The organism is Variovorax sp. GW821-FHT09A10, assembly GCF_059418385.1.
In genome coordinates, this window is the sequence record NZ_JBWKPT010000016.1 from 1 (window position 1) to 56,656 (window position 56,656).

A 56,656-nucleotide genomic window follows, 5' to 3' on the forward strand; every position below is an offset into this window, starting at 1 on the left:
GCCTTCAGGCTCACAAAGCGGGTGGGTCAGTATTCGACGGAAATCTAGGGTCAGAGATTGGCGGAATCCAACACCTTACTCATTTGATGATGCTACTTTGAGTTCGGTCGTCAATCTCGCACCCGCCGACCTGCCGAAGGATTCGGGCCGCTTCGATCTGCCCATCGCCCTGGGCATCCTCGCGGCCAGCGGGCAGATCGAGAACGCCCGGCTGGCCGGCCACGAGTTCGCGGGCGAGCTGTCGCTGTCGGGCGAGCTGCGCCCCGTGCGCGGCACGCTGGCGATGGCCCTGGCCCTGCACACGCGCGGCGTGGCGACGCGGCTGGTGCTGCCCATGGACAGCGCCCGCGAGGCCGCGCTGGTGCCCGGCGGGGAGGTCTACGGCGCCCGGCACCTGCTGGACGTGGTGCGCCAGTTCCTGAGCGACCGCGACGCCGCCGCATCCGCGCCCGAGGGCCCCGACGACGGCTGGACCCGCGTGCTCCCCGCGACCGGCGACGCCGCGCCGCACTACGCCGACCTGGCCGACGTCAAGGGCCACGCCAGCGCCAAGCGCGCGCTGGAGGTGGCCGCGGCCGGCGGCCACAGCCTGTTGATGGTGGGCGAACCGGGTTCGGGCAAGTCCATGCTCGCGCAGCGCTTTGCCGGCCTGCTGCCGCCGATGGGCATCGACGAGGCGCTCGAAAGCGCCGCCATCGCGAGCCTGGGCGGTCGCTTCGCCACCGGGCGCTGGATGTGCAGGCCGACAGCGGCGCCGCACCACACGGCCAGCGCGGTGGCGCTGGTCGGCGGCGGCTCGCCGCCCCGGCCCGGCGAGATCTCGCAGGCGCACCACGGCGTGCTCTTTCTCGACGAATTCCCCGAGTTCGCGCGCGCCGCGCTGGAGGCACTGCGCGAACCGCTCGAGACCGGCACGATCACCATCGCGCGGGCTGCGCGGCGCGCGGAATTTCCGGCGCGCTTCCAATTGGTCGCGGCGATGAACCCCTGCCCCTGCGGCTACCTCGGAACGACCACGGCCAAGGCCTGCCGTTGCACGCCGGACCAGATCCTGCGCTACCAGGGCAAGCTCAGCGGCCCGCTGCTGGACCGCATCGACCTGCACATCGAGGTGCCCGCCGTGCCGGCGCAGCTGCTGCTCGACGCGCCGCCCGGCGAATCGACCGCCAGCATCCGCACCCGCGTGATCGCCGCGCGCGAACGCGCGATGCGGCGCCAGGGCACGCCCAACCAGTCGCTGCAAGGCAGCGCCATCGACACGCATGCCGCGCTCGACACGCCGGCGCGGCAGTTCATGTTCAGCGCCGCGAACAAGCTCGGCTGGTCGGCGCGCAGCACGCACCGTGTGCTGAAAGTGGCGCGCACGGTCGCCGACCTGGCGGGCGCGGACACGGTGGAGGTCGCGCACGTGGCCGAAGCCGTGCAGTACCGGCGGGCGCTGCGCAGCGGCGCGTAGACAGCGCCACGCGCCCTGGCGGGTTACAGCAGGCCGCGTCCGGCCAGGTTGCGCATCAGCGCCCCGATGCCGTAGCGCCAGCGCGGCGCCTGGTCGGCATGGACCACGCGGTTGTTCAGGGCACCCAGCTCGGGGGCCGCGATGCGCACGTAGTCGCCCACGACGTGCGTGAACCCTTGCCCCGGTCCGTGACGGTCTTGTGTCGGCGCGAACATCGTGCCCAGAAACAACATGAAACCGTCTGGGTAGGCGTGGTGGCGGTTGAGTGTCTGCGCCACGAGGTCGAGCGGATCGCGGCTGATCTTCGACAGCGAGCTCGAACCTTCGAGCGTGAAGCCCTCGGGGCCCGTCACATTCAACGCGACCGTGATGCGCCGCACATCGGCGATGCCGAAGTGCGCATCGAACAAGCGGATGAACGGCCCGATGGCGCACGAGGCGTTGTTGTCCTTGGCCTTGCCCAGCAGCAGCGCGCTGCGGCCTTCGAAGTCGCGCAGGTTGACGTCGTTGCCGAGCGCGGCGCCCAGCGTCTCGCCGCGGCTGTTCACCGCGAGCACGACCTCGGGCTCGGGGTTGTTCCAGGCCGAGTCCGCGTGGATGCCCACGTCGGCGCCCGTGCCCACGGCCGCGAGCACCGGCGCCTTGGTGAAGACCTCGGCGTCGGGGCCGATGCCCACTTCGAGGTACTGCGACCACATGCCTTGCGCGATGAGCACGTCCTTCACCTTCATCGCTTCGGGCGAGCCCGGCACGATGTCGGCGAGGTTGTCGCCGAGCACATCGCCGATGGCCGCGCGCGTGGCCTCGGCGCGCGAGGCATCGCCACGTGCCTGCTCTTCGATCACGCGTTCGAGCAGGCTCGCGACGAAGGTCACGCCGCTGGCCTTCACGACCTGCAGGTCGCAGGGTGCGAGCAGCCAGGGCTGGCCACTGTCGCGCGTGCTTTCGTCGCTGTTGGCCAGCACGGCATCGAGTGCGGCGATGCGCGGCGCGGTGCCCGCTTGCAATGCCGCGCGCACGGCTTCGGCTGGCGAGCCCTTGCCTTCGAGCAGGTCGCTCATGGTGGGCGCGAGCTTCGACAGGTCGTGCAGGCCATCGCCCTGCACGGCCACCAGCACCGGGCCCACGCCGGGTTGCCAGAGGCGGCCGACAAGGGTGGCGCGCTCGGCGTCGCGGGGCAGGCTGGAAGCGGTCGAAAGGTCCAAAGGCATGGCGTTGTGTCTCCGTGAATAGGGTCTGCGCGCCATCGTAGCCGCGCCTCGGGAACCGCCGTGTGTCAGTGGCCCGGCGTGGCCCGCACGCGCGCCACCTCGGCGGGCAGGTTCGTCCACGGCGCTTCCTGCGGCGCGAAGCGTGCGCGCATGTAGCCGGCGAGGTCGGCGATCTGGCGGTCGTCGAGCGCGTCGCGGAATGCGGGCATGAAGCCGATGTCGCGGTGCGCGGGCGCACGCACGCCATCGAGGATGGTGCGCAGCAGGTTGTCGGGCCGTGTGCTCGTGAGGCTGCTGTTGAGTGCGAGCGGCGTGTTCACGCCCAGCAGCGTGGGGCCGTCGCCGTCGTGGTGGCACGAGGCGCAGGCGCTGTCGAACATGCGCTGCGCGGGGCCGAGCAGCTGGCCTTGCGTGCGCGCCGCGTTGTCGATGGCCTGCTGCGCAAGCGCCTGCGGCTGCGCGACCGGCTCGGGATTGAACGAGCCGAGGTAGACGGCCATTGCGCGCACGTCGGCGTCGGGCACCTGCGCGAGTTCGCGCACCACCTCGGCCATCGGGCCGCCCGCGATGCCGTGGCGCGGCGAGTGGCCATTGCGCAGGTAGCGGTACAGCGCGTCGGTGTCCCACGGCACGGCGGCTTTCGACAGCTGCGTGAGCGCGGGCGCCTCCCAGCCATCGACCATCGCGCCCGAGAGGAACGCGCTGCCGCCCTGCTCCGCGCCGAGCGCGTTGCGCGGTGTGTGGCAGGCGCCGCAATGGCCCAGGCCGTTGACGAGGTAGGCACCGCGGTTCCATTCGGCGCTCTGCGTGGGCACGGGCGGAAGCGGCGCGGGGTCGTGGAACAGCGCGTTCCAGCCGGCCATCAGCGGGCGCAGGTTGAACGGGAACGTGAGTTCGGACTTGGGCGTTGGTGCACGCACCGCCGGCATCGACATGAAGTACGCATAGAGCGCCTGCAGGTCGTCGTCGCTGGTCTTCGCGAAGGCGGTGTAGGGGAACGCGGGGTACAGGTGGTGACCGTCGCGCGAGACGCCTTCGCGCATCGCGCGCTGGAAGGCGCTGAACGACCAGCGGCCCAGGCCCGTCTCGGCATCGGGCGTGAGGTTGGTGGTGTAGAGCGTGCCGAAGGGCGTGTCCATCGCGCGGCCACCGGCGTTGGGTGCGCCGCCCGGCGCGGTGTGGCACACGGCGCAGTCGCCGAGCGCGGCGAGCACGCGGCCGCGTTCGATGGTGGACTCGCTGTAGACCGGTGCGCTGAGCGACACCGGCGCGATGGCCGAGCGCCAGCCGAGCAGGCCGGCGATGACGCCGAGGCCGCCGATGAAGAGCGCGGCGCCGGTGGCCCATAGGCCCTTGCGCTGAGGCCACGGTGCATTGCTCCTTCCCCCTCTGGGGGAAGGTTGGGATGGGGGCACGGCAGCGTCACCACTCCAGCGCCGCTCGCCCCCACCCCCGCCCTCCCCCAGAGGGGGAGGGAGCAAAACCTTGTTCAACTCGGCCAGCACTGTCTCGGGTGTGAACGGCGGCGAGCGGAACCGCACGCCGGTCGCATCGAAGATCGCATTCGCGATCGCTGCCGTGCCCGGCACCGACGATGACTCGCCCGCGCCCAGCGAGGGCTCGCCGGGGCGCGGCATGTGCATCACCTCGATCACCGGCACGTCGCGGAAATTGAGGATCGGGTAGCTGCCCCACTCGCGGCTCGCGACCACGCCGGTCGGCAATACGCCCGGCAACTGCGCACCGCCAGCAGCAGCACCTTGCTGCGGCGCGAACTTCACCTCTTCCATCAGCGCGCGGCTCGTGGTCTGGATCACGTTGCCATGCACCTGGTGCTCGACGCCCGCCGGATTGACCAGCAAGCCCGCGTCGTGCCCCACCACGACGCGGCGCACATGCACCTCGCCGGTCTTTCGATTGACTTCCACATCGGCCACCCACGCGGCCCACGCCGCGCCGAAGCCCGGCCACTTGCTGTGGATGTAGCGCGCGTACGCGAAGCCCTGGCCGAAGAGGATGTCGCCGCCTTCGCCCAGCCCGCCGTCGGCGTTCTCCTGCGGCCCGGTGCGCATGCGCCAGCCGGCCTTCTGCGCGGTGGCCTGCACGAGCTCGACCGCGCGCGGATCGTCCAGGTGCCGCAGGCGGAACTGCACGGGGTCGACACCCGCCGCCGTGGCCAGCTCGTCGATGTACGACTCGTGCGCGAACGAACTCGGCAGCGCCGACACGCCGCGCAGCCACGAGGCGCGCACGATCGGCGCCATGTCGTTGACCTTCACGCGCAGGTTGTCGTAGCGGTACGGTGGGCGCGCGGTGCGGTCGCCCATCTCGTAGGCCTGCGCCACGGGCTCGACCGTGCGCGTGAGCAGCAACGCCAGCGTGGGCGCGCCGTTCGACGGATAAGAGGTTTCGAAGTCGTAGGCGGCGACGCGACCGTCGGCCATGAGCCCGCCGTCGATCTCCATGAGCTGCGCGGCGCCCTTGGGCTCCCACGCATGCTCCTGCTCGCGCGAGAGCTGCACGCGCACCGGCGCGCCCACGGCGCGCGCGAGCAGCGCGGCATCGGCCGCCACGTCGTCGGCGCCGTTGCGGCCGTAGCAGCCCGCGGCCTCCATGCGCACGACGTCGACATGCACGTCGTCCACGCCCATCAACTTCGCAAGATCGGCGCGCAGGACGTGCGGGTTCTGCGACCCGGCCCAGCAGCGCAGCTGCATGCCGCTGCCGTCGGCGGGCTGCCACTCGGCCAGCGCGCACGAGGGGCCGATGGACGCATGCATCTGGTAGGGCCACACGTAGGTGCGCTGCATCGGCTGCGCGGCGGCGGCCATGGCGCCGTCGACATCGCCTTCGTCGACCAGCAGGCGCTGCGTCGACGGGTTGTCGCGCAGGGCCTGCGCCACGTCGCGCAGGTCGGGCATGCCGGGCCAGGGCTTCCAGGTCACGCGCAGCTCGCGCATCGCCTGCTCGGCGTGCTCCTCGCGCTCGGCGACGATGCCGACGAAGTCGCGCACCACGACCACGGCGCGGATGCCGGGGATGTGGGCGATCGACGCTTCGTCGACCGACTCCAGCGTGTTGCCGATGAACTCGCCGTGGTCCGCGCCCGCGTACGGCGGGCGCACCACGCGGCCGTGCAGCATGCCGGGCACGCGCATGTCGTGCACGAACACGAGGTCGCCCGCGAGCTTGGCCGGGATGTCGACGCGCGCCTGGCGCGTGCCGACGAGGCGGTAGTCGGCGGGGTTCTTGGGTGTCGCGTCGAGGTCCAGGCGCAGCACGGTGCGCTGGTGCGCCACGAGGTCCGCGTAGTTGATGTGCCGGTCCGGCGTCTCCGCGACGCGCACCACGCCGTTGCGCACCTGCAGCGCATCGACGGCCACGCCCAGCCGCTCGGCCGCGCGCGCGAGCAGCCACGCGCGTGCCTGCGCCGCGGCCAGCCGCAGCGGCTGCGCGTGGATCTGGATCGACGCGCTCGCGATGGTCGCGCCCTGGTTGGGCACGCGCGCGGTGTCGCCGAGCATCATGCGCACGCAGGGCATGCCGAGGTCGAGCTCCTCGGCCACGATCTGCGCCAGCGCGGTCTGGATGCCGGTGCCCAGGTCGACGTGGCCGTTGAGCGCGGAGACGCTGCCGTCGTCCCACAGCGCGAGCAGCACCTCGTCGCCTTCGCTGGGGTGGCTGGCGATGAAGGCGGGCTGGCCCTTGGCCGGTGGCGGCGGGGGCGGCGCTTCGCGCACCACCAGCAGCACGCCGTCGGCGGCCAGGAATTCCGCGCGCGTCTGCGGCAGGTCGGCGCGGCGCGTCATGCGGCGGGGGCGTCCGGCGGGGCCGCACGCAGGCGCACGGCGGCACGCTGCACGGCGTCGAGGATCTCGATGTGCGTGCCGCAGCGGCACAGGTTGCCCGAGAGCTCGCTGCGGATGCGCGCCTCACTCGCGTTGGGGTCACGCGCGAGCAGCGCCGCCGCCTGCATGACCATGCCGTTGAGGCAGTAGCCACACTGCGCAGCCTGCGCGTCTTCAAACGCGGCCTGCACCGGATGCCAGCGCCCGCGCATGCCCAGGCCTTCCAACGTCGTGATGTGGCGCCCCGCCACGCCATGCGCCGGAATCACGCAGGACCGCGCGGCCACGCCGTCGACGTGCACCGTGCACGCGCCGCACTGCCCGAGCCCGCAGCCGTACTTGGGCCCGTTGAGCCCCAGGTCGTTGCGCAGCAGGTGCAGCAGCGTGGCTTCGCGCGGCACGCCGGCGAGCGTGTGCGCCCGGCCGTTGACCTGCAGGTGCAGCGGCTCAGCGCCGCAACTGGCCGTCACGGGTGTACATCTCCAGGTCCACGAAGGTCGAGCCGTTGTGGTTCTTCGCGCTGTAGTCGACGGGGAAGTCGCCGAAGCGCGTGCTGCCGATGCTCTCGAGCCCGGCGATGAAGCTGTCGCGCGTGAGTGCCTTGCCCGCGCGGCGCAGGCCCTCGGCCATCACACGCGCGACGATGTAGCCCTCCAGCGCGGTGTAGCTGTCGATCTTCTGGCCGAACTCGGCGCGGTCGCGCTGGTAGTCGGCCACGATGGGCACGCGCTGCGCACCGGGCGGCGGCACGATGCTGGCCGTGACCAGCCCGGCGAGCTTGCCGTCCAGCCGCTTGGCGGAGCCGGCCGCATCGGTGATGCCGACCGACAGCGTGTACAGCGGCGCGGCCGCGCCGCTCGCGCGGTAGTCGCGGATGAAGACCTCGGTCATGCGACCGGCCATGATCATCACGACGGCGCCGGGGCGGCCCTCGGCCAGCCCGCCGATCACCTGCTTGGCGTCCTCGGCCGCGATGGCCATGGGCAGCGTCTGCACCACCTTCACCTTGTACTCGGCGGCCAGCTGCTCGCAGGTGGCGAGGTTCGACTTGCCGAAGGCGCTGTCCTGGTAGACCACGGCGATCGACTGGATGCCCAGGGTCGAGAGGTGGCTGATGATCTTGCGCAGTTCCAGGTCGTAGCCCGCGCGCACGTGGAACAGGTAGCGGTTGGTCTTGGTGCGGAAGGACGTGGTGCCCACCAGCGGCGCGAACATCGGCACGCCTGCCTTCTCGGCCAGCGGCATCGCGGCCGCGAGGTTGCCCGTGGCGACGTAGCCGGTGAGCGCGAAGACCTTGTCCTCGTCGATCAGCTTGGCGGTGTTGACGGCCGTCTTCGCGGGCTCGTAGGCGTCGTCGTAGGTGACGAGTTCGATCTTGCGGCCGTGGATGCCGCCCGACTTGTTGACGCGGTCGAAGTACAGCTGGATGCCCGCGCGGTAGTCGACGCCGAAGTCTTTCGCCGGGCCGCTGAACACGGCCGACTGGCCGATGCGGATGGTCGTGTCGGTCACGCCGTTGTCCGCGCGTGCCGGCCGCAGCAGGCCGGGGCCGAGGGCCAGGGCCGCGCCGCCCGCCACCAGGGTGCGCCTTGAAATCGAAAGCTTCATGCGTCGTCTGTCTCTTTGTTGTTGTCGTCGGAGGGTGTTGCCGCGGCGGCGCCGCGGACTTCGTCGTCGTCAGCCGGCCTGGATGTCGCCGGACTGGATGCGCTTGACGCCCTTGGCCGTCATCTGCTTCCAGGCGGCGGCCAGCGAGCCGTTGAGGTCGATGCCGCGCGTGGCGTCTTCGATCACGTAGGCCTCGAAGCCGGCCTTGCGCGCATCCATCGCGGTCCAGGCCACGCAGAAGTCGGTGGCCAGGCCCGTGACGAACACGGTCTTGATGCCGCGCGCCTTGAGATAGCCGGCCAGGCCGGTGGCCGTCTTGTGGTCGGCCTCCTCGAAGGCGGAGTAGCTGTCCATGTCCTTGTGGAAGCCCTTGCGGATGATGAGCTGCGCGGTCGGCACCTTGAGCTCCTTGCCGAGCGCGGCGTCTTCAGTGCCCTGCACGCAGTGGTCGGGCCACAGCACCTGCGTGCCGTAATTGAGCTTGGTGGTCTCGAAGGGCTTCTTGCCGCTGTAGGTGCTGGCGAAGGAGGCATGGCCCGCCGTGTGCCAGTCCTGCGTGACGACGATGTTCTGGAACGCGGGCGCCAGCGCGTTGATGACCGGGATCACCTCGTTGCCGCCCTTCACCGCGAGCGTGCCGCCGTCGAGAAAACAGTTCTGCACATCGACCACGATCAGCGCGGCTTTTCCACCGGGCTTGATCTTGCCGGCCGCGAAAGCGGACGAGAGACCGAAACTGCCGAGGCTGCCGGCGAGCCCCAGGGCAGCGGCGGACTTCAAGACGGTTCTGCGATGCATGGTGTGGACTCCGGTGGTTGAGGAAAGGAAACGGTCAGACGCTGAGGTAAGCCCTGCGCACTTCTTCGTTGGCCGCCAACTCGGCCATCGTGGCGTGATAGCGGATCTGCCCCTTCTCGAGCACATAGGCCCGGTCGGAGACCAGCTCGGCGAAGTGCATGTTCTGCTCCGACAGCAGGATGCTCACGCCCTGCGCCTTGAGCTCGAGGATCATGTTGGCCATCTGCTCGACGATGACGGGGGCCACGCCCTCGGAGGGTTCGTCGAGCAGCACGAGATACGGGTTGCCCATCAGCGTGCGCGCCACGGTGAGCATCTGCTGCTCGCCGCCGCTCATGCGGCCACCGGGGCGGTTGGGCATCTCGCCGAGGTTGGGGAACAACTGGAACAGGCGCTCGGGCGTCCACAGCGGCGCGGCGGTGCCGTCGGCCCACTGGCGCGCGGGCTGCTTGCCGACCTCGAGGTTCTCCATCACCGTGAGGTCGGTGAACACGCGCCGGTCTTCGGGCACGAAGCCCAGGCCCAGGCGCGCCGCGTGGTGCGGCTCGCTTTTCGAAATGTCGTGGCCCAGGAAGCGCACGGCGCCGCGGCGCTTGGTGAGCATGCCGATCAGCGTCTTGAGCGTGGTCGACTTGCCCGCGCCGTTGCGGCCCATGAGCGCGACGACTTCGCCGCGCCGCACTTCGAGGTCGACGTCGTAGAGGATCTGCGCGGCGCCGTACCAGGCGCACAGGGCCTTGGCCTGGAGAAGAGGTTCATGCGTGCTCATGCGGCAACTCCCAATGCGGCGGCCTTTTCGGCGATCTTCTCGAAGGTCTTGCCGCTGCCGAAGTACACCTCCTGCACCTTCGGGTGGTCGCGGATCTCCAGCGGCTTGCCCTGCGCGATGAGGCGACCGCGCGCCAGCACGATCATGCGGTCGGCGTACGCGAACACCACGTCCATGCTGTGCTCGGTGAAGAGCACGGCCATGCCGCGCTGGATGACGAGGTCCTTGGTCAGCGCCATGAGCGAGTTGCGCTCCTGGGGCGCCATGCCGGCCGTGGGCTCGTCCATGAGCAGCAGCTTGGGCGAGTTGGCCATGGCGATGGCGAGTTCGACGCGCTTCACGTCGCCGTAGGCCAGCACGCTGCAGGGCCGGTCGGCCTGCGCCTTCATGCCGACCTGGTCGAGCAGCGCCAGCGCCTCGTCGCGCTTGTGGTCGGCCGCGCGGCGCCACATCGAGAACAGCTTGTGGTCGTGCGAGAGCAGCGCCATCTGCACGTTCTCGACCACGGTGAGCGAGGCAAAAGTTTCGGCGATCTGGAAGGTGCGGCCCACGCCCTTGCGCCAGATCTCGCGCGGCTTGCGGCCCACGAGCTCGTGGCCGTCGAGCGTGATCGAGCCCTGGTCGGCCTTGAGCTGGCCGTTCACCATGTTGAAGGTGGTGGACTTGCCGGCGCCGTTGGGGCCGATGAGCGCGAGCAGTTCGCCGGGCGGCAGCTCGAAGCTGATGCCGTCCACGGCCTTCACGCCGCCGAACGATTTGCCGAGGTTGGTGACTTTGAGGAGGCTCATGCCTTCACCTCCTTGAGCTTGGCGTCTGCTTCATCATGCTTCGGTGCGCGCCAGCGATCGACGAGCTGTTTGATCGACCCGGCAATGCCCTGCGGGAACAAGAGCACCAGGATCAGGATGATGGCGCCGAGCATCGCGCGCCAGTAGTCGGTGTTGCGCGCCACGGTGTCGTGCAGCCAGGTGAAGGTGACGGCGCCGACCACGGGGCCCGCGAGCGTCTGGATGCCGCCCAGCAGCACCATCACGAGGCCGTCGACCGACTTGCCGACCGACAGGCTCTCGGGCGAGATGCTGCCCTTGGAGAACGCATAGAGCGCACCGGCCAGGCCCGCCACGGTGCCGGCGATGACGAAGGCCGCCCACTGCATGCGCTTGACGTCGATGCCGATGGCGTCGGCGCGCAGCACCGAGTCGCGGCCCGCGCGCAGCGCATAGCCGAAGGGCGAGAACAGCACGCGGCGCAGCCACCACACGCCCGCGCCCACGAGCACCAGCGTGAGCCAGTAGTACACCTGCTTGTTCGACAGCCACTCCGAGGGCCACACGCCGGTCAGGCCGTTGCTGCCGCCCGTGAAGCTGTCCCACTGGTAGGTGACGGCCCAGGTGATCTGCGCGAAGGCCAGCGTGAGCATCGCCAGGTAGACGCCCGACAGCCGCACGGCGAACCAGCCGTAGACGAAGGCGCCGAGCGCGGCCACCAGCGGCGCGACCACCAGCGCCAGCTCCATCGGCAGGTGCAGCGCGCGCACCAGCAGCGCCGCGCCGTAGGCCCCGAGGCCGAAGTAGGCCGCGTGGCCGAAGGAGTGCATGCCGGCCGGCCCCATGATGAAGTGCAGGCTGGTGGCGAACAGCGCGGCGATCAGCAGGTCGATCATCAGCACCGTGGTGTAGGGCGAGCCGGCCGTCAGCAGCGGCAGCGCGGCCAGCACCAGCGCCAGCCCGGCGGCGGCCACGATGTAGGCGGTGCTCGGGCGGCGCAGCGGCTCTTCCTGCATGCCGACATAGCGGCTCGGCGCCTGCGGCCGACCGAACAGACCCCAGGGGCGCCACACCAGCACGATGGCCATCACGAGGAAGTCGACCATCAGCGTGAGCTTGGAGAACGACACGTCGATGCCGAAGATCTGCACCACGCCCAGCCAGATGCACACGGCCTTGATCTCGGCGATGAGCAGCGCGGCCACGTAAGCGCCGGGCAGCGAGCCCATGCCGCCGACCACCACGACGACGAAGGCGGCGCCGATGGTGTTCAGGTCCATCTCGAGCGTGGCGGGTTCGCGCGGCAGTTGCAGCGCGCCGCCCAGGCCTGCGAGCAGCGCACCGAGCGCGAACACGGCGGTGAAGAGCCAGGCCTGGTTCACGCCCAGCGCGCTGACCATCTCGCGGTCTTGCGTGGCGGCGCGCACCAGCGTGCCGAAGCGCGTGCGCGTGAGCAGCAGCCACACGAGGCCGAGCACCAGCGGGCCGACGACGATCAGGAACAGGTCGTACGAAGGAAACTGGCGCCCGAGGATTTCGACCGAGCCCTTCAGGCCCGGCGCGCGCGGGCCGAGCAGTTCGTCAGGGCCCCAGAGCCACAGCACCGCGTCCTTGATGACCAGCACCAGCGCGAAGGTGGCCAGCAGCTGGAAGAGCTCGGGCGCCTTGTAGATGCGACGCAAGAGCAGCACCTCGATGAGCGCACCCAGCACGCCCACCGCGAGCGCGGCGATCAACAGCGCAGGCCAGAAGCCCACGCTCGGGCCGAGCTTCTCGACCAGCGTGTACGCGGTGTAGATGCCCACCATGAAAAAAGATCCATGGGCGAAGTTGACGATGCGCGTCACGCCGAAGATCAACGAGAGGCCGGCCGCCACCAGAAACAGCGAAGACGCGCCAGCCAACCCGTTGAGCAACTGAACAACGAAGCCTGAAAAGCTCATGAGGGACCCTGAGGAAACTGGAGACACCGCGCCCCGCCGCGCTCAAGAAGCGGCGGCGGACGCGTTGCAGGAGCCGTGCGGTCAGTCCGCAGGGCGCATCTTTTTCACTTCGTCATCCGAAGGCTGGAACTTGGCGCCATCGAGGTAGACGTAGTCGACCATCACGCCCTTGCCACCGTCGTTCTTGGTCTTGCCGACGTACGCGCCCATGGTGGACTGGTTGTCCTGTGCGCGGTAGCTGATCTTGCCGAAGGGCGTGTCGACCTGCAGGCCCTTGAAGGCTGCGACCAGCTTCTCGGTGTCGGTGCTGCCGGCCTTCTTCACGCCGGCGGCGATCGAGTAGATGGCGCTGTAGCCCACCACCGAGCCCAGGCGCGGGTAGTCCTTGAACTTGGCCTGGTAGGCGTCGTTGAAGGCCTTGTGCTCGGCGGTCTTCACGCCGTACCAGGGGTAGCCGGTGACGACCCAGCCGTTGGGCGCTTCGTCCTTCAGCGGGTCGAGGTATTCGGGCTCGCCAGTCAGCACGCTCACGACCTCGCGGTCCTTGAAGAGGCCGCGCGTGTTGCCTTCGCGCACGAACTTGGACAGGTCGGCGCCGAACAGCACGTTGAAGATGGCGTCGGGCTTGGCATCGGCCAGGGCCTGCACCACGCTGCCCGCATCGACCTTGCCCAGCGGCGGCGCCTGCTCAGCGACGAACTCGACGTCGGGCTGGATCGCCTTGAGCAGCGTCTTGAAGGTGGCGACCGACGACTGGCCGTACTCGTAGTTGGGGTACACGATGGCCCAGCGCTTCTTCTTGAGCTTGGCGGCCTCGGGCACCAGCATCGCGACCTGCATGTAGGTCGAGGGGCGCAGGCGGTAGGTGTACTTGTTGCCATTGCTCCAGACGATCTTGTCGGTGAGCGGCTCGGCGGCGAGGTAGAAGAATTTCTTCTGCTTGGCGAAATCGGTCAGCGCCAGGCCGGTGTTCGACAGGAAGGCGCCGGCCAGCACGTCGACCTTCTCGCGCGAGATGAGCTCTTCGGCCACGCGCACGGCGTCGCCGGGGTTGGCGTTGTCGTCGCGGCTGATGAGCTCCAGCTTCTTGCCGTTGACGCCGCCCTTGGCGTTGATCTCGTCGACCGCCAGTTCCATGCCCTTCTTGTAGGGCTCGAGGAAGGCGGGCTGCGCCTTGTAGCTGTTGATTTCGCCGATCTTGATCACGCCCTGCGCATGCGCGGGGACGAGGGCGGTGGCCAGCGTGACGACGGAAGCGGCGCAGAAGGCAAGGCGCAATGGATTCATCGGGAAGCTCCTAGAAGTTCGAACAGAAAACACGATGCGGGTGACGATGCAATGACAGGTCAGCGAAGACCGTCTTCGCCCTTGATTTCACTGACCTGCAGGCCGCCGACGCGCGGCAGCGGGCGGCCGCTGTCGGTGACGGCCACGGCCACGACGATCTCGTTGGCACGCGGCGCGTCGCTCACGCGGGCCTCGACGGCGTCGAAATGGCTGCGCACGAAGGCGGCGTCCTTGTGGCCCAGCGGCACGTCGATGGCGGTGCCCAGCGTGCCCTGCTTCTTGGCCGAAGGCACGAGCGCGGCGCCCTTCTCGACCGCCACGCGCAGCGGCGCGCCCAGCTTGGGATGCAGGATGGCGGCGGCATGCTCCAGCTCGCCGCGCTCGCCGACGATGGCGGCCTTGCCGTAGCTCTGCGCCTGGCCGGGCTCGATGCCCAGCGCCTTCACGGCCTTCTGGCCCAGCAGCGCGCCGAGCTCTTCGCCGATGGCGATGAGTTCGTCGAGGTTCTCGCTGTAGCGGCCGGCGTACGGGTTCTCGATGACGGCGATGGCGACGGCGCGGCGCGTGGGCGGCGTCACGTCCTGCCCCATTTCCTTGCGGGTTTCGTCCACTTGAATGACGAGCTTGCGGATGTTGGCGGTCATGTCTGTGTGTTCCTTGTTGTCTTGTCTCTTGTCTTGTGCGGTCAGCGCAGGCCGTCCCACTTGCTGATGTCCTTGGCGAGCAGGCCGCCGACGCGCGCATGCACGCGGTAGCCGGTGCTCATCGCGAGGATGAAGACGATCTCGTCGGCCATCGGCGCGCCGGGCACGCGCACCTCGATGGCATCGAACTGGCCGCGCACGTAGCTGGCGTTGATGTTGGTGAGCGGCACGTCGAGCGCGGCGCCGGGCGGGCCGACCTTCTTGGTCGAGGGCACGATCGACAGCGCGTTGCCGGGCTGGCCGGTTTTCTCTTCGGCCTTGCCCGCGGTGTAGGCGGCGCGGCTGCCCTTCCAGCCGAGCAGCTCGCGCATGGCGTAGCCGCCGGGCACGTGCCACAGCGCGCCGTGCTCCAGCTCGCCGTCGGCGCCGACGATGGCGCCCTTGCCGTAGGTGGCGATCTGCTCGAGCGGCACGTCCATGGCGGCGTGCAGCTGGTGCGCCATGTCGACGCCCACGGGGTCGAGCAGCGCCATCATCGGCAGGATGTCGGGCTCGTAGCGGCCCGCGAAAGGATTGGTCAGCACCGCGCCGATGGCACCGCGCACCAGCGGGGTTTCGGCACGCGGGCCGAACTCGTGGTGGATGTACTCGACATGGGTGAAGACGCGACGGATTTCGATCATGAAAAAGAACCTTGCTTTTCGTTAAGCAAATACTGAACCAACTGCTTCTGGCAGCGCGATGTCCAGCGACTTCGAGCATAAGGGTTCCACCCGCCGCCACTGCCCCTGGCAAACGAGCAGAACGGCCCACACGAGCCCCCTTTTCTGCAGCACGCGGGCGCACGCCGCGCCCGCATCGAGTGCATGGTGCACCTGCGCGGGCGCCAGCGGCGGCACGTCGACGGTGACGAGGGTGTCGCCGAGGTCGCTGTCGTCCTTGCAGGCGCTGGCGGGCAGGCGTTGGATGGCGGCATCAGGCACGTCGACGGCGTTGGCGATCACGGTGGCGGCGGCGTCGGCCTGCGCCGCGGTGGCGGCCAACACCGTCACGCTGTCGGCGATGCCCAGCGAGAAACTGCGCCCGCGCCAGCCGCTGGTGGCGACGCCGCGCACCGGCTGGTCGGCGTGCAGCTCGAACTGGCCGTCGGTGGTCAGCATGCCGCTGTCGCGCCAGTCGAAGCGCGCGAGGTCGGAGAACAGGCCCACGCGCGCCGTGTGGCCGGGCGCGAGGTGCAGCGCGATGTCGCCGCCGTTGTTGATCCAGGCGCGCTCGATGCCGGGCCGGTCGTAGAAGGCGATGAGTTCCTGCGCCACGCTGCCGGCCACGGCCGCCATGGGCGTGAGGAACAGCGGCGAGAACGCATCGCAGGCGTCCCACATGCGCCGCGCGACGACGCCACGCGGGCGCTGGCGTGCGGTCACGGGCAGGCGCAGCTGCGGCAGCTCGCGCACGAGTTCGTCGAGCACATGGCCGAAGCGCGCCCAGGCCGCGTCGTGCGCGGCGGCGACGGCGTACGGGTCGCCGTGCGCTTCGGCCACGATGTCGATCGGGCCGTGGTTGAAATGCCAGCGGCCCGCGTCGAGCGCCGTGCGTTGAGCGGACATGGTTTCAGCCCAGCATGGGGGCATGACCCAGGGGCCACGGATTGGCATCGTCGATGACGAGCCATTGGCGCGCCAGCGGTGCGCCGTCTTCCTGCCACGCACCGCGCGCGAGCGCCTGTTCGAGCGGGAAGATGTGTTCCATGTGCCCGCCGAGCGCCTCGTAGTCGTCGCGCCGCATGCTGAACTCGATGGGCGCGACGATGGCCGGCGTGGGCACGGTGCCGAAGCTGTTGTCGGGCATGCGCATGACGTCGGCCATCACGGTGATGCCGCCGCCGGGCCACACATAGGCCGGCGCGCCGCCGCACGTCACATTGACCAGCGCGCGCTTGATGGCGCGCGTGAGCAGCACCGGGTTCTCGGTGACGCCCGCGCGCAGGCTGCCGCCGGCGCCGCCGAGGAACAGCACGGTGCACAGCGAGGGCTCGCAGTTCTCGCCGATGCGGTCGACGATGCGGCGCACCTCGGGCGGCATGGGCTGCTCGATGGGCTTGAGGGCCTCGTCGAGCACGTACCACTGCGCGTGCTCGCCGGTGGTCGAGGTCATGAGCAGGCGCAGGCCGGGGCGGGCCACGCCCTCTTCCCAGCCTTCGATGATCGCCAGCGGGTCGGCGATGTCGGTGCCGCCCCAGCCGTTGCCGGGGTTCGCGACCTGGAAGTAGCGCCCCGGCGTCGACTTGCGCCCCAGCATCTGGATGCCCGAGGGCGTCATGTCGAGGCAGCGGCCGGCCTGGTGCTCGGTGAGCACGCCGGTGATGTGGTCGTCGACCACCACCACCTCGTCGGCCACGCCGGCGAACTGGCGCGCGAAGATGCCCACGGCCGCCGAGCCGCAGCCCACGCGCATGCGCTGCTCTTCCACGCCGTTGACGATGGGCGCCTTGCCGGCCTGGATGACGAGGCTGGCGCCGCCGTCGATGGTGCATTCGACCGCTTGCTTGTTGCCCAGCAGCTGCATGAGCTCGGCCGTCATGCGGCCTTCCTTCTTGCTGCCGCCCGTGAGGTGGTGCACGCCGCCCAGCGACAGCATCTGCGAGCCGTACTCGGCCGTGGTGACATGGCCCACGACCTCGCCCTTGTAGCGCACGTTGGCCTGCTCGGCGCCCAGGAAGCGGTCGGTGTCGATCTTCACCTTGAAGCTGCAGTAGCTGAAGATGCCTTCGGTGACGACGGTGACCATGTCGACGCCCTGGGCTTTGGAGGCCACGATGAAGGGCGCGGGCTTGTAGTCGGGGTAGGTGGTGGACGAGCCCACGCCGGTGACGAAGACCTCGTCGGCGTGCAGCAGGTCGCCGTTCCAGTCGGGCGTCGCGTCTGCCTCGGCCACTTCCGCGCCGGGCCGGTCGAAGGGCACGAGCGCCGGCTGTTCGCTGGCGAGCGTGCGGCGCAGCAGCACCACCGGATCGACGCGCACCAGCACGCCCTGGCGGTTGGCGTAGCGGTCGCAGGCGCCGGTGCGGCCGTCGGAGATCTGGCACAGCACCGGGCAGGCGTTGCACTCGACCTTGGCGGTGCTCATCTTCTCGTTGCGCGGCGGCGCCTTGCCGAAGGCGGCGCCGCCGGCCTGCGCGACCAGGGGCATGTCGATGCCGGGCAGTCCGTCTGTCTTGGTGTGTTCAGTCATCGGGGCGATCTCGTGGTGTGGTGCTGTCGGAGCGGGTCTTCAGGCCCCGGAGGTTTGCAACAAACGTGCCGTGCAGGTGCTTGTGCGGCGGCTTTCGTTTGTGTAGCATCCCCTACACTTTCATGTTGCGTTCACTACATCAAAGGTCAATGTAGCAAACAGGCCCGATGCTTGCAATGGTGTTTTCTCGCGGTGTTCATCGGGGTTTTTCCGACCAACGACAATGCAGGGTTGCTAGCCGGCCGATGGCGGACGCCCCAAAGGCGTGCATTTCGGCTCAGCCACCCTTTTCTGTCTTCAACCAACACTTGAGTTCCGTATGAGTGCATTCAGCGAAGAACGCGTCCTGAGCGTCCACCATTGGACCGACCGCCTGTTCACCTTCACCACCACGCGCGACCCGGCGCTGCGCTTCTCGAACGGTCATTTCACGATGATCGGTCTGAAGGTCAACAACAAGCCCCTGCTGCGCGCCTACAGCATCGTGAGCCCGAACTACGAGGAGCACCTGGAGTTCCTGAGCATCAAGGTGGAAGACGGCCCGCTCACCTCGAAGCTGCAGCACATCCAGGTGGGCGACACCGTGATCGTGGGCCGCAAGCCCACCGGCACGCTGCTCATCGACTACACGCTGCCGGCCAAGCGCCTGTACCTGTTCGGCACGGGCACCGGCCTGGCGCCGTTCATGAGCATCATCCGCGACCCCGACACGTACGAGAAGTTCGAGCAGGTCATCCTGGTGCACGGCGTGCGCCAGGTCGACGAGCTGGCCTACCACGACCTCGTGACCGACCACCTGCCCAAGCACGAGATCCTGGGCGAGATGATCGCCAAGCAGCTGCTGTACTACCCCACGGTCACGCGCGAGGAGTTCCGCAACCAGGGCCGCGTCACCGACCTGATCGAGAGCAACAAGCTCACCGACGACCTGGGCCTGCCCCCGCTGAACGTCGAGGAAGACCGCGTGATGCTGTGCGGCAGCCCCGGCCTGCTGGTCGACCTGAAGCACATCCTGGAAAAGCGCGGCTTCAAGGAAGGCAACACGAGCACGCCAGGCGACTTCGTGGTCGAACGCGCCTTCGCCGAGAAGTAAGACCCGACAAAGAGGCGCTGCGCGCACGATGGCCGACTCCCGCTCCGTCAGCAAGCCCAAGCCCCAGCGCCGCACCGGCGTGCGCGAGGCCGCGGCCCAGGCCACGCGCGACAGCATCCTCAAGGCGGCGACCAAGGTGTTCGCCAAGTACGGCTACGACGGCGGCAGCGTGGAGAAGATCTCCAAGGCCGCCAAGTCGTACGACCGGATGATCTACTACTACTTCGGCAGCAAAGAGGGCCTGTTCATCGCGGTGCTCGAAGGCATCTACCAGCGCATGGACGACGCCGAGGCCGCCATTGCGCTCGACGCCTCGCGGCCCGTGGAAGCGCTCACCGAAGTCATCCGCTTCGTGCTCGGCTACTACCGCAAGAACCCCGAGTTCGTCACCCTGCTGAACACCGAGAACCTGCACAAGGGCCGGCACATCTCGAAGTCGCTGCGGGCGCGCGAGTACTCGTCGCGGGCGGTGGCCATCATTTCGGAAATCCTTGCCAGCGGCGCGGCCCAGGGCCTGTTCCGCACCGACCTCGTGGCGCGCGACATCTACCTGCTGATCGCGTCCACCGGCTATTTCTACACCTCGAACCGGCACACGCTCACGGCCTTCCTCGGCGAGCCGATGGAGTCGCCGGAAGCCGTCGCGCACTGGGAAGATTTCGTGATCGAGACCCTGCTGCGCACCGTGCGCGCGGACGAGGCATCGGACAACAGAACCCCTTCCCCACCCCACGACGAGGACACAACGAAATGGCAGAAATCGCAGCCGGCGCAAAGTCGGGCAAGGTCGTCATCAAGAACATAGGGCTGCTGCTCTCGGGCGACATCGACAAGCCCATCCTCGACGCCGACACCCTGGTGGTGAACGACGGCCTGATCGTGGCGGTCGGCAAGGAGAAAGACTGCGACCTCGAAGGCGCCGTCACCGTCATCGACGCGAAGAAGACCTGCGTCGCACCCGGCCTCATCGACAGCCACGTGCACCCGGTGTTCGGCGACTGGACGCCGCGCCAGGGCCAGATCGGCTGGATCGACTCCACCATGCACGGTGGCGTGACCACCATGATTTCGGCCGGCGAGGTGCACCTGCCCGGCCGCCCCAAGGACATCGTCGGCCTGAAGGCGCTGGCCATCACCGCGCAGCGCGCCTTCGACAACTTCCGCCCCGGCGGCGTGAAGGTGCTGGCCGGAGCACCTGTGATCGAAAAGGGCATGGTCGAGAGCGACTTCAAGGAGCTCGCCGAAGCCGGCGTGGGCCTGCTGGGCGAAGTGGGCCTGGGCTCGGTGAAGGCCGGCTACGAGGCCAAGGAAATGGTCGCCTGGGCGCGCAAGTACGGCATCCAGAGCACGATCCACACGGGCGGTCCGTCGATCCCCGGCTCGGGCCTGATCGACAAGGACGTGGTGCTCGAGGCCGACGCCGACATCATCGGCCACATCAACGGCGGCCACACCTCGCTGCCCGAGGCGCATGTGTGCGAGCTGTGCGAGAAATCGTCGCGCGCCATCGAGATCGTGCACAACGGCAACGAGAAGGTCGCCATCGCGGCGGCGAAGGCCGCGCTCGAACTGAAGTGCCCGCACCGCGTGATCCTGGGCACCGACGGGCCCGCCGGCTCGGGCGTGCAGCCGCTGGGTATCCTGCGCATGGTGGCGATGCTGTCGTCGATCGCGAACATCCCGGCCGAGCTGGTGTTCTGCTTCGCCACCGGCAACACGGCAAAGATCCGCAAGCTCAACTGCGGCCTGATCGAAGTGGGCCGCGCGGCCGACTTCGTGTTCATGGACCGCGCCCAGCATTCACCCGCGCCGGGCCTGCTCGAAAGCGTGCAGCTGGGCGACATCCCGGGCGTGGGCATGGTGATGATCGACGGCCTCGTGCGCTGCGGCCGCAGCCGCAACACGCCGCCGGCGACCGAGATCCCGGTGGTGGTGTCTGGCGGGCACTGAACGCGCCCGGCGGCGGCCTCAGTCGCCGCTGCGGTGCGAGCGGAAGACCAGGTAGCGCGCCGAGAGAAAGTTGGCGCCCATGCCCGCGAGGCTGCCCAGCGCCACGCCGAGCGCGGCGGCCCAGCGGCCCTCCACCCAGTGCAGCGTGAGCACGTAGGTGCCGTAGTTCAGCACGGCGCCGGCCAGCATGGTCGTGAGGTAGCCCAGGTATTCGCGCCAGACCGAACGCCCCGTGGCGGCGCCGGCCGCGCTCGCCGCGAAGGTGTAGCGGCGGTTGTAGAGCCAGGTGGTGGTGGCGGCGGCCAGGAACGACACGACGCGCGCGCCGTACCACCCGAGCAGTGGCGCCAGCAGGTAGAGCACCGTCACGTCCACCCCGAGTCCGATCACGCCGGCCACGGCGAACGAGAGGAACTCGCGCCCGATCTTCATGACGGCATCAGCGTGCGCGCAGGCTCTCGCGCACGCAGGGCTGCGCCAGGTAGCGCAGCCGCTTGGCCTCCTGCCGGCCGAGCGTGACGGTGTGCATCACCACGCCGCAGACGAAGGACAGCAGCGCCGCCAGCATCGCGCCGGTGGCGAGCACGGCCGTGGGCAGCCGCGGCACCAGGCCGGTGTGGGCGTAGGTCATGAACAGCGGCACGGCCAGCGCCAGCGAGCCGAGCGCGAGCACGGCCGCGACGATCGAGAAGAACTGCAGCGGCCGTTCGCTCACGAAGAGCTTGCCGATGGTCTTCAGGATGCGCCAGCCGTCGCGGTAGGTCGAGAGCTTGCTGTGCGAGCCTTCGGGGCGCGTGCTGTAGGCGGTGGCTTCCTCGGCGTAGGGCATGCGCAGCTCGAGCGCGTGCACGGTCAGCTCGGTCTCGATCTCGAAGCCCTGCGACAGGGCCGGGAACGACTTGGCATAGCGACGCGAGAACACGCGGTAGCCCGAGAGCATGTCGGTGAGGCCGCCGCCGAAGAGCTGCGCCACGGTGCCCGTGAGCAGCCAGTTGCCGAAGCGGTGGCCGGCGCGGTAGGTGAGCGCGTCCTGGCCGTCGTCCACGCGGCTGCCGACCACCATGTCGAGATTGCCCTCGACCAGCCGCGCGATGAGGCGCGGCGCGGCGGTGGTGTCGTAGGTGGCGTCGCCGTCGACCATCACGTAGATGTCGGCCTCGACGTCGGCGAACATGCGCCGCACCACGTTGCCCTTGCCGCGCGCGGCCACGTGCGTGACGATCGCGCCGGCCGCGCGGGCCACGGCGGCCGTGTCGTCGGTGGAGTTGTTGTCGAAGACGTGGATCTCGGCGCCCGGCAGTGCCGCGCGGAAGCCTTCGATCACCTGCGTGATGGCCAGGGCCTCGTTGAAGCAGGGAATGACGGCGGCAATGCGTGGCATGGCGGACACGGGAGCAGGTCGGTGGTCGGTCATGGAGCGGTCGTCGGAAGGAGTCGGTAGGCCCGGCTGCCGTCTTGTTCGTGCAGCAGGCCATAGTACGTGTCGAAGTCGGGCCGCACGCTGAGCACTTTCACCATCTCGGGCGACATGACGACGGTGGTGAAGCCCTCGGCCGCCAGCTTGCGCGCCGTGTCGCCGGCCGACATCAGCAGGTAGTCGCGGTAGCGCCAGCGCCCGAGCGTGTCGCCCCAGATCGGATTGGGGCCGTAGTAGATCGCCTCGTTCAGCGCGATCTGGTAGACGCGCCCCGTCACGTTGCGGCGCACATAGTCCATCACGCCGTAGCCCGGCACGTGCTTGCGCAGGAAGGCCTCGCGCGCCTCGGGCGTGAGCGAGATCATCGACACCTTGGTGGCCGTCTGGCCCACCGACACGGCGGCCAGCACGGCCAGCAGCAGCACCACGACCCAGTCGCCGACGCCGGCGCCGCTGCGCGGACCGTCGGCAGCGACAGCCGCGGGCGCTGCGCGCAGCCGGCGCACGCCGGTCGCGATCCAGCCGAACAGCACCTGCCAGCCCACGGCGGCCGTCATGGCGAGCAGCGGGAACGAGGCCATGAGGTAGCGCGGGTAGCGCGAGGTCACGACCCACACGGCCACCGAGTACAGGCAGAACCAGCCCGCCGCGCGCACGGCGGCGGAGCGCTTCCACCACACGCTGAAGGGCGCGAGGAACACCGACCAGATCAGCGCGTTGGGCATCTCGGCGTGGTCGCGCACGTCGGCCACCTGCTGCACGTAGTCGGCCGGCACCCATTCGGTGAAGCCGAACACGCGTGCGCCGATCGGGTTGAAGGGGTCGCCCGTCATGATGGCGTTGCGCGCGTACCAGTAGATGCACGGGATCAGGAAGCACAGCAGCGCGGGCGCCCAGGCCCGCCACACGCGGCGCTCGTGGCGCACCACGAACAGCGCCACCAGCGGCAGGAAGATCAGCGCCTGGTACTTGGAGCCCGCCGCCACGCCGAGGCAGAACGCCGCCAGCGACAGCCAGCGCGAGCCGTCGCGCAGCGGTTCGGATTCGCGCCACCACCACAGCGCCACGCAGGCCGACAGCACGAACAGCGCCACGCCCATGTCGATCAGCGCGTTGGCGTAGTCGCCCATGCCCAGCCAGATGGCCGCGCCGATGCAGGCGGTGAGCCGGTTGGCGTGCAGGATGCCCAGGCGGAAGATCATCAGCACCGACAGCGCGCCCGCCAGCGCGTTGAGAAAGTGCGGCAGCACGTCGTCGCCCACCTGCAGCGCGGCGGCGTACAGCAGGTTGTAGTTGTACGGGAACCAGGGGTAGCGCAGCCAGTCGTGGATGCCCAGCGTGCCCTGCTGCGCCACGAGGCGCGCGTAGGGCAGGTGGTACATCAGCTCGTCGAAGGCGGCCGGCGGCGCGAGCGGCGCCACCAGCGCGGGCAACGCAACCAGCGCCAGCGCAATGGCGGCGATGCGCTCGAAGCGGGTCCACGGCGCGGTGGCGGGTGCGGCCGCGCGCAGCGCGCGCACCTCGGCACGCCAGCCGCGCCACTGCCACGCGGCGGCCACGACGCCCGCGCCGATCAGGCCCAGCGTGGCCTCGCGGCGAAAGAGCCCGAAGATGGCCAGCGCCTGGAAGGCACAGATGTAAAGGCCGACGCCGAGCGCGGCCGACATGGCCGCCTCGAGCCAGGCGTCGCGGCGCGACGGTGGGCGCAGGCGCGCGAGCACCGCGCGGCCGGCACCCCAGCAGGCAATCACGAAGATCGCGAACTGGGCGTAGTGCGCGGCGGCAAAGATCAGCTTCTGAATATCAACTCCCGTGGCCGGTCACTCCGGTCGCGCCGACCGGCCGGCAGGTTCAAAGGTTCGGCGCCAGCAGGCGCTCGAGCTCCGATTCGCTCGTGCGGCGCCGCGCGGCCTGGTCCTGCAACTGGTCGTGCCCGATCTTGCCGACGTTGAAGTACGTCGCGTCGGGATGCCCGAGGTAGAAGCCGCTCACGCTGGCGGCGGGCATCATAGCGAGGCTCTCCGTCAGGGTCATGCCAATGTCCGCGCAGTTCAGAAGGTCGAACATCGGGCCCTTCACGCTGTGGTCGGGGCAGGCCGGGTAGCCGGGCGCGGGGCGGATGCCGCGGTACTTCTCGGCAATCATGTCGTCGTTGCTCAGGCCCTCGTGGGGCGCGTAGCCCCACAGGTCGGTGCGCACGCGGTGGTGCATGGCTTCGGCAAAGGCCTCGGCCAGCCGGTCGGCCAGGGCCTTGAGCATGATGGCCGAGTAGTCGTCGAGGTCGTCGATGAAGAATTTCTCTTTCTTCTCGACGCCCAGGCCGGCCGTGACGGCGAACACGCCGACGTAGTCCTTCACGCCGCTGTCCTTGGGCGCGACGAAGTCGGCCAGGCAACGGCTGGGGCGCATCACGCCGTCGATCACCTGCTTCTCGGTCTGCTGGCGCATGCCGTACCAGGTGAGCGCGACTTCGCTGCGCGTCTCGTCGGTATAGAGCTCGATGTCGTCGTCGTTCACGGTGTTGGCAGGCCAGAAGCCCACCACGCCGCTGGCGCTGAGCCAGCGCCCTTCGATGAGGCGCTTGAGCATGCGCTGGCCGTCGGCGTACACGCGCACGGCCTCGGTGCCGACGATCTCGTCCTTCAGGATGGCGGGGAACGGGCCGGCCAGGTCCCAGGTCTGGAAGAACGGGCCCCAGTCGATGTACTTGGCCAGCTCGGTGAGGTCGAAGTTCTTGAACACGCGCCGGCCGATGAACTTGGGCACCGTGGGCACGAAGTTCGCGAAGTCGACGGGCGTCTTGTTGGCGCGCGCCTTGGCCAGGGGCCACATCGGCACCTGCTTCTTGTTGGCGTGCTGCGTGCGCACCTTCTCGTAGTCGGCGTTGATCTCGTCGATGTACGCGGTGGCCTGGTCCGAGAGCAGGCTCTGCGCCACGCTCACGCTGCGCGAGGCATCGGGCACGTAGACCACGGGGCCTTCATAGTGCGGCGCGATCTTCACGGCCGTGTGCACGCGGCTGGTGGTGGCGCCGCCGATGAGCAGCGGGATCTTCTTGATGCGGAAGTGGTCGTCGCGCTGCATTTCGCCGGCCACGTACTGCATTTCTTCGAGGCTGGGCGTGATGAGGCCCGACAGGCCCACGATGTCCGCGCCCTCGACCTTGGCCTTGGCCAGGATTTCGTGGCACGGGACCATCACGCCCATGTTCACCACTTCGAAGTTGTTGCACTGGAGCACGACGGTGACGATGTTCTTGCCGATGTCGTGCACGTCGCCCTTCACGGTGGCGATGATGATCTTGCCCTTGGTGCGCACGTCGCGGCCGGCAGCCTCGTCGCGCAGCTTTTCGGCTTCGATGTAGGGCAGCAGGTGGGCCACGGCCGACTTCATGACGCGTGCCGACTTGACCACCTGCGGCAGGAACATCTTGCCGGCGCCGAACAGGTCGCCCACGATGTTCATGCCGTCCATGAGCGGGCCTTCGATCACGTGCAGCGGGCGGCCGCCCTTGGCCAGGATCTGCTGGTAGGCCTCTTCGGTGTCCTCGACGATGAAGTCGGTGATGCCGTGCACCATGGCATGCGACAGGCGCTGGTTGACGTGCACCGGGTGCTCGGGCGTGCCGCGCCATTCGAGGCGCTTGCTTTCGTCCTTGGCGCCGCTCTTGGCGGTCTCGGCCACTTCGACCAGGCGCTCGCCGGCGTCGGGGCGGCGGTTCAGCACCACGTCTTCCACACGCTCGCGCAGCGTGGGCTCCAGGTCGTCGTACACGCCGACCATGCCGGCGTTGACGATGCCCATGTCCATGCCCGCCTGGATCGCGTGGTACAGGAACACGGTGTGGATGGCTTCGCGCATCGGGTCGTTGCCGCGGAAGCTGAAGCTCACGTTGCTCACGCCGCCCGACACCTTGGCGCCCGGCAGGTTCTCTTTGATCCAGCGCACGGCGTTGATGAAGTCGACCGCGTAGTTGTCGTGCTCCTCGATGCCGGTGGCGATGGCGAAGATGTTCGGGTCGAAGATGATGTCTTCGGGCGGAAAGCCCACCTCGTCGACCAGCACGCGGTAGGCGCGCTCGCAGATCTCGATCTTGCGTGCGTAGGTGTCGGCCTGGCCCTTCTCGTCGAAGGCCATGACCACGGCGGCGGCGCCGTAGCGCTTGACCAGCTTGGCCTCGTGCTTGAACTTGTCGACGCCCTCCTTCATGGAGATGGAGTTGACGATGCCCTTGCCCTGGATGCAGCGCAGGCCGGCCTCGATGACGTCCCACTTCGAGCTGTCGACCATCACCGGCACGCGCGCGATGTCGGGCTCGCTGGCAATGAGGTTCAGGAAGCGGACCATGGCGACCTTGCTGTCGAGCATGGCCTCGTCCATGTTGATGTCGATCACCTGCGCGCCGTTCTCGACCTGCTGGCGCGCGACGGCCAGGGCGTCCTCGAACTGGCCGTTGAGGATCATGCGCGCGAAGGCCTTGGAGCCGGTGACGTTGGTGCGCTCGCCGATGTTGACGAACAGCGTGCCCTGGCCGATGGCGACCGGCTCGAGGCCGGACAGCTTCATGGGAGGGGGAGCAACGGGAGCGGAAACGGATGCGGGAATCTGGGACATGGCCTCACCTGCGGAAGAGTCGGACAGGCGAGCGTCGTTGTCGCCCCAAGCCTGACGATTCGCCTCTGTGGCGAACCGCTGCAACGCTCCTTGGGAAGTCGCGCATTTTAGGTCGATTCGATTGCGCCCTGGGAAAACCCCAGTTTTCATTCCTGCATGTGTCAACAGAATGCGCCCACCGTTTCTGAACGAACGTTCGTGTTTTTAACCAAACGTAAGGGAGTTCGCCGATGGCCAGGAAGTGGAATGTCCGGTTGCAGCATGCAGCCACCCCGATGCGCGCCGTGGCCTTGAGCTGCGGCCTCCTGGCCGCCGCGGCCCTCGCGGTTCATGCGCCACCGGCGCGTGCCGCCGCCGGCGACAGCGCCACGCGCGTCGAGGCCCGCGTCACCTCCGACACGGCGAAGACGAAGTACCCGATCGTGCTGGTCCACGGCCTGCTGGGCTTCGACAACCTGCTGGGCGTCGACTACTTCTACGACATCCCCGGCCGGCTGGCCGCCGCGGGCGCCAAGGTGTACGTGGCGCAGGTGTCGGGCACCAACACCTCCGAGATCCGCGGCGAGCAGCTGCTGCAGGAGCTCAAGACCATCCGCGCGCTGGAGCAGAACCCCACGCTCAAGTTCAACCTCATCGGCCATTCGCAGGGCTCGCCCACGGTGCGCTATGTGGCGGCGGTGGCGCCGGACATGGTGGCCTCGGTCACGTCGGTGGGCGGCGCCAACGGCGGCTCGAAGGTGGCCGACCTGCTGGCCAAGCTGCCCGAAGGCGGCATCGGCCAGACCCTGGTGGTGAAGGCCGTCGGCCTGCTGACGGGGCTGATCGGCTTTCTCTCGGGCAAGGACCCGAGCCAGCTGCCCGAGGTGCCGCTGAACGCGCTGGCCTCGCTGACCACGGCGGGCGGCGCGGCCTTCGACGCCAAGTTCCCGCAGGGGCGCCCCGCGCCGGGCTCGTCGTGCGACGTGAAGAGCGGCGCGGCCGTGGCCAACGGCGTGCGCTACTACTCGTGGTCGGGCGTGTCGACCAGCTTCAACCTGTTCGACCCGAGCGACACGGCGCTGTCGACGCTGGGCAGCCTGTTCTTCTTCGGCGAGGCCAACGACGGCCTGCTCGCGGTCTGCACCACGCGCCTGGGCACCCACCTGGGCGACTACCGCCAGAACCACCTGGACGAGGTGAACCAGGCCTTCGGCAACACCTACGGCAGCCAGTTCCCGTACTACGAGAAGAAGCCGCCGGAGCTGTTCAGGGAACAGGCCGCGCGACTCAAGAGCGCGGGGCTCTGAGGACGCTGCGCATGCGCGGTGTGGCCTTGACCATCGGCGCCGTCGCGCTGGTGGCCGCGGGGACCGGCTGGCTGGCGCTCGGCCCCGGGGCGGTCGATGCGCCTCAGGCCGCCGCGCCCCGCCCCACGGCGGCGGTCGCGGTGCCCGGCGCGCCCCCGCCGGTGCCGCAAGCTGCGGCGGCCCCCGACACCCTGCTCACCAGCGACCTCATCACCCTCTTCGACCAGGTGCTCGCCGAAGCGCAGGCCGACAGCAAGGCCACGCTGATGGCCCGCGCGCCCGCCCTGCTCGCCCAGCGCCTGCGCGAGGACTGGCGCGTGCGCGCGCTGGGCCTGCTGGAGCGCTACGTCGACATGCAGGAGGCCCTGCGCACCCTGCAGCCGCCCGCGCCCGGCGACCCGGCCTTTTTGCGGCGCAGCCTGGAGGCGCGCGAGGCGGTGCGCCGGCAGTTCTTCGCGCCCGAGGAAATCGAAGGCCTGTTCGGCGACCAGATCCGGCAGGACCGGTTCATGGCCGAGAAGATGGAGCTGCTGTCCAACCCCGACCTCACGCCCGAGCAGCGTGCGGCGGCGCTGGCGCACAGCGAGCAGGCCTGGCTGTCGCCCGCGCAGCGCGAGGTGCGCAAGGAGGCGGTGGCCCACCTCGACGTGATGCGCCAGACCGAGGCGCTGCAGGCGCGCGGCGCCAGCCCCCAGGAGCGCTTTGCCGCGCGCAGCGAGACCTACGGCTACGAGGTGGCGCGCGGCCTGGCCACGCTCGACCAGGAAACCCAGGAATGGAACGCCCGGCTCGACCGCTACGCCAGCGCGCCCGAGGCCGAGCGGGCCCAGCTGCGCGAGACGCTCTTCAACGAGAACGAGCGCCTGCGCCTGAGCGGTGCCCTGGCGATGCGCTCGGCCGCCGCGTCCAAGCCGGCGAAGTGAATCGACTAAGTAAGCGCAGGCTTACGCAGGCTGCGCTTCGCCCATGGCCGAGGCCGGCAGGCCGAACACGCGGTCGAAGGCCCAGTTGAAGACGAAGGTGTAGACCAGGAAGAACACCACCAGGCCCAGGTCCATCACCAGCGCCTGCCAGAGCGACACGCCCAGGCCCCAGGCCAGCATCGGCACCAGGAAGGCGATCAGGCCGCCCTCGAAGCCGATGGCGTGGGCGATGCGGCGCTTCAGGCTGCGCCCGCGCACCGCCTGGCGCGACTCCCAGCGCTCGAACAGGGCGTTGAAGGTCAGGTTCCAGATCACCGCGATGACCGAGGCGCCCACGGCCAGCAGGCCCGAGTGGCCGAGCCCCGCGTCCGACATCAGGGCCAGGCCGGCGCTGGCCGCCACGATGGCGATGCCCTCGTAGAGGGAGATGTAAACGATCCGACGCTGAAGGCCCTGCATGACTGTTTCTCTGTGTGTTTGACTGTGATGGAGGGACTTTATTTGCTTTTAGTTGATATAAAAAGTTAACTTGTTTCAGTTTTATTGATAGATCGGGACGCCATGGCTTTCTCCAGCGACAACGTCGAGGTCTTCCTGGCCGTGATCGACCACGGCTCCTTCTCGGCCGCCGCGCGGGCGCTGCGCAAGGTGCCGTCGGCCGTGAGCATGGCCATCGCCAACCTCGAGGCCGAGCTGGCGCTGCCGCTGTTCGACCGCAGCGGTCGCGAGCCCCAGCCCACGTCGGCCGCGCGCTCGCTCGAACCGCAGGCACGGCTGCTCGCGGCCCAGCTGCGGCAGTTGCAGGTGCAGGCGCTGGCGCTCACGCAGGGGCTGGAAGACCGGCTCACGCTGGCCATCGCGCCCGAGCTGCTGGCCGCGCCCTGGAGCGGGCCGCTGGCCGCGCTGGCCGACGACTACCCGCTGCTGCAGGTCGAGGTGCTGGCCGCGCCGCAGGCCGACGCGCTGGCGCTGCTGCACAGCGGCCGGGCGCAGCTGGCGCTGGTGTTCGAGCGCCCCAGCCTCGACGGCCGCGAGGGCTTTCAGGAGGTGGGCAGCGACACCATGGTGGCCGTGATGGCGCCCGAGCACCCCGTGCTGCGTGCCGCGGCCGGCGGGCGCCTGCGCGAGGAGCACCTGACGAACACGCGCCAGATCGTGGTCGCGGGGCGCGACCTGGCCACCAGCGACCCGCGCTTCGTGTTCGCGCGGCATGTCTGGCGCACCGACAACGCACTGGCCGCGCTGAGCCTGATCACCGCCGGGCTGGGCTGGGGCTGGCTGCCGCGCAACTTCGCCCGGCCGCACGTGGCCGCGGGCGCGCTGGTCGAGATTCCGTTCGAGAACCTCAGCAACGGGCTGGACCTGTGGGTGGACGTGGTGTGGTCGCGCGAACGGCCGCTGGGCCTGGGCGCGCAGCGCTTCGTGGCGCTGATCGCACGCGACCGGCAGGCGGCGGCCGGCATCGGGACGCCGGCCGTGTGAGCCGGATCAATTCTTTCCGTGGCCGTGGCCGTGCCCGCCTCCACCGCCGTGCCCACCGCCCCCGCCGTGCGGACGCCCTCCTCCACCCCCGCCGCCCCCACCGGGCCGGCCCCCGCCCGGATGCGGATGCGACACGCCCGGCGGCGGCCCGGGCCGGAAGCCCGGCTGCGGGCGCGGCGGACGGAACCCCGGATCGACGGGCGGCCGGATGCCCGGCCCGTGCGGGGGACGAACCCCGGGTCCGTGAGGTGGACGGAACCCAGGCCCCGGCGGCCAGGGCCGCGGCTGCCAGCCCGGGTGCACGGGCGGCGGCGGGCGCCAGCCCGCGATCGGCGGCGGCGGGGGCCGCTGGCCCCACCAGCGCCGGTCGCCGTACCAGGGGCGGTCGCGGTAGTAGTCGGCCCAGTAGCTGCCGATCACGAAGCTCACGATGGGCACGCCGATGACCGCGCCGTAGGTGGCCAGCGGCACGCGCTGCTGCTGGTAGGCGTAGTCGAGGTTCCTGGCCCAGACCCAGCCGCGCCCGCCGTCGGGCAGCACCACGTCGCACCAGCCGTAGCCGCTGGTGCAGCCGACCACGTCGACCGGCTGCCCCGGCCCGAGCCGTGCCACCAGCGGGTAGTCGCCCGAGGGCCCGGCGCGCATATTGACCGCGCCGCGCGTGAAAGCCTGCTGCGCCGCCGCCGCGAACGGCAGCAGCAGGACGAACGCGCCCAAGGCAGCGCGGCGCAAGAAGGATGTGGCGTTCATGGGGGGCTCCTGTGCGCCCCAGCGTAGGCGCGGGGCGGGGAGCCGTCAATCAGCCGAAGGCGCGCGTGGCGCCTGGCGTCAGGCGGCCTCTTTGTAGAAGCCGTTGCTGTTGAGTGCACGCCCCTTTGCAGGCGCCACCGCCGCACCGATCGCCGCGATGTGGTCCGGCGTGGTGCCGCAGCAGCCGCCCACGATGTTCACCAGCCCCTCGGCCGCGAACTCGTGCAGCAGGCGCGAGGTGACGTCGGGCGTCTCGTCGAAGCCGGTGTCGCTCATCGGGTTGGGCAGGCCGGCGTTCGGGTAGCAGCTGATGTAGGTGTCGCCCGCCACGCGCGCCAGTTCCTGGATGTAGGGGCGCATCAGCGTCGCGCCCAGCGCGCAGTTCAGGCCGATGGCCAGCGGCTGCGCATGGCGCACGCTGTGCCAGAAGGCGGTGACGGTCTGGCCGCTGAGGATGCGGCCCGAGGCGTCGGTCACCGTGCCGCTGATGATCAGCGGCAGGCGCTGGCCGCTGTTGTCGAAATATTCGTCCACCGCGAACAGCGCGGCCTTGGCGTTGAGCGTGTCGAAGATGGTCTCGACCAGGATCACGTCGGCGCCGCCTTCGACCAGCGCTTCGGTCTGCTCGTAGTACGCCGCGCGCAGCGATTCGAAATCGACATTGCGCGCGCCGGGGTCGTTCACGTCGGGGCTGATGCTCGCCGTCTTGGGCGTCGGGCCGAGGGCGCCGGCCACGAAGCGCGGCTTGTCGGGCGTGCTGTACTTGTCGCAGGCCGCGCGTGCCAGCTTGGCCGATTCGAGGTTCATCTCGCGCGCCAGGTGGGCCATCTTGTAATCCTCCTGCGCGATGGTGGTGGCGCCGAAGGTGTTGGTCTCGATGAGGTCGGCGCCGGCCGCGAGGTAGGCCTCGTGGATGTCGGTGATGACGTCGGGGCGCGTGAGCGACAGCAGCTCGTTGTTGCCCTTCACGTCGCGCTCGAAGTCCTTGAAGCGCTCGCCGCGGTACTGCGCTTCGGTGAGCTTGAAGCGCTGGATCATCGTGCCCATCGCGCCGTCGAGGATGGCAATGCGGTTGGCCAGGATGCCCGGCAGCGCCTGGCCGCGGGTATAGATGAGGGGCTTGGTCATGTCCGCGATTGTAAAAACCCCGGTCTGGCCCGGCGCGCAGGCGGGTCTTGGCGACCCGGCCCCAGTGTCAGCCTTGCCCGCCCGCGATCTCCGCCAGCGCCTGCACGAAGCGCGCGTTGTCCGCGTCGGTGCCCACCGACACGCGGATGAAGGTCTCGAAGCCCGGCTCTTTCCAGGGTTTGACGATGATCCCGCACGCCAGCAAGGCCTCGTTGACCGGCGCGTTGGGCCGCCCGAGGTCGACGAACAGGAAGTTGGCCGCCGACGGCGCGATGCGCAGGCCCGGCCAGACCGACCCGGCCAGGGCGCGAAGCTGCGCCGCCAGCGTCTCGCGCTGTTGCACGGTGCGCGCCACCGCCTGCGCCATGAAGGCCTCGTCGCCCCAGGCCGCCAGCGCCGCGGCCTGCGCCGCCAGGTTCACGTTGAAGGGCGTGCGCACACGGTCGAGCAGCTGCACCAGCGCCGCGTCGGACGCAACGCCGTAGCCCACGCGCAGGCCGGCCAGGCCCCAGGCCTTGGAGAAGGTGCGCAGCACGATCCAGGGCGAGCGGCCTTCGCCGGCCGCCTGCCATGCGCGCAGCAGGGCTAGCACGTCGGGGTAGCCGGGCGCCAGCCGCGCATATTCGTAGTAGGCCTCGTCCACCACCAGCAGCGTGCCCGCGGGCACCGCCGCGAGCAGGCGCGCGAAGTCGGCCGCATCGAACATGCAGCCGACCGGGTTCGAGGGGTTGGCCAACATCACCACCTTGGGACCGCGCGCGAGCGCCGCGCACCAGGCGTCGACGTCGAAGCCGAGTTCCGGCGTGAGCGTCAGCAGCTCGACCTGCGCGCCCATCATGCGCGGGTAGATCTCGTGCAGGCCGAAGGCCGGGCGCTGCGTGAGCACGCGGTCGCCCGGCGACAGCAGCGCCTGGCACAGCATCTGCAGGATGTCCTCGGAGCCGTTGCCGATCACCACCTCGCCGGGCTGCGCACCGGTGCGCTGCGCGATGGCGGCACGCAGCGCCGTGGAGTTGGCGTCGGGGTAGGTGCCCGCGCGCGCCGCCAGGTCGACCAGCGCCCGCGCCACCGCGGGGCTGGGGCCGTACGGGTTCTCGTTGCTCGCCAGCCGCGCGATCTCGCTGACGCCGTAGCGCGCGCGCACGGTGTCCGAGGACAGCCCCGCGTTGTAGGGCGGCAGCGGCGGCACTTCGGGGCGCGCGAACGCGTGGATGGCGGCGCTCACCGGGCACCGCCTTCGACGAAGGCCAGCACCGCTTCCAGCATGCGGCGCACGTGCGGCTTCACGCCCGCGGCCACGTCGGGCAGGTAGTCGAAGGGCAGCGCTTCCTGCATGTAGCTCGACTGCGTCATCTCCAGCTGCACCGCGTGCACGCCGCCGGCCGGGTTGCCGTACTGGCGCGTGATGTGGCCGCCCTTGAAGCGGCCGTTGAGCACGCCGGTGTAGCCCGGCGCCGATTCGGCGATGCCGCGCAGCGTGGCAGCCAGCGCGGGGTCGCAGCTCTTGCCGTCGGCGGTGCCCAGGTTCAGGTCGGGCAGCTTGCCTTCGAAGAAGCGCGGCAGCACGGAACGAATCGAGTGCGCGTCCCACAGCGCGACGGTGCCGTGCGCGGCCGTGAGGCGATCGAGCTCGGCCTGCAGCTGCTGGTGGTACGGGCGCCAGACGGCCTCGCGGCGTTCGGCAACTTCTTCGTCGGACGGGTGGTCTTCGGGCTTCGCGTAGACCGGCGTGTCGTCGAAGGTGTCGACCGGGCACAGGCCGGTGACGCTCTGGCCCGGGTACAGGCTGGCGCCGTCCGGCGGACGGTTCAGGTCGACCACGTAGCGCGAGTGCGTGGCCACGAGCACCGAGGCGCCGAGTGCGTCGGCGAAGTCGTAGAGCTGTTCGAGGTGCCAGTCGGTGTCGGGCACGTGGCGCGCCTCGTCGGTGAAGCGCGCGGCCAGCGCGGGCGGCACGTGCGTGCCGACGTGCGGCATCGAGATCAGCAGCGGGCGCGTGCCCTGGCGGAAGCGGAACGCCGGTTCGGTGGTGGTGAAGGCCATGGGAATTCAGTCCTTGAGGAGTTGGGTGCGCGCGGCAACGAAGGCGGCTGCGGCATCGCCATGCAGCGCGTGGCGCCCGGCCGTGACGCGCGGGCGGCCCGCCACCCAGACCGCATCGACGGCCGAGGTGCGGTGGCTCGCGAACACATGGGCCGAGAGCATGTCAGGCGCCGACAGGCCCTGCAGCGCGAGGTGATGGGCATCGAGCACGACGAAGTCGGCCTGCTGCCCCGCGGCCAGCCCGCCGACCGCGCGGCCCGAAGCTTGCGCCCCGCCCTGCACCGCTTCGAGCGTGAGCGCGGTGGCCACGTGCGGCTGCGCCGCGCTGGCACCGACGTTGCGCTGGCGCCGGCCCAGGCGCTGGCTGTACTCGAGCATCAGCAGTTCCTCGGCCGCGTTGACGCTGGCATGGCTGTCGGAGCCCACGCCCCAGGCGCCGCCGTGGCTGCGCCAGCGCGCGAAGTCGAAGATGCCATCGCCGAGGTTGGCCTCGGTGGTCGGGCACAGGCCCGCGACCGCGCCGCTCTGGGCCGCGTATTCGTATTCGGCGTCGTTCATGTGCGTGGCGTGCACGAGGCACCAGCGCGCATCGACGGCCGCGTGGTCGAGCAGCCACTCGACCGGGCGCAGGCCGCTCCACTCGACGCAGTCGTCCACTTCCTTCGTCTGCTCGGCGATGTGGATGTGGACCGGCGCGGTGCGGTCGATGGCGTCCAGGCCGGCGAGCGCCTCGCGCAGCGCCTCGGGCGGCACGGCGCGCAGCGAGTGCGGCGCCAGGCCCAGGCGCGCGCCCTGCGCGTCGCAGTCGGGCTTGAGCGTGTCGAGCAGGCGCAGCATCGATTCGGTCGAGCGGATGAAGCGGCGCTGCCCGTCGGTGGGCGGCTGGTCGCCGAAGCCGCTGGTCTGGTAGAGCACGGGCAGCAGCGTGAAGCCGATGCCGGTGTTCTGCGCGGCGCGCAGCAGCGCACGGCTCAGCGCCGCGTCGTCGGCGTAGGGGCGCCCGTCGGTGTCGTGGTGCACGTACTGGAACTCGCACACGCTGGTGTAGCCCGCCTCGAGCATCTCGGCATAGAGCCAGGTCGCGATGGCCTCCATGTGCTGCGGGCCGAGGCGCGCGGCAAAGCGGTACATCAGCGTGCGCCAGCTCCAGAAGCTGTCCTGCTGTTCGGCGCGGTGCTCGGTGAGGCCCGCGAAGGCGCGCTGGAAGGCGTGCGAATGCAGGTTGGGCATGCCGGGGATCACCGGGCCGGTCGCCACCTGCGCGCCCGCGGGCGGTTGCGCACCGGCCTGCACCTGCGTGAGCTGGCCGGCGTCGTTCCACGACAGCAGGACGTTCTTCGTCCAGCCTGCGGGCAGCAGCGCATCGGCTGCGAAAAGCGTGTGTGTCATTCGGTGGCTCCGATGGCGATGCGTCCCTGGCGCACCACGGCGCGCACCGGCTGCTGGCCGAACCAGTAGGCCAGCTCGGCGGCGTCGTGCAGGTTCCAGAGCACGAAGTTGGCGGGCATGCCGGGCGCGATGGCGCCGTGCGTGTCCTGCAGGCCCAGCGCGCGCGCGGCGTGCACGGTGACGCCGGCCAGCGCCTCGGGCACGGTGAGGCGGAACAGTGTGCAGGCCATGTTGACCATCAGCAGCAGGCTCAGCGTCGGCGAGGTGCCGGGGTTGTGGTCGGTCGAGACGGCCATCGGCACGCCCGCGGCGCGCAGCGCGTCGATGGGCGGCAGGTGCGTGTCGCGCAGCGTGTAGTAGGCGCCGGGCAGCAGCACGGCCACGGTGCCCGACTGGCGCATGGCCGCGATGCCGTCGGCCGACAGGTGCTCGATGTGGTCGCACGACAGCGCGCCGTAGCGCGCGGCCAGCGCCGCGCCGCCCATGTCCGACAGCTGCTCGGCATGCAGCTTCACCGGCAGGCCCAATGCCTTCGCGGCCTGGAAGACCTGCTCGGTTTCCGCGAGCGAAAAGGCGATGCGTTCGCAGAACACGTCGACCGCATCGACCAGCCCTTCGGCCGCGAGTGCAGGCAGCATCTCCTTGCAGACGAGGTCGATGTAGTCGCCACTGCGGCCCGCGTACTCGGGCGGCAGCGCGTGCGCGCCGAGGAAGGTGGTGCACACGGTGACGCCGTAGGCCTGGCCCAGGCGCCGCGCCACGCGCAGCTGCTTGCGCTCGTGCGCGAGCGCGAGGCCGTAGCCCGACTTGATCTCGATGGCGCACACGCCGTCGGCCAGCAGCTGCTCGAGGCGCGCGGCGGCCTGGGCGAAGAGCGTGTCCTCGTCGGCCTCGCGCGTGGCGCGCACCGACGAGACGATGCCGCCGCCGGCCTTGGCCACCTCTTCGTAGGTGGCACCCGCGAGCCGCATCGCGAATTCGTTGGCGCGCTGGCCGCCGTAGACCAGGTGCGTGTGGCAATCGACGAGGCCGGGCGTGACGAGCGCGCCGCCGCCGTCGTGCGGCGCGAGCCCCGCGAACTCGGCGGGCAGGTCGGCGCGCGCACCGACCCAGCGGACCGTGCCCTGCGCGACCACGAGGGCGGCTTCGGCGTCGGGCGCCAAGGTGACGCCGGGCGCCGCACCGGGCGCCAGGCGCAGGCCGGTCCACAGGCCGTCGGCCGAGGGGAATTCGCTGGGGGGTGTCATCGTCATCTCCTTTTTCTTTGGCTACTCAGGCCGGCACGAAGCGCACGGCCACCAGCCGCGCGCCCTCGCTCGCCGGTGCGGCCTGCCATGCCTGCGCGGCGTCGGTCCAGCACAGGCCCTCGCCTTCGCCCAGGGCTTCGCCGTCATTCAAGCGCCACTCGCCGCGCAACGCCAGCAGCACGCCGTGCGGCGCGGGCGCGATGTCGGCGGCGCGTTCCAGCACCTGCACGTCGGCGCGCCACTGGCCGCCGCGCGCCATCACGTTGAAGTCGTTCGAGGCGCCGCCGAGCAGCGTGCAGTCGATCGGGTCGTCGCCCGAAAAGGCGAAGGGCTGGTGCGGCACGTCGAGCCGGTGCGACACGCGGCCGTCGTGCGTGAAGAGGCGCACGCCGTCGCCTTCGAGCAGCATGATCTGGCGGTCGATGCCCGGGAACACCGAGAACGGGCCCGGCGACGCGATGGTGGCGATGCTCACGCGCCAGCCGAAGCTGTCGAGCCCCGCGCCTTGCGGCCAGCTGGCGATTTCCTGCGTGGTGCCGCCGCCGTTCTTCCAGGGCGTGGCGCGCAGGGTCGCGCGCGAAAAACGCTGCACGCTCATCGCATCAACCCGCCCTGGCGCAGCTTCTGTTCGAAATGCCGCAGGATCAGGGTCATGGTGCCCGTGAGCATGAAGTACACGAGCGCGATGGCCAGGTACACCTCGAGCGAGCGGTACGACACGCTGATGATCTTCTGGCCTTCGTGCATCACGTCATGGATGGTCAGGAGCGACACCAGCGCCGAGTTCTTGATGAGCGCGATGAACTCGTTGCCCAGCGGCGGAATCATGCGCACCACGGCCTGCGGCAGCACGATCTGGCGCATGGCCACGCCGGGCGTCATGCCCAGCGACTGCGCGGCCATGGTCTGGCCCTTGTCGATCGACTGGATCGCACCGCGCACGATCTCCGACACGTAGGCGCCCGAGTACACGCCGAGCCCCAGCACGCCGCACACGAAGGCGGGCAGCAGGATGCCGAAGTGCGGCAGGCCGAAGAACAGGATGAACAGCTGCACCAGCAGCGGCGTGCCGCGAATCGCCGCCACGTAGGCGGTGCACACGCCGTAGATCCAGCGCCGCTTCGGATTCAGCCGGCCGATGCCGACCAGCAGGCCCAGCACGCAACCGAGCGCCAGCGCGCAGGCGGTGATCTCCACCGTGACCAGCGCGCCGCGCAGCAGGTCGGGCCAGCCCTGCCAGACGGGCGAGAAATCGAAGTCCATGGCGCGCTTACTTGGCGGTGGCGCTGAACCACTTCTTGACGATCGCGGCGTAGGTGCCGTCGGCCTTGAGCTTCTCGATCGCGCCGTTCACGGCCTTGGTGAGCTCGGGCGTGTCCTTGCGGATGGCCATGCCGTATTCCTCGGTGGTGATCTGCTCGTCGAGCACCTTCAGGCCGCCGCGCGTGCGCACGTACTGGAAGGCGGCGGGCTTGCCGGTGACGGCAGCGTCGGCGCGGCCGATGTCCACGAGGTTGAACATCTCCTGGTTCTTCTCGACCTCCATCAGCTGCACCTGCGGGAATTTCTCCTTGGTGTAGGCCACCGACTTGGTGCCCACCTGCACGCTGACCTTCTTGCCGTTGATGTCGGCCGGCTTCTTGATGGTGGTGTTGCCGTCCTTCACCATGACCACGAGGCCGCCGGCGTAGTACGGCACGGTGAAGTCGACGACCTTCTTGCGCTCGTCGGTGATGTAGATGCCCGACACGGCCATGTCGAAGCGCTTGGAGATGAGGCCCGGCACGAGGCCCTTGAAGTCGATGTCGATCCACTCGATCTTGCGGCCCAGCGTCTTGCCGATGGCCTCGACCAGCTCCACGTCGAAGCCGGTGCGCTTGCCGTTTTCCACGAACTCCATCGGCGGGAAGGTGGCGTCGGTGGCCACGCGCAGCGGCTCGCCCTGGGCTTGCGCGGCGCCAGCGAAACCGAAGAAGGCGAGGCCGGACAGGGCGGCGGCGACGAGGGTGCGACGGGTGTTCATGGGAGGGCTTTCGTGGAGGTGAGGGAGGGAGAAAGAAAAGAAAAAGCGACGACTACTGCAGTGCGCGCGAGATGCGGGCCGCCGTGACGACGGTCATGTGGACCAATGCAGCTTCCATGCCTTCGACGCGCGTGAGCGGCGCCATGAGCGTGATCGCCCCGCGCAGGCGCCGGCCCGCGGCCAGCACCGGCGCGCTCGCGCCCCACACGCCGGCATCGACCTCGCCGTGGGTCACGGCATGGCCGGCGGCGCGGATGGCGTCGAGTTCGGCGGCGCGCTCGGCGCGGCGTTCGGGGCCTTCGTCGAGCCCGTCGAGCAGCAGGTCGCGCGCGTCGTCGGGCGCGTGGGCCAGCAGGCACTTGGCGCTGGCGCCGTCGCGCGCGGGCACGCTGCGGCCGCGGTCGAAGGAGCAGCGCAGCGACTGTTCGCTGTCGATCATCTCCAGGCACACGACGCGCTCGTTCACCAAGGTGACGAGCGCCACGCTCTCGTGGCTTTGCTGCGCCAGCACGCGCATGTCGGCGCGCGCGGCCATCACGAGGTCGGAGTTGCCGTCGAAGCCGCTGGCCAGCTGCACGCTCACCGGTCCCGGCGAGTAGCGGCCCTCGGACTCCATCACGAAGCCCCAGCGGCGCAAGGTGGCGACCTGACGGTACAGCGTGCTCTGCGACAGGCCGGTGGCCTGCACCAGCTCGGCCGCCGTCATCGCCGCCTTGCTTTGCGCCAGCACCGACAGCACGAACAGCGCGCGGTCGTTGTGGGCGGGAGCGTCAAGGGGGGTCGTCATCGGGGGCAATCGCTGGGCGGTCGAAAGTGGATGCGGCGTGCAGTATCTTGCTCGCCGTTCTCACGACCAAGCCCGAATTCCCACGCGATGGGAATGAGCGCGTTTTTTCTTTCTACCTTCGTCTTACCAAGCGGGTCGGACTCAGCGCACCAGCAGCGGAAAGAGCGGATCGTCCATCGGCGCGCCGGCCGGCAGGCGCTCGGCCAGGCCCGGGAAATCGGGCGAGGTCTTCCAGCTGCGCGGCGCGTGGCGGATGTCGTCGCCCAGAAATCGCACCGAGAACACACGGCGCCGGTTCGGCCCTTCCACGCCGGCGGCCGCATGCAGCGTGAGCATGTGGAAGCAGACGAAGTCGCCGGGCTCGATGTCCCAGCCGACGATGGGGAAGCGCTCGCGCGCACCCTCGATGTCGGGCAGGTCGTCGAGGCTGCCTTCGGGGAACCACTTGGCGTGGTTGTCCATGAAGGTGCGCGGCATGAGCCACGGCCCCTTGTGGGAGCCGGCCACGAACTCGAGCGTGGCGGCACGCGACACCGGGTCGACCGGAATCCACATGCTGACGTTCTGCATGCCCTCGATGTTGTAGTAGGGCTGGTCCTGGTGCCACGGCGTGCGCTGGCGCGTGCCGGGCTCCTTCACGAGCAGGTGGTCGTGGTACAGGCGCACGGTGTCCGAGCCCATGAGCCGCTGCGCGAGGGGCGCCAGCGGCGCCTGCCGGATGAAGCGGCCGAAGGCGTCGATCTCCTGCCAGTTGCAGAAGTCCTCGAAGAAGCGGCCCGGGTCGTCGGGCCGGCTCGCGACCTTGGCGCGCGGGCTGGGCGCCGCCAGGTTCGCCTCGATGCCGCCCTGCAGCAGCGCGAGTTCGTCGGCCGTGAGCAGCTGGCGGATGCAGACCGCGCCGTCGCGCTGGAACTGCGCCACCAGCGCGTCGTCCACGCGTTCGCGCACGCGGCGCTGCAGGTCGGAAGCATCGAGGGTCATCGTCGGGTCTCCTTCGGGTGTCGGGTGTCGGGTGACCCGCTTTTTTACTTCACCTGCGGCGCCTGCCGGCGTTACTTGATCATCGGCAGCTTCAGGCCCTGCTTCTTCGCCGTGGCGACGGCGATGTCGTAGCCCGCGTCGGCATGGCGCATGACGCCGGTGGCCGGGTCGTTGAAGAGCACGCGCCCGATGCGCTTGGCGGCGGCGTCGGTGCCGTCGCACACGATCACCACGCCCGAGTGCTGCGAGTAGCCCATGCCCACGCCGCCGCCGTGGTGCAGGCTGACCCAGGTCGCGCCGCCGGCCGTGTTGAGCAGGGCGTTGAGCAGCGGCCAGTCGGAGACGGCGTCGGTGCCGTCCTTCATGGCTTCGGTCTCGCGGTTCGGGCTGGCGACCGAGCCGGTGTCCAGGTGGTCGCGGCCGATGACGATCGGGCCCTTGAGCTCGCCGTTCTTCACCATCTCGTTGAAGGCCAGGCCGGCGATGTGGCGCTCGCCCAGGCCGAGCCAGCAGATGCGCGCGGGCAGGCCCTGGAAGGCGATGCGCTCGCGCGCCATGTCGAGCCAGCGGTGGGTGTGGGTGTTGTCGGGGAACAGCTCCTTGATCTTGGCGTCGGTCTTGTAGATGTCTTCCGGGTCGCCCGAGAGCGCCACCCAGCGGAACGGGCCCTTGCCTTCGCAGAACAGCGGACGGATGTAGGCCGGCACGAAGCCCGGGAAGTCGAAGGCGTTCTTCACGCCTTCGTCGAACGCGACCTGGCGGATGTTGTTGCCGTAGTCGACCGTGGGGATGCCCATGGCCTGGAAGTCGAGCATGGCCTGCACGTGCACGGCGCACGATTGGGCGGCGGCCTTCTTCAGGGCGTCGTGTTGCGACGCGTCCTTCATGGCGGCCTGCCACTGCGGCACGGTCCAGCCCGAGGGCAGGTAGCCGTTGATCAGGTCGTGCGCGGAGGTCTGGTCGGTCACGAGGTCGGGCTTGAGGCCGCCGGCCTTCGCGCGCTTGACCAGCTCGGGCAGGATGTCGGCCGCGTTGCCCAGCAGCGCGATCGACACGGCTTCCTTGGCGTCGCAGTGCTGCTTGATCAGCTCGAAGGCGTGGTCGATGTCGCGTGCCTGCTTGTCGACGTAGCGCGTGCGCAGGCGGAAGTCGATGCTCGACTGCTGGCACTCGATGTTCAGCGACACGGCGCCGGCCAGCGTGGCCGCGAGCGGCTGCGCGCCGCCCATGCCGCCCAGGCCGGCCGTCAAGATCCACTTGCCCGCGAGGCTGTTGTTGTAGTGCTGGCGGCCAGCTTCGACGAAGGTCTCGAAGGTGCCTTGCACGATGCCCTGGCTGCCGATGTAGATCCAGCTGCCCGCCGTCATCTGGCCGTACATGAAGAGGCCCTGGCGGTCGAGCTCGTTGAAGTGCTCCCAGTTGGCCCACTTCGGCACGAGGTTGGAATTGGCGAGCAGCACGCGCGGTGCGTCGGCGTGCGTCTTGAACACGCCGACCGGCTTGCCCGATTGAATGAGCAGCGTCTCGTCGTCTTCCAATTCCTTCAGCGAGGCGAGGATCTGGTCGTAGCAGGCCCAGTCGCGCGCGGCGCGGCCGATGCCGCCGTACACCACAAGGTCTTGCGGACGCTCGGCCACCTCGGCGTCGAGGTTGTTCTGCAGCATGCGGTACGGCGCTTCGGTGAGCCAGCTCTTGCAGTTCAGCTCGGTGCCGCGCGGGGCGCGGATCACGCGGGTCGGGTCATGGCGCGGGTCGGTGCCGGCAGCGGGGGTGTTCAGGGCGAATTTGTCGGGTGCGTTCATGGCGTGGTTCTCCTTGTCGGGTGGTGGTCGGTACGGATCACTTCGAGTGGCTGGGCAGGATGTCGAGCAGCGCGGCCGGCAGGTCGGCCGCGAGCGCCCACAGGCGCATGGCTTCGATGTCGGGTGCGAGGTAGCGGTCGGTCTCGAGGAACGCGACCTTCTGGCGGATGCGGGCGAATTCCGCTTCCACCAGCGGCGAACTCTTCAGCTTGCGCTTGAGTTCGATGCCTTGTGCGGCGGCCATCGCTTCGATGCCGACGACGACCGCGGTGTTGTTGACCATGTCGCCCAGGCGGCGCGCCGCGAAGGTGGCCATCGACACGTGGTCTTCCTGGTTGGCCGAGGTCGGCAGGCTGTCGACGCTGGCGGGGTGCGCGTGCGACTTGTTTTCCGAAGCGAGCGCGGCGGCCGTGACCTGCGCGATCATGAAACCGGAGTTCAGGCCGCCGTCGCGCACCAGGAAGGGCGGCAGGCCCGACAGGCCGCTGTCGAGCAGCAGCGCGAGGCGGCGCTCGGCGATGGCGCCGACTTCGCTCACGGCCAGCGCAATGATGTCGGCCGCGAAGGCGACGGGCTCGGCGTGGAAGTTGCCGCCCGAGATCACCTCGCCGGTGTCGCAGAACACGAGCGGGTTGTCCGATGCGGCATTGGCTTCGATGACCAGCACGCGCGAGGCGTGGGCCAGGTTGTCGAGGCAGGCGCCCATCACCTGCGGGATGCAGCGCACCGAGTACGGGTCCTGCACGCGGCCGCAGTCGGCGTGCGACGGCACGATCTCGCTGCCGTCGAGCAGCGTGCGCACCGCGCCGGCCACGGCGATCTGGCCGGGCTGGCCGCGCGCGGCGTGGATGCGGGCATCGAAAGGCTTGATCGACCCCTGGATGGCTTCGAGCGACAGCGCGCCCGACATCAGCGCGGCGGCAAACACGTCTTCGGCACCGAACAGGCCGGCCAGCGCGAGCGCGGTCGACACCTGCGTGCCGTTGAGCAGCGCCAGGCCTTCCTTGGGGCCAAGCACGAAGGGTTCGAGGCCGATGCTGCGCATGGCTTCGGCGCCGCTCACCTTCTGGCCGTCGGCCAGCGTGGCTTCGCCTTCGCCGATCAGCACGCAGGCCATGTGGGCCAGCGGCGCGAGGTCGCCCGAGGCGCCGACCGAGCCCTTGCACGGGATGCTGGGCGTGACGCCCGCATTGAACAGCGCCAGCAGCGCATCGACCAGCGCGGGCCGCACGCCCGAGTGGCCGCGCGCCAGGCTCACGGCCTTGGTCGCGAGGATCATGCGCACCACCGGCGCGGCCAACGGCTCGCCCGTGCCCACGCTGTGCGACAGCACGAGGTTGCGCTGCAGCTCGGCCAGGTGGTCGTTGCCGATGCGCGTGCTCGCGAGCTTGCCGAAACCGGTGTTGATGCCGTAGACCACCTCGTCGTTCTCGACGATGTGGCGCACCGCGGCCTCGGCCTTGGCCATGCCGTCCTGCACCGACGGGTCGAGCGCAAGGTGCACGCCGCCGGCCTGGATGCGTCGCAGCATCGCAAGGTCGACCTTGCCGGGCGTGAGGGTCAATGTGGCGTGGGAAGTGGCGGTGTGATTGCTTGGCATGTGAACCTGTCTATACAAGTGGTTGCGAGAGAAAACGTAAGCCTCTGAGGGTGGAAAAAAACGGTCTGTCTAGCCGAAGCTCGGGTTGCCGTCGGATTTAAAGCGGCTGCCCAGGCTGTAGCGCGAGGCCGGATGCAGGCAGCGCACCCAGGTCACGGGCGTGTTGCGGATCCAGGTGCGGCGTGTCAGCAGCAGGCAGGGGTCGGTGGGCGCCATCGCGAGCCGCTCGGCCTGTTCGGCGCTGGGCAGCACGGCATCGACGACGTGTTCGATCTGGTCGAAGGGCACGTTGCGCACCAGGTACTCGCTGGGCGGCACGGCCGTGAAGTCCTGCTCGAGAAAGTCGGGCACGACCTGCGGGTTGACGTAGCGCTCCTCGAGCTGCACGGGCGTGTCGTTGTCCAGGTGCAGGCAGGCGCTGTGGAACACCGAGTCGCCCGCGCGCAGATCGAGCCAGGCCGCCACGTCGGGCGAGGCCGCGAGCCGCTCGACCGCGAGCATCTCGCAGCGGTAGTCGTGGCCGCGCTGGCGGATCTCGCTGGCGATGTTGGCGATCTGCAGCAACGTCGACTGCGGCTTGTTCTCGGCCACGAAGCTGCCGACGCCGGCCACGCGCACGATGCGCCCCTGCTCCATGAGCTCGCGCAAGGCGCGGTTCACGGTCATGCGCGCCATGCCGAACTGCGCGACCAGCTCGTTCTCGGAAGGCAGGCGGTGGCCGGGCGGCCACGTGCCGTCCTGGATCTTGCGGGAGATGTGATCCTTGACTTGCGCATAGAGCGCGAGGGACGGCAGGTCGCGTTTCATCGTGCTTTCAATGTTCCGCGGCGGCCATCGACTCGGCGCGGATTTCTTCGGTCAGGCGCGCCTTGATGTCCATGAACTCGGGCGAGGTCTTGATGGTGTAGCTGCGCGGGTGCGGAAAGTCGACCGCGATCTCGGTCTTGATGCGGCCCGGCCGCGCACTGAACACCGCCACGCGGTTGGCCATGAAGATCGCCTCGTCGATGTCGTGCGTGACGAACAGCACCGTCTTCTGCGCCGACTCCCAGATGCCCAGCAGCAGCTCCTGCATCAGCACACGGGTCTGGTTGTCGAGCGCGCCGAAGGGCTCGTCGAGCAGCAGCATCTTGGGGTCATTGGCCAGCGCGCGCGCAATGGCGGTGCGCTGCTGCATGCCGCCCGAGAGCTGCTTGGGAAAGTGGTGCTCGAAGCCGCGCAGGCCGACCTTGGCGATGAAGAACTCGCTGCGCTCCTTCTGGTCGGCTTCGCTCATGCCGCGCTCGCGCAGGCCGAAGCGGATGTTCTGCGCCACCGTGAGCCACGGGAAGAGCGTGTAGCTCTGGAACACCACGCCGCGGTCGGCGCCGGGGCCTTCGATGCGCTCGCCGTCGAGCATCACCTGGCCGGTGGTCGGGAAGTCGAGCCCCGCCACGATGCGCAGCAGCGTCGACTTGCCGCAGCCCGAGGGGCCGAGGATGGTGACGAAGTCGTTCTCCTTCACCTCGAAGTCGATCGGCTGCAGCGCCTGCGTGCGCTGGCCCCTGGTGCCGGTGAAGACGCGCGAGACGCCTTGGATGGAGAGTTGGTTTCCGAGCGCCGACAGGCCGCCCTTAGGCGCGAGCGCCCCCTCGGGGGGCAGCGAGGACACGGAGTGCCGAGTGTGGGGGTAAGTATTCACAGTGCAGCCCATGCAAACAGACGGCGATTCATCGCCTTGAAAGCGAAGTCGGACAACAGGCCGATGACGCCGATCACGATGATCCCGAAGATGATCTGGCCGGTGTTCAACAGCGCCTGGCTGTCGGTGATCATGTGGCCGATGCCCGACGAGGAGCCGATGAGCTCGGCCACGATCACATAGGTCCAGGCCCAGCCCAGCACGAGGCGCAGCGTTTCGGCGATGCCCGGCGCGGCCCCTGGAATGAGCACGCGCGCCACGATGCCGCGGCTGTTGGCGCCCAGCGTGTAGGCGGCCTCGACGAGGTCGCGCCGCGCGCCGCCCACGGTGACGGCCACCATCAGCACGATCTGGAAGAACGAGCCGATGAAGATCACCAAGAGCTTCTGCATTTCGCCCAGGCCCGCCCACAGGATGAGCAGCGGAATGAAGGCCGAGGCCGGCAGGTAGCGGCAGAACGACACGAAGGGCTCGAAGAAGGCCTCGACCGTCTTCCAGGTGCCCATGGCCACGCCCAGCGGCACCGCGATGACGGCCGCCAGCAGGAAGCCGCCGAACACGCGCCACACGGTCATGCCGATGTCGCCGATGAAGCCGTACTCGGTGAAGAGCAGCCAGCCCTCCTTGACCATCGTGATCGGGCTCGCCAGGAAGGTGGGCGACACGAAGCCGCCCAGCGTGGCGATGCCCCACACCACCACGAAGAGCACGAAGAAGCCCAGCCCCAGCATCGTGCGCGCGGACGCGCTGATGGGTTCGAGCGGCGCGAACACGCGACGCCGCACGGGAGGCGCGGGCGGCGGCGTCACGGCGCGCGCCGGGGCGGCGGTCATCGGTTGCATCTGCGGCAAGGCCTTACTTGACATAGCTGGCGTCGAAGGTGGCGGCATAGTCTTCCGGCGCCTTGCGGATCACGCCGGCCTCCAGCAGGATGGCCGCGGCTTCCTTCATGAAGCTGGTGAGCTCGCCCGCGAAGAACTTCTGGTTGGCGGCCTTGTCCTGCCAGCGCAGGTAGGCCGACGACTTGGCGAACTGCTCGCCGCTTTGCTTGACGGCCGAGCCCATGAGTTCGTTGGCCTTGGCCGGGTCGGCCTTGATCAGGTCGAGCGCGTCGAAGTACGACTTGGTGAGCGCGGCGGCGGCCTTGGCGTTGGTCTTGAGCCAGGTGGGCGCGCAGCCGACGGTGTCCATCACCATCGGGTAGTCGAGCGTGGTGGCCAAAATCTTGCCGGCGGCGGGGTTGGCGCGCACGGTCGACAGGTAGGGCTCGTAGGTCATGGCGGCGTCGTTCTGGCCGGCCACGAAGGCCTGCGCGGCGGGCTGCGGCTCGAGCGAGACCACCTTCACGTCCTTCAGGCTCATGCCGTTCTTGCTGAGCATCCAGGCCAGGCCGAAGTACGGCGCGGTGCCCGGGGCGCTCACGCCGATGCTCTTGCCCTTGAGGTCGGAGAAGCTCTTCACGTCGTTGCGCACGGCCAGGCCATCGGCGCCGTAGGACTTGTCCATCTGGAAGATCTGCACGATCGGCACGCCGTTGGCGTTCCAGGCCACGTGCGTCTCCACCGTGGTGGCCGCGCACTGGATCGCGCCGGAGGCCAGCGCCAGGTGGCGGTCCTTCTGCGGGATCATCTTGAGTTCGACGTCCAGCCCGTTCTTCTTGAAGATGCCGGCCTTGTCGGCCAGCGACAGCGGCGCAAAGCCGGTCCAGCCGGACATGCCGAGCGAAATCTTCGTGTCCTGGGCGGCGGCCGTTCCGGCCATGCCCGCTGCACATGCACCTGCTGCCAGCAGCGAAGCGACTTTCACAACTACCGTCTTGACCATGGGGACTCCTGGTTCCATTTTTTGAGAGAGGTGACTCGGCGATACATGCCCGGGGGATGTGGGCAGCACGCCTCGCATTGTTGCCAGGCGCCCCAACTTGTCTATACAGGATAACCCGAAAGTCCTGTTTTGGTGCATCTCCGAGAGAAATGCCCAAGTTTGCTGTCTAGACAAGAGGGGTGCCGGGACGGGGTTCACCATTGCAAACGCCGTGCCACAGTCATATCGGAGCCGCTGGGGGACAATCGGCGTCCGCCCCGGCTCCGGCCCTTTTCTCCCCTCTCCCGCCCTTCGCACCCCCGCCTGTGTCTTCCCTCGCTCCCCGCCCCTTCGACGCTTCCAGCGACGGCAGCAGCTCCGGCAGCGCGGCCCCCGCCGACATCCTTCACGACGTGTTCGGCTACGCGCGCTTTCGCGGGGCCCAGCAGGACATCGTGGAGCACGTGGTGGGCGGCGGCGACGCGCTGGTGCTGATGCCCACGGGCGGCGGCAAGTCGCTGTGCTATCAGATCCCGGCCATCGCGCGGCAGCGCGCGGGGCGCGGCGTGTCGGTGGTGGTGTCGCCGCTGATCGCGCTGATGCACGACCAGGTCGGCGCGCTGCACGAGGCGGGGGTGAGCGCGGCGTTCCTCAATTCGACGCTCGACTGGGAGCAGACGCAGGACGTCGAGCGCCGCATGCTGCGCGGCGAGATCACGCTGCTGTACGCGGCGCCCGAGCGCGTGAACACGCCGCGCTTCCTGTCGCAGCTCGATTCGCTGAACGAGCGCGGCAAGCTCTCGCTGTTCGCCATCGACGAGGCGCATTGCGTGAGCCAGTGGGGCCACGACTTCCGTCCCGAGTACCGCGCGCTCACCGTGCTGCACGAGCGCTACCCGGGCGTGCCGCGCATCGCGCTCACGGCCACGGCCGACGACCTCACGCGCGCCGACATCGTCGAGCGGCTGCAGCTCGAGGAGGCGCGCCAGTTCGTCTCCAGCTTCGACCGCCCGAACATCCGCTACACCATCGTCGAGAAGAAAGACGCCACCACGCAGCTGCTGCGCTTCATCGAGCGCGAGCACGAGGGCGATGCGGGCGTGGTCTATTGCCAGTCGCGCAAGCGCGTGGAAGACCTCGCGACGACGCTGCAGGGCGCCGGCATCAACGCCCTGCCGTACCACGCGGGCCTCGATGCCGCGGTGCGCCAGAAGCACCAGGACCGCTTCCTGCGCGAAGAAGGCATCGTGATGGTCGCGACCATCGCCTTCGGCATGGGCATCGACAAGCCCGACGTGCGCTTCGTCGGCCACGTCGACATGCCCAAGAACATCGAGGGCTACTACCAGGAAACCGGCCGCGCGGGCCGCGACGGCGCCCCCGCCGACGCCTGGATGGCCTACGGCCTGAACGACGTGGTGAACCAGCGCCGCATGATCGACGAGAGCCCGGCCGGCGAAGAGTTCAAGCAGGTGATGCGCGGCAAGCTCGACGCCCTGCTCTCGCTGGCCGAGGCCAGCGACTGCCGCCGCGTGCGCCTGCTGGGCTACTTCGGCGAGAAGAGCACGCCCTGCGGCAACTGCGACAACTGCCTGAACCCGCCGCAGGTGTGGGACGGCACCGATGCCGCGCGCAAGCTGCTGAGCACCATCTACCGCGTGCAGCAGCTCAGCGGCATCAGCTTCGGCGCGGGCCACATCATGGACATCCTGCGCGGCAAGGCGACCGAGAAGGTCAAGCAGTTCGGCCACGAGCGCATCAGCACCTTCGGCATCGGCGCGGAGTTCAGCGAGGTGGCGCTGCGCGGCGTGCTGCGCCAGCTGATCGCCACCGGCGCGCTGGCGGTGGACGCGGAAGCGTTCAACACGCTGAAGCTCACCGAGGGCTCGCGCGCGGTGCTCAAGGGCGAGACCTCGGTGTCGCTGCGCGAGTCGGTGTCGTCACCGGCCGAGCGCAAGCCCCGGCGCGAGAAGGTCGCCAAGGGCGCGCCGTCGCCGGCGGCGGCCTCGCTCGACGACACCGGCAAGAAGCGCTTCGAAGCGCTCAAGGCCTGGCGCGCCGAGGTGGCCAAGGAACACAACCTGCCGGCCTACGTGATCTTCCACGACGCCACGCTGGCCGCCATTGCCGAGCGCGCACCGGCGACGCTGGAAGACCTGCAGGGCATCAGCGGCATCGGCACAAAGAAGCTCGAGGCCTACGGCGCCGAGGTGCTTCGCGTGTGCGAGGCCTTCTAACGCTCTCCACCTAGAGCAGGCGGGCCGCCTTCGAGAAATCGATGGACGCGAGCACCGCGGCGCGCATGGCCGTCAGCAGATGGCGCTCGTCGTTGCTGCGCTTCTGGAAGGTGTAGGTCAGCGCGGGCAAGGCCTGGCGGGTCTTCAGGATGCGCAGGTCGCCGCGGCGCGACAGCAGGCGCGCCCAGCCTTCCGGCAGGAACCCGACACCGATCCCCTCGATCAGCAGGCCGGCGACGGCACCCCAGCTGTTGCAGCTGAGGCGGTGCGGCGCCTCGAGGTTCTCGGCCATGAGCCATTCGTCGAGCAGGCGGCTGGTGCCCGCGCCGGTCGGCAGCGTCACGATGGGATGTTGCGCGAGCAGCGGCGCGCCGAGGGTCGTGGTCTTGCCCGCCAACGCGGGCGCGGCCACCCACACGAAATGCGCCTGGCCCACGGTGTGCGACGAGATCAGCCCGTGGTGCGGTGAGCGCCCGGCGATCACCGCGCAGTCGAGCTCGCCGTTGCGAAGGCGCTCGTCCAGCGCCGAGCCGAAGTTGACGTGCGGCTCCAGGCGCAGGTCGGGCAGGTGCCGCCCCACGTGCGCGACGAGCTGGGGCAGCCAGGTCAGCGCGCTCAGTTCGCCGATGCCGAAGGTGCAACGGCCGCCGAGGCTCGCGGGTGCGCCGATCGACCGCTTCGTTTCGTCGGCCGCCAGCAGCAAAGCGGCGGCGCGCGGCAGGAAGCGCTCGCCCGCGTCGGTGAGCGTGGCCCGCTGCCCGGCGCGGTCGAACAGCGGCGCGCCGAGCGACACCTCCAGCTCGGCCAGGCGCTTGGACAGCGACGAGGTCGACAGGTGCAGCCGCTGCGCCGCGAGCGCGAAGCTGGCGCAGGTCGCGGCCCAGTAGAAGGCCTCCAGTTGCTTCAGCGTCATGCGCCGTCCCCCTCAGTCATTTCGAAAAAAGCGAAATGACAAATTACCATAAATTCGCTTTTTCAAAACCCTCTGCACGCCTACAGTCCGCGCGGACCGAACGACTGACTGGATGGCGGACATGACTGTTTTCTCGCGTGCCTTCGATGCCCCGCGCACCGCGCCGGCGCAAGCCCCGGCGGCTGCTGCCGCGACGCCGCGGCGCCTGGCCGGCATCCTGTCGCTGCAGGACTTCGAGCACGCGGCCCAGCGCCGGCTGCCGCGCCCGCTGTTCGGCTACATCGCCGGCGCGGCGGAGGACAACCGCTCACTGGACGCCAACCGCGCCGCGTTCGACGCGCACGATTTCCTGCCCCGGGTGCTGGTCGACGTCTCCCGGCGCTCGCAGGAGGTCACGCTGTTCGGCCAGCGCTACGCGTCGCCCTTCGGGATCGCGCCGGTCGGCATCAGCGCGCTGTCGGCCTACCGCGGCGACCTGGTGCTTGCGCAAGCGGCGCAGGCGGCCGGCATTCCCGCGGTCATGAGCGGCACCTCGCTCATTCCGATGGAAGAAGTGGCCCAGGCGGCGCCCGGCACCTGGTTCCAGGCCTACCTGCCGGGCGATGCGGCGCGCATCGACGGCCTGGTGGCGCGCATCGCCGGCGCGGGCTTTCACCACCTGGTCGTGACGGTCGACATTCCCGTCTGGGCGAACCGCGAAAACAACGTGCGCGCCGGCTTCACGACGCCGCTGCGGCCCAGCCTGCGGCTGGCATGGGACGGCCTCGTGCGGCCGCGCTGGCTGCTCGGCACGCTCGCCCGGACCTTCGTGACCCACGGCATGCCGCATTTCGAGAACTCGTTCGCCACGCGCGGCGCGCCTCTTTTCTCGAGCACCGCGATCCGCGACACGACCGGCCGCGACCACATCCACTGGGACCACATCGCCCGCATCCGGCAGCAGTGGCGCGGGCCGCTGATCCTGAAGGGCATTCTTCATCCGGCCGATGCGCGCCGCGCGCGGCAGCTCGGCGCCGATGGGCTCATCGTCTCCAACCACGGCGGCCGGCAGCTCGACGGCGCGGCCCCGGCATTGCGCGCGCTGCCGCAGGTGCTCGACGCCGCGGGCGAGCTGCCCGTGATGGTCGACGGCGGCGTGCGCCGCGGCAGCGATGTGCTGAAAGCGCTGGCGCTCGGCGCCAAGGCCGTGTTCGCGGGCCGGCCGTTCATGTATGCCGCCGCCGTGGGCGGCCACGCGGGCGTCACGCACGCGATCCGGCTGCTGCGGGACGAGGTCGACCGGAATATGGCGATGCTCGGCGTCAACGACCCGGGCGAGCTCGACGCGAGCTGCCTGATTCCGCGGCGCCCCTGACCTGTTCCCACTCACCCCCCCCATTCCATCAATCCAAGAGGAGGAAGACACCTTGCCGAAAAAACCCACCCTGTTCGCCCTCGCCTGCCTGCTGGCAGCGGCCGTGCCCGCCCACGCGCAGGGCTATCCCGACAAGCCCGTCAAGCTGCAGGTGCCGTTCGCACCGGGCGGCACGACGGACATCATTGCGCGCGTCATTTCCGAGCCCCTGGGCAGGCACCTGGGGCAGAGCGTCATCGTCGAGAACAAGTCGGGCGCGGGCGGCGCGATCGGGGCCGCCGAGACCGCGCGCGCCACGCCCGACGGCTATGCGCTGGGCATCGGCACCGTGTCGACGACGGCGGCCAACCCGGCCATCAACCCCAAGGTGCCGTACAACCCGAAGACCGACTTCACGCCCATCATCAACCTGGCGGCCACGCCCAACGTCATTGCGGTCCACCCCAGCTTTCCGGCACGGGACTACAAGGGCTTCATCGAGGTGCTGAAGAAGAATCCCGGCAAGTACGCCTACGCCACCGCAGGCACGGGCAGCATCGGGCACCTGCAGATGGAGCTGTACAAGGGCATGGCCGGCGCGTCCGTCACGCACATTCCCTACCGCGGGTCGGGCCCGGCGCTCAACGACACCGTCGCGGGCCAGGTCGCGATGATCTTCGACAACCTGCCGTCGGCGCTGCCCTTCATCAAGGACCGCCGGCTGATCCCGATCGTCGTGGCGGCGTCCGAGCGCCTGAAGGATCTGCCCGACGTGCCGACCTTCAAGGAGGTCGGGCTCGCGCCGGTGAACCGCATGGCGTACTACGGCATCGTGGGCCCCAAGGGCCTGCCCAAGGACGTGGTGGACAAGGTGCACGCGGCGGCGCGCAAGTCGCTCGAAGAGCCTGCCGTGCGCAAGCGCATCCAGGACACCGGCTCCTTCGTCGTCGGCAACACGCCGCAGGAATTCACGCAGCAGATCGCCGCCGAGTTCGACGTGTACAAGAAGGTGGTGGACACCGCCGGGCTCACGCCGGACTGAGCCGGCGAGCGCCTCGTCAGGCCACCGACGCCCAGACCGGCGCCATCGCGCGGTAGAGCGTGCGGAAGGCCTCCAGCCGGGGCTGGTAGGCCGCGTGCAACGCTGCATCAGGCGCGAGCACCTGGCGCACGGCGGGCGCGACGACCACACCCGCCGGGTCTTCGCCCGTGACCGCCAGCCGCGCGAGCCGCGCCGCACCGAAGGCCGGGCCGCGGTCGGCGGATTCGTACAGCACCAGCGGCACGTCGAGCACCGAGGCGATCAGCTGCGCCAGGAAGGCGGAGCGCGCGCCGCCGCCGATCAGCGCCAGGCGCTCGGGCCGCGCCGTCTGCGCGCTCAGCGCTTCCAGGCCGTCGGCGAGCGAGAAGGCGATGCCTTCACAGACCGCCTGCATCAGGTCGGCGCGCGTGGTGGCACCCGACAGGCCGACGATCGCGCCGCGCGCGAAGGGGTTGTTGTGCGGCGTGCGCTCGCCGAACAGATAAGGCAGCGCGAGCAGGCGCGACGGCCCGGTGTACGCGGCCTCGACCTCGGCCAGCAGCGCACCGACCGATGCACCGCCGGTGCACGACGCCAGCGCCGCGAGCGGGCTCGCGCCGTTGAGCAGCGCCGCCATGCGGTACCAGCGCTGCGGCAGCGCGTGGCAGAAGGCGTGCACCAGCCGCTCGGGGTCGGGGCGGTGCGCGGTGTCGGCCACCAGGATCTGCGCCGAGGTACCGAGCGACACGAAGCCGTCGCCCGGCCCGACCACGCCGATGCCGACGCCGCCCGCCGCGGCATCGCCCGCGCCGCCGGCGATCGGCACGCCGCGCGGCAAGCCCCAGCGCGCAGCCAATGCATCGCGCACGGTGGCACAGGGCTCGCACGACTCGACCACGCGCGGCAACCAGGCGGGATCGACCCCGCAGGCGGCGAGCGCCTGCGGCGACCAGCGGCGCTGCGCCTGGTCGAACAGCCAGGTGCCGGCCGCGTCGGTGACGTCGGTCACCTTCTCGCCCGAAAGCTGCAGGCGCACGTAGTCCTTGGTCAGCAGCAACGAGCGGGCGCGCGCCACGGCGTGAGGCTCATGGGTGCGCAGCCAGCGCAGCTTGGGGCCGGTGAAGCCCGCCATCGGCTGCACGCCGACGGCGCGGCGCAGGGCGAGGTCGGTCTGCATCAGTTCGGCGGCCTCGGCGGCGGCGCGGCCGTCGTTCCAGAGGATGGCGGGGCGCACCGGGCGGTCGGCCGCGTCGAGCAGCACCAGCGAGTGCATCTGGCCCGACAGGCCGATGCCTTGCACGCCGCCCATCGCTGTCGGGTGCGTACGCGCCAGCTCGTCGAGGCCATCCGCCACGGCGGCCCACCACTGGTCGGGGTCGTGCTCGCACCACAGCGGCTGCGGGTACTGCGAGCTGAGCGGTCGATCGACCGTGGCCACGACCTGCAGCTGCATGTCGGTCAGGACGATCTTGACCGCGGAGGTTCCGATATCGATGCCGATCAGCATGCGTGTGTTCCCTGTTCGAGGGCCGGAGTATCGGCGCTCCGGCCAGTCGCGCAGGCTGTGGACGGCAGGCGGTTTACGAGCCGGTCGCCGGCAGCGTGATCGGCACCGGCCGCGTGAGCAGGTCGATGTAGAGCTCGAAGAAGCGCGCGTTGTCGAACTTCTTCACGACGGTCATCTTCTGCAGCGGCACGCCCGCGGGCGGCGTGGTGTAGCCGATGGAGCGGCCGTTGTCGGCGGCGCCGGGCTTGGCAACCACGTCGACATAGCGCTCGACGGTCTGCGTGGCGTAGCGCGGATCGATGAGGTAGGCCAGCACCAGCGTGTCCCAGATGTTCTGCGTGTAGTTCGGGTTGTTCTCGAAGCCGTTGGTGCCGCTGAAGCCGTAGCCGTTGAGCTTGCGGAACACCTCGGTCACGGCCGTGGGCTTGGCCGGGTGCGCGATGCGGTCGTAGATGGGCTTGGTGAGGAACACGGTGTCGGTCACGTCCAGCGGCACCACCACCTGAGGGATCGGCAGGCGCACCACGAACTGCGCGGCCTCGGGGTCGAACCACCAGTTGAACTCGGCGAAGTGGGTGGTGTTGCCGGGCACGTCGACCGCGCCGCCCATGTAGATGATCTTCTTGATCAGCGGCACGATGTCGGGGCTCTTCTTCACGGCCAGCGCGATGTTGGTGAGCGGGCCGATGGCCAGGAGGGTGATCTCGTTCGGGTTGGCCTTGACGGTGTCGATGATGAAATCGACCGCGCTCTTGCGCTGCACCACGGTGCGGGTGGCGAAGCCGTCGGGCGAGGGCTTGAGGTCGGCGTCGGTCTTGGGCTCGGGGCCGCTCCAGGCGCCCAGGTAGCCGTCACCGCCCGCGCCAGCCTTCATTTCGGCCTCGATGTCCGCGAAGGTGTGGTTCAGCGCGTAGTTCTCGCCCACGTAGACGCCGATGCGCTGGCCCACGCCCAGGCGCTCGACCGACATCAGCGCGTCGGCCACGCCCTGCTTGAGCCACTGGTTGCCCGAGACGACGCTGATGCCCATCACCTGCACCTTGCCCTCGGCCTGCAGCTGCGCGGCCATGACGCCGAGCTGGCCGTCGTCGCTCATGGTGTTGTAGTCGCTGTCGATGATGACTTTCTGCGCCACCGGCGTCGCCGCGTACCCGGGCGCCAGGCCGATGCCGCCACCACCATCGCCCCCGCCGCCGCATGCCGTGAGCACGGCCACGGCGACGAGCCAGAAGGCCCTCACTGTCCATTTGCGCATCTGTTTCTCCTAAGTGTTTGGTTTTCAACCCGGTTTCCAGAGGGGCGCCAGGGAGTGGAAACGTTTGCGCAAACCTTTGCGCAAACGTTTGCCAAACTCTAAGTGGCAGGCCACAGGCGTGGCAATGGGGTGCGGCTAGGGGTTTTCCGCGAGGCCGGAGCGTCGGCCTCGCGCGGGGGTCAGGGTGTCATCAACCCGGGTTGGGCACGGGGTCGATCAGCCGGTTTTCGCGCAGCGGCGAGCGGGGACGCAGGAAGGGTTCGCCTTCTTCTGCCGACGTGGCGGCCTTCTCCAGGCCCGAGACGTCCGCGGCCTTTGCGGACGCAGTCGGTGCGGTGCACGACCCGGTGTCGCGCAACCGCAGCGCCGCGGCCAGCCGGCCTTCGGCGGCATCGCCCAGGAGGTGGTCGAAGTCGTCGGCCACGGCGCAGCTGGCATTGGGCGCAAAGCCGTCGCCGTAGTCGCCGAAACCGGCCTGGTTGACGCCCTTGAAGTTGACCGCGAAGTAGGTGGTGCCGCAGTTGTCCTGCGGAACGAACCCGTAGGGCTTGCCGCAGGTGGTGGCGCCCACGAGGTTGACCGTGACGCCCACCCCGCGCAGGCTGTTGATGACCGACTCGCTGGCCGAGCAGGTGCTGCGGCCCGTCAGCAGCGTGACGCGCGACAGGCCCAGCGTGGGCAGGGGCTGGTTGGCGCGGGTGGTCGTGAAGAAGGGCGTGAGGTTGTCCGCGAGCGTGGTGCGGTACGGGTTCTTGTCGTTGAAGGTCAGCAGCTCGAAGGTCTTGCCGTTCGTCGGGCCCGGCCCGGCCACCATGTAGGCCAGCTGGCT

49 protein-coding genes and 1 riboswitch (1 of these 50 cut by a window edge) are annotated in these 56,656 nt (G+C 69.6%); of the genes, 10 read left to right on the top strand and 39 right to left on the bottom strand.

Annotated elements, in window-relative coordinates; translation table 11 throughout:
* Positions 1-1,456: YifB family Mg chelatase-like AAA ATPase (locus AC07Q9_RS30870; protein ID WP_495312884.1), on the top strand; the 1,456-nt coding region annotated here is incomplete at its 5' end.
* Between the two features lie 23 nt (positions 1,457-1,479).
* Here AC07Q9_RS30870 and AC07Q9_RS30875 read toward each other — a convergent pair.
* The 13 genes from AC07Q9_RS30875 to AC07Q9_RS30935 form a co-directional block, all read right to left on the bottom strand.
* Positions 1,480-2,667, bottom strand: coding sequence for a fumarylacetoacetate hydrolase family protein (locus AC07Q9_RS30875; protein ID WP_495312885.1), 1,188 nt, complete (start codon positions 2,665-2,667; stop codon positions 1,480-1,482).
* Between the two features lie 65 nt (positions 2,668-2,732).
* The gene (locus AC07Q9_RS30880) at positions 2,733-6,476 is read right to left on the bottom strand and encodes a molybdopterin cofactor-binding domain-containing protein (RefSeq protein ID WP_495312886.1); all 3,744 of its coding nucleotides are present in this window, start codon (positions 6,474-6,476) and stop codon (positions 2,733-2,735) included.
* Positions 6,473-6,985, bottom strand: coding sequence for a (2Fe-2S)-binding protein (locus AC07Q9_RS30885; RefSeq protein WP_495312887.1), 513 nt, complete (start codon positions 6,983-6,985; stop codon positions 6,473-6,475). The genes AC07Q9_RS30880 and AC07Q9_RS30885 overlap by 4 nt, the downstream gene beginning before the upstream one ends.
* A complete protein-coding gene (locus AC07Q9_RS30890; protein ID WP_495312888.1) occupies positions 6,963-8,123 on the bottom strand; it encodes an ABC transporter substrate-binding protein in 1,161 nt (386 codons plus the stop codon). The genes AC07Q9_RS30885 and AC07Q9_RS30890 overlap by 23 nt, the downstream gene beginning before the upstream one ends.
* Positions 8,124-8,192: 69 nt before the next feature.
* Positions 8,193-8,921: a bifunctional nicotinamidase/pyrazinamidase gene (gene pncA, locus AC07Q9_RS30895; protein WP_495262030.1), complete on the bottom strand. Its 729-nt coding sequence runs from the start codon at positions 8,919-8,921 to the stop codon at positions 8,193-8,195.
* A gap of 34 nt (positions 8,922-8,955) precedes the next feature.
* Positions 8,956-9,690, bottom strand: coding sequence for an ABC transporter ATP-binding protein (locus AC07Q9_RS30900; RefSeq protein ID WP_492742301.1), 735 nt, complete (start codon positions 9,688-9,690; stop codon positions 8,956-8,958).
* Positions 9,687-10,478 (bottom strand): ABC transporter ATP-binding protein, encoded by a 792-nt coding sequence (locus AC07Q9_RS30905; RefSeq protein ID WP_447740080.1) that lies wholly within the window; start codon positions 10,476-10,478, stop codon positions 9,687-9,689. The genes AC07Q9_RS30900 and AC07Q9_RS30905 overlap by 4 nt, the downstream gene beginning before the upstream one ends.
* Complete coding sequence (locus tag AC07Q9_RS30910; RefSeq protein WP_307589730.1) at positions 10,475-12,400, bottom strand: ABC transporter permease; 1,926 nt, start codon at positions 12,398-12,400, stop codon at positions 10,475-10,477. Before AC07Q9_RS30910 ends, AC07Q9_RS30905 begins: the two co-directional genes overlap by 4 nt.
* 81 nt (positions 12,401-12,481) lie before the next feature.
* Positions 12,482-13,687, bottom strand: coding sequence for an ABC transporter substrate-binding protein (locus tag AC07Q9_RS30915; RefSeq protein WP_495312889.1), 1,206 nt, complete (start codon positions 13,685-13,687; stop codon positions 12,482-12,484).
* 59 nt (positions 13,688-13,746) lie between these two features.
* Positions 13,747-14,331, bottom strand: coding sequence for an amino acid synthesis family protein (locus AC07Q9_RS30920; RefSeq protein ID WP_095949852.1), 585 nt, complete (start codon positions 14,329-14,331; stop codon positions 13,747-13,749).
* Between the two features lie 41 nt (positions 14,332-14,372).
* Positions 14,373-15,014, bottom strand: a complete 642-nt coding sequence (locus AC07Q9_RS30925) for an amino acid synthesis family protein (protein ID WP_492733290.1) — start codon at positions 15,012-15,014, stop codon at positions 14,373-14,375.
* 21 nt (positions 15,015-15,035) lie between these two features.
* Positions 15,036-15,938: a UPF0280 family protein gene (locus tag AC07Q9_RS30930; protein WP_495312890.1), complete on the bottom strand. Its 903-nt coding sequence runs from the start codon at positions 15,936-15,938 to the stop codon at positions 15,036-15,038.
* A 4-nt stretch (positions 15,939-15,942) separates the two neighbouring features.
* Positions 15,943-17,562 carry a 6-hydroxynicotinate reductase gene (locus AC07Q9_RS30935; RefSeq protein WP_495312891.1) on the bottom strand — a complete coding sequence of 540 codons (1,620 nt, stop codon included), beginning with the start codon at positions 17,560-17,562 and terminating at the stop codon, positions 15,943-15,945.
* A 319-nt stretch (positions 17,563-17,881) separates the two neighbouring features.
* Here AC07Q9_RS30935 and AC07Q9_RS30940 point away from each other — a divergent pair, with 319 nt between their 5' ends.
* From AC07Q9_RS30940 to AC07Q9_RS30950, 3 genes are read left to right on the top strand one after another with little or no spacing between them, the layout of a single operon-like run.
* Positions 17,882-18,655, top strand: coding sequence for a ferredoxin--NADP reductase (locus tag AC07Q9_RS30940; RefSeq protein ID WP_062473986.1), 774 nt, complete (start codon positions 17,882-17,884; stop codon positions 18,653-18,655).
* 28 nt (positions 18,656-18,683) lie between these two features.
* Positions 18,684-19,460, top strand: coding sequence for a TetR/AcrR family transcriptional regulator (locus tag AC07Q9_RS30945; RefSeq protein ID WP_492682359.1), 777 nt, complete (start codon positions 18,684-18,686; stop codon positions 19,458-19,460).
* Entirely contained in the window at positions 19,406-20,605 is a 1,200-nt protein-coding gene (locus tag AC07Q9_RS30950; RefSeq protein WP_070063555.1) for an amidohydrolase family protein, read from the top strand. Before AC07Q9_RS30945 ends, AC07Q9_RS30950 begins: the two co-directional genes overlap by 55 nt.
* A gap of 18 nt (positions 20,606-20,623) precedes the next feature.
* Here the strand turns inward: AC07Q9_RS30950 and AC07Q9_RS30955 are convergent, their stop codons facing one another.
* The 4 genes from AC07Q9_RS30955 to metH all read right to left on the bottom strand — a co-directional run bounded on the left by AC07Q9_RS30955 (position 20,624) and on the right by metH (position 26,636).
* Complete coding sequence (locus AC07Q9_RS30955; RefSeq protein ID WP_495312892.1) at positions 20,624-21,037, bottom strand: GtrA family protein; 414 nt, start codon at positions 21,035-21,037, stop codon at positions 20,624-20,626.
* A gap of 7 nt (positions 21,038-21,044) precedes the next feature.
* On the bottom strand, positions 21,045-22,019 hold the full coding sequence (locus AC07Q9_RS30960; protein ID WP_495312893.1) for a glycosyltransferase family 2 protein: 975 nt from the start codon (positions 22,017-22,019) through the stop codon (positions 21,045-21,047).
* Positions 22,016-23,773, bottom strand: coding sequence for an ArnT family glycosyltransferase (locus AC07Q9_RS30965; protein WP_495312894.1), 1,758 nt, complete (start codon positions 23,771-23,773; stop codon positions 22,016-22,018). Before AC07Q9_RS30965 ends, AC07Q9_RS30960 begins: the two co-directional genes overlap by 4 nt.
* 100 nt (positions 23,774-23,873) lie before the next feature.
* On the bottom strand, positions 23,874-26,636 hold the full coding sequence (gene metH / locus AC07Q9_RS30970; protein ID WP_495312895.1) for a methionine synthase: 2,763 nt from the start codon (positions 26,634-26,636) through the stop codon (positions 23,874-23,876).
* A 22-nt stretch (positions 26,637-26,658) separates the two neighbouring features.
* Positions 26,659-26,734: riboswitch (S-adenosyl-L-homocysteine riboswitch) on the bottom strand.
* Positions 26,735-26,866: 132 nt separating this feature from the next.
* Here metH and AC07Q9_RS30975 point away from each other — a divergent pair.
* Positions 26,867-27,922, top strand: coding sequence for an esterase/lipase family protein (locus AC07Q9_RS30975; protein WP_235926910.1), 1,056 nt, complete (start codon positions 26,867-26,869; stop codon positions 27,920-27,922).
* Between the two features lie 11 nt (positions 27,923-27,933).
* Entirely contained in the window at positions 27,934-28,845 is a 912-nt protein-coding gene (locus AC07Q9_RS30980) for a lipase secretion chaperone (RefSeq protein WP_495312896.1), read from the top strand.
* A 21-nt stretch (positions 28,846-28,866) separates the two neighbouring features.
* On the opposite strand, the gene AC07Q9_RS30985 is transcribed toward AC07Q9_RS30980, so the two are convergent.
* A complete protein-coding gene (locus AC07Q9_RS30985; protein WP_062473998.1) occupies positions 28,867-29,304 on the bottom strand; it encodes a PACE efflux transporter in 438 nt (145 codons plus the stop codon).
* 102 nt (positions 29,305-29,406) lie between these two features.
* Here AC07Q9_RS30985 and AC07Q9_RS30990 point away from each other — a divergent pair, with 102 nt between their 5' ends.
* Complete coding sequence (locus tag AC07Q9_RS30990; RefSeq protein WP_062474000.1) at positions 29,407-30,327, top strand: LysR family transcriptional regulator; 921 nt, start codon at positions 29,407-29,409, stop codon at positions 30,325-30,327.
* Positions 30,328-30,333: 6 nt separating this feature from the next.
* Here the strand turns inward: AC07Q9_RS30990 and AC07Q9_RS30995 are convergent, their stop codons facing one another.
* The 17 genes from AC07Q9_RS30995 to AC07Q9_RS31075 form a co-directional block, all read right to left on the bottom strand.
* Positions 30,334-31,077, bottom strand: a complete 744-nt coding sequence (locus AC07Q9_RS30995; RefSeq protein WP_495302053.1) for an SH3 domain-containing protein — start codon at positions 31,075-31,077, stop codon at positions 30,334-30,336.
* A gap of 78 nt (positions 31,078-31,155) precedes the next feature.
* Positions 31,156-32,205: a homocysteine S-methyltransferase family protein gene (locus AC07Q9_RS31000; protein WP_489060347.1), complete on the bottom strand. Its 1,050-nt coding sequence runs from the start codon at positions 32,203-32,205 to the stop codon at positions 31,156-31,158.
* Positions 32,206-32,272: 67 nt separating this feature from the next.
* Positions 32,273-33,430 (bottom strand): histidinol-phosphate transaminase, encoded by a 1,158-nt coding sequence (locus AC07Q9_RS31005; RefSeq protein WP_495312897.1) that lies wholly within the window; start codon positions 33,428-33,430, stop codon positions 32,273-32,275.
* Positions 33,427-34,248, bottom strand: a complete 822-nt coding sequence (gene hutG / locus AC07Q9_RS31010) for an N-formylglutamate deformylase (RefSeq protein ID WP_062482294.1) — start codon at positions 34,246-34,248, stop codon at positions 33,427-33,429. The genes AC07Q9_RS31005 and hutG overlap by 4 nt, the downstream gene beginning before the upstream one ends.
* Before the next feature lie 6 nt (positions 34,249-34,254).
* Positions 34,255-35,637 (bottom strand): formimidoylglutamate deiminase, encoded by a 1,383-nt coding sequence (locus tag AC07Q9_RS31015; RefSeq protein ID WP_495312898.1) that lies wholly within the window; start codon positions 35,635-35,637, stop codon positions 34,255-34,257.
* Positions 35,634-36,890 carry an imidazolonepropionase gene (gene hutI / locus AC07Q9_RS31020; protein WP_495312899.1) on the bottom strand — a complete coding sequence of 419 codons (1,257 nt, stop codon included), beginning with the start codon at positions 36,888-36,890 and terminating at the stop codon, positions 35,634-35,636. The genes AC07Q9_RS31015 and hutI overlap by 4 nt, the downstream gene beginning before the upstream one ends.
* Positions 36,891-36,909: 19 nt before the next feature.
* On the bottom strand, positions 36,910-37,482 hold the full coding sequence (locus tag AC07Q9_RS31025) for a HutD/Ves family protein (RefSeq protein ID WP_495312900.1): 573 nt from the start codon (positions 37,480-37,482) through the stop codon (positions 36,910-36,912).
* Entirely contained in the window at positions 37,479-38,147 is a 669-nt protein-coding gene (locus AC07Q9_RS31030) for an amino acid ABC transporter permease (protein WP_062482282.1), read from the bottom strand. The genes AC07Q9_RS31025 and AC07Q9_RS31030 overlap by 4 nt, the downstream gene beginning before the upstream one ends.
* 7 nt (positions 38,148-38,154) lie before the next feature.
* Positions 38,155-38,907 (bottom strand): transporter substrate-binding domain-containing protein, encoded by a 753-nt coding sequence (locus AC07Q9_RS31035; protein ID WP_489060354.1) that lies wholly within the window; start codon positions 38,905-38,907, stop codon positions 38,155-38,157.
* A 52-nt stretch (positions 38,908-38,959) separates the two neighbouring features.
* Positions 38,960-39,694 carry an IclR family transcriptional regulator gene (locus AC07Q9_RS31040; RefSeq protein ID WP_095951039.1) on the bottom strand — a complete coding sequence of 245 codons (735 nt, stop codon included), beginning with the start codon at positions 39,692-39,694 and terminating at the stop codon, positions 38,960-38,962.
* Between the two features lie 141 nt (positions 39,695-39,835).
* On the bottom strand, positions 39,836-40,675 hold the full coding sequence (locus AC07Q9_RS31045; protein ID WP_492700114.1) for a phytanoyl-CoA dioxygenase family protein: 840 nt from the start codon (positions 40,673-40,675) through the stop codon (positions 39,836-39,838).
* 71 nt (positions 40,676-40,746) lie between these two features.
* Positions 40,747-42,477: a urocanate hydratase gene (hutU, locus tag AC07Q9_RS31050; protein ID WP_495312901.1), complete on the bottom strand. Its 1,731-nt coding sequence runs from the start codon at positions 42,475-42,477 to the stop codon at positions 40,747-40,749.
* Positions 42,478-42,514: 37 nt separating this feature from the next.
* Positions 42,515-44,077: a histidine ammonia-lyase gene (gene hutH, locus AC07Q9_RS31055; protein WP_492682337.1), complete on the bottom strand. Its 1,563-nt coding sequence runs from the start codon at positions 44,075-44,077 to the stop codon at positions 42,515-42,517.
* A 69-nt stretch (positions 44,078-44,146) separates the two neighbouring features.
* Positions 44,147-44,884 (bottom strand): histidine utilization transcriptional repressor HutC, encoded by a 738-nt coding sequence (hutC, locus tag AC07Q9_RS31060; RefSeq protein WP_495312902.1) that lies wholly within the window; start codon positions 44,882-44,884, stop codon positions 44,147-44,149.
* A 7-nt stretch (positions 44,885-44,891) separates the two neighbouring features.
* Positions 44,892-45,719, bottom strand: coding sequence for an ABC transporter ATP-binding protein (locus AC07Q9_RS31065; RefSeq protein ID WP_495312910.1), 828 nt, complete (start codon positions 45,717-45,719; stop codon positions 44,892-44,894).
* A 35-nt stretch (positions 45,720-45,754) separates the two neighbouring features.
* Complete coding sequence (locus AC07Q9_RS31070) at positions 45,755-46,600, bottom strand: ABC transporter permease (RefSeq protein WP_370681937.1); 846 nt, start codon at positions 46,598-46,600, stop codon at positions 45,755-45,757.
* A gap of 13 nt (positions 46,601-46,613) precedes the next feature.
* Positions 46,614-47,582, bottom strand: a complete 969-nt coding sequence (locus AC07Q9_RS31075) for an ABC transporter substrate-binding protein (protein WP_070064047.1) — start codon at positions 47,580-47,582, stop codon at positions 46,614-46,616.
* Between the two features lie 305 nt (positions 47,583-47,887).
* Here AC07Q9_RS31075 and recQ point away from each other — a divergent pair, with 305 nt between their 5' ends.
* The gene (recQ, locus tag AC07Q9_RS31080) at positions 47,888-49,798 is read left to right on the top strand and encodes a DNA helicase RecQ (RefSeq protein ID WP_495312903.1); all 1,911 of its coding nucleotides are present in this window, start codon (positions 47,888-47,890) and stop codon (positions 49,796-49,798) included.
* Between the two features lie 10 nt (positions 49,799-49,808).
* On the opposite strand, the gene AC07Q9_RS31085 is transcribed toward recQ, so the two are convergent.
* Positions 49,809-50,711, bottom strand: a complete 903-nt coding sequence (locus AC07Q9_RS31085; RefSeq protein WP_062481283.1) for a LysR family transcriptional regulator — start codon at positions 50,709-50,711, stop codon at positions 49,809-49,811.
* A 112-nt stretch (positions 50,712-50,823) separates the two neighbouring features.
* Here AC07Q9_RS31085 and AC07Q9_RS31090 point away from each other — a divergent pair, with 112 nt between their 5' ends.
* Positions 50,824-52,065: an alpha-hydroxy acid oxidase gene (locus AC07Q9_RS31090; protein WP_495312904.1), complete on the top strand. Its 1,242-nt coding sequence runs from the start codon at positions 50,824-50,826 to the stop codon at positions 52,063-52,065.
* A 70-nt stretch (positions 52,066-52,135) separates the two neighbouring features.
* Positions 52,136-53,086, top strand: coding sequence for a tripartite tricarboxylate transporter substrate binding protein BugE (locus AC07Q9_RS31095; protein WP_495312911.1), 951 nt, complete (start codon positions 52,136-52,138; stop codon positions 53,084-53,086).
* A 16-nt stretch (positions 53,087-53,102) separates the two neighbouring features.
* Here AC07Q9_RS31095 and xylB read toward each other — a convergent pair whose 3' ends face one another.
* The 3 genes from xylB to AC07Q9_RS31110 all read right to left on the bottom strand — a co-directional run.
* Positions 53,103-54,572, bottom strand: coding sequence for a xylulokinase (gene xylB / locus AC07Q9_RS31100; protein ID WP_495312905.1), 1,470 nt, complete (start codon positions 54,570-54,572; stop codon positions 53,103-53,105).
* 73 nt (positions 54,573-54,645) lie between these two features.
* Positions 54,646-55,827, bottom strand: a complete 1,182-nt coding sequence (locus AC07Q9_RS31105) for a nucleoside hydrolase (RefSeq protein ID WP_495312906.1) — start codon at positions 55,825-55,827, stop codon at positions 54,646-54,648.
* A gap of 190 nt (positions 55,828-56,017) precedes the next feature.
* A protein-coding gene (locus AC07Q9_RS31110; RefSeq protein ID WP_495312907.1) for a S41 family peptidase crosses the window boundary here: on the bottom strand, positions 56,018-56,656 show its final stretch. Its footprint extends 987 nt past the window's final position; the window shows 639 of its 1,626 coding nt (coding positions 988-1,626); its start codon lies beyond the right edge, outside the window; its stop codon occupies positions 56,018-56,020.

Bases quoted from the DNA above. Each gene is read 5' to 3' on its own strand.
- AC07Q9_RS30875 (WP_495312885.1), bottom strand. From the start codon at position 2,667: ATGCCTTTGGACCTTTCGACCGCTTCCAGCCTGCCCCGCGACGCCGAG.
- AC07Q9_RS30880 (WP_495312886.1), bottom strand. From the start codon at position 6,476: ATGACGCGCCGCGCCGACCTGCCGCAGACGCGCGCGGAATTCCTGGCC.
- AC07Q9_RS30890 (WP_495312888.1), bottom strand. From the start codon at position 8,123: ATGAAGCTTTCGATTTCAAGGCGCACCCTGGTGGCGGGCGGCGCGGCC.
- pncA (WP_495262030.1), bottom strand. From the start codon at position 8,921: ATGCATCGCAGAACCGTCTTGAAGTCCGCCGCTGCCCTGGGGCTCGCC.
- AC07Q9_RS30900 (WP_492742301.1), bottom strand. From the start codon at position 9,690: ATGAGCACGCATGAACCTCTTCTCCAGGCCAAGGCCCTGTGCGCCTGG.
- AC07Q9_RS30905 (WP_447740080.1), bottom strand. From the start codon at position 10,478: ATGAGCCTCCTCAAAGTCACCAACCTCGGCAAATCGTTCGGCGGCGTG.
- AC07Q9_RS30910 (WP_307589730.1), bottom strand. From the start codon at position 12,400: ATGAGCTTTTCAGGCTTCGTTGTTCAGTTGCTCAACGGGTTGGCTGGC.
- AC07Q9_RS30915 (WP_495312889.1), bottom strand. From the start codon at position 13,687: ATGAATCCATTGCGCCTTGCCTTCTGCGCCGCTTCCGTCGTCACGCTG.
- AC07Q9_RS30920 (WP_095949852.1), bottom strand. From the start codon at position 14,331: ATGACCGCCAACATCCGCAAGCTCGTCATTCAAGTGGACGAAACCCGC.
- AC07Q9_RS30925 (WP_492733290.1), bottom strand. From the start codon at position 15,014: ATGATCGAAATCCGTCGCGTCTTCACCCATGTCGAGTACATCCACCAC.
- AC07Q9_RS30930 (WP_495312890.1), bottom strand. From the start codon at position 15,938: ATGTCCGCTCAACGCACGGCGCTCGACGCGGGCCGCTGGCATTTCAAC.
- AC07Q9_RS30935 (WP_495312891.1), bottom strand. From the start codon at position 17,562: ATGACTGAACACACCAAGACAGACGGACTGCCCGGCATCGACATGCCC.
- AC07Q9_RS30940 (WP_062473986.1), top strand. From the start codon at position 17,882: ATGAGTGCATTCAGCGAAGAACGCGTCCTGAGCGTCCACCATTGGACC.
- AC07Q9_RS30945 (WP_492682359.1), top strand. From the start codon at position 18,684: ATGGCCGACTCCCGCTCCGTCAGCAAGCCCAAGCCCCAGCGCCGCACC.
- AC07Q9_RS30950 (WP_070063555.1), top strand. From the start codon at position 19,406: ATGGCAGAAATCGCAGCCGGCGCAAAGTCGGGCAAGGTCGTCATCAAG.
- AC07Q9_RS30955 (WP_495312892.1), bottom strand. From the start codon at position 21,037: ATGAAGATCGGGCGCGAGTTCCTCTCGTTCGCCGTGGCCGGCGTGATC.
- AC07Q9_RS30960 (WP_495312893.1), bottom strand. From the start codon at position 22,019: ATGACCGACCACCGACCTGCTCCCGTGTCCGCCATGCCACGCATTGCC.
- metH (WP_495312895.1), bottom strand. From the start codon at position 26,636: ATGTCCCAGATTCCCGCATCCGTTTCCGCTCCCGTTGCTCCCCCTCCC.
- AC07Q9_RS30975 (WP_235926910.1), top strand. From the start codon at position 26,867: ATGGCCAGGAAGTGGAATGTCCGGTTGCAGCATGCAGCCACCCCGATG.
- AC07Q9_RS30980 (WP_495312896.1), top strand. From the start codon at position 27,934: ATGCGCGGTGTGGCCTTGACCATCGGCGCCGTCGCGCTGGTGGCCGCG.
- AC07Q9_RS30985 (WP_062473998.1), bottom strand. From the start codon at position 29,304: ATGCAGGGCCTTCAGCGTCGGATCGTTTACATCTCCCTCTACGAGGGC.
- AC07Q9_RS30990 (WP_062474000.1), top strand. From the start codon at position 29,407: ATGGCTTTCTCCAGCGACAACGTCGAGGTCTTCCTGGCCGTGATCGAC.
- AC07Q9_RS30995 (WP_495302053.1), bottom strand. From the start codon at position 31,077: ATGAACGCCACATCCTTCTTGCGCCGCGCTGCCTTGGGCGCGTTCGTC.
- AC07Q9_RS31000 (WP_489060347.1), bottom strand. From the start codon at position 32,205: ATGACCAAGCCCCTCATCTATACCCGCGGCCAGGCGCTGCCGGGCATC.
- hutG (WP_062482294.1), bottom strand. From the start codon at position 34,248: ATGGCCTTCACCACCACCGAACCGGCGTTCCGCTTCCGCCAGGGCACG.
- AC07Q9_RS31015 (WP_495312898.1), bottom strand. From the start codon at position 35,637: ATGACACACACGCTTTTCGCAGCCGATGCGCTGCTGCCCGCAGGCTGG.
- hutI (WP_495312899.1), bottom strand. From the start codon at position 36,890: ATGACGATGACACCCCCCAGCGAATTCCCCTCGGCCGACGGCCTGTGG.
- AC07Q9_RS31025 (WP_495312900.1), bottom strand. From the start codon at position 37,482: ATGAGCGTGCAGCGTTTTTCGCGCGCGACCCTGCGCGCCACGCCCTGG.
- AC07Q9_RS31030 (WP_062482282.1), bottom strand. From the start codon at position 38,147: ATGGACTTCGATTTCTCGCCCGTCTGGCAGGGCTGGCCCGACCTGCTG.
- AC07Q9_RS31035 (WP_489060354.1), bottom strand. From the start codon at position 38,907: ATGAACACCCGTCGCACCCTCGTCGCCGCCGCCCTGTCCGGCCTCGCC.
- AC07Q9_RS31040 (WP_095951039.1), bottom strand. From the start codon at position 39,694: ATGACGACCCCCCTTGACGCTCCCGCCCACAACGACCGCGCGCTGTTC.
- AC07Q9_RS31045 (WP_492700114.1), bottom strand. From the start codon at position 40,675: ATGACCCTCGATGCTTCCGACCTGCAGCGCCGCGTGCGCGAACGCGTG.
- hutU (WP_495312901.1), bottom strand. From the start codon at position 42,477: ATGAACGCACCCGACAAATTCGCCCTGAACACCCCCGCTGCCGGCACC.
- hutH (WP_492682337.1), bottom strand. From the start codon at position 44,077: ATGCCAAGCAATCACACCGCCACTTCCCACGCCACATTGACCCTCACG.
- hutC (WP_495312902.1), bottom strand. From the start codon at position 44,884: ATGAAACGCGACCTGCCGTCCCTCGCGCTCTATGCGCAAGTCAAGGAT.
- AC07Q9_RS31070 (WP_370681937.1), bottom strand. From the start codon at position 46,600: ATGCAACCGATGACCGCCGCCCCGGCGCGCGCCGTGACGCCGCCGCCC.
- AC07Q9_RS31075 (WP_070064047.1), bottom strand. From the start codon at position 47,582: ATGGTCAAGACGGTAGTTGTGAAAGTCGCTTCGCTGCTGGCAGCAGGT.
- AC07Q9_RS31085 (WP_062481283.1), bottom strand. From the start codon at position 50,711: ATGACGCTGAAGCAACTGGAGGCCTTCTACTGGGCCGCGACCTGCGCC.
- AC07Q9_RS31090 (WP_495312904.1), top strand. From the start codon at position 50,824: ATGGCGGACATGACTGTTTTCTCGCGTGCCTTCGATGCCCCGCGCACC.
- xylB (WP_495312905.1), bottom strand. From the start codon at position 54,572: ATGCTGATCGGCATCGATATCGGAACCTCCGCGGTCAAGATCGTCCTG.
- AC07Q9_RS31105 (WP_495312906.1), bottom strand. From the start codon at position 55,827: ATGCGCAAATGGACAGTGAGGGCCTTCTGGCTCGTCGCCGTGGCCGTG.